We start from the raw sequence: 54922 nt of genomic DNA, 5'->3' as shown, positions 1-54922 counted from the left end.
CACCGCACAGATCTCAGCAGCCTCGGCGTCGAACACCCCACCCGGACCGAGCACCGCCGGCCGGCGCGACGACTCCTGCACGTACGCACACGACGCCGACACGGTCCGGGCGAACGACGCTTGAGCGTCGACCTTCGCCGACACCAACACATCCACCGAAACCACTGTGTCGTACACGAATTCACCCCCCCGGTGATGCCCCGATCAGACCGCCCCCCGACGACCTGAACAGACAGTAACCCACCCCACCGACACACTTTCGGGTCACGCCGTCGGATGCGCGCTCCAGCTCCTCGATCCGTTGCGGCCGTCGATACATGCGCGGACATTGAGCGCAGATCGCCTTTTCACCAACACATTCCGTGCCCGAGAACACGGCCGGTCGTACTGACCGGACACGTCGATCGAGCTCGAGGCGTCCCGATCGGCGGTCAACTGGATGGGGGTGAGTGTGTTTCGGCCAGGACTTTCGCGAGTTGGCTGATGCGTGTGCGGGCTGCGTCTGGGGCGAGGACCTCGATGTGGTCGCCGAATTGCAGCAGTTGACGCACCGACTCGATGTCGGGGTAGCCGACGACGACGATGCATGTTCCGTTCTCCGGATCGGATACATCGTGGATGCGTGTCCCGAGGATGCGCCGCGCCAAGTCGAGGCCGTGTTCCGGCAGGCGAAAGGTCACGCTCACATGACCTCGACCCTCGGTGCGGTCCTTCAACGCGGCCCATGTGGTGCGGAGGGTTTCTCCGGGTCGGAGAGAGACTGGCGCGTCGAGTTGTTCGAAAGCCGCGAGTCGGTCCAGAGAGAACAGTCGTCCATCTCCTCGGTGGTCGGCGACGAGGTACCAGCGGCCGGACTTCGCCACGATCCCGTACGGGTCGACCACACGTGTCGAGGCCTCACTCTCGGCGCTCCGCCGGTATCGGATTCGCAATCGGCGTCGGTCCTGCAGGGCCGATGCCAGATCGGCGACGTCGACCGCTGCTTCTGAATCGGCAAACCACGGGGTGCTGTCCACCAGCACGAGGTCCGCCAGTCGCAATGGGCTCGTGCCCGTGGATGTCGCGGCCTGGCGGGCGGCGATCTTGCGTGCTGCCGACTCCCACATCGCCGACAAGCCCATGCGCTCACGTTGCGTGCTGTCCAGACCCGCCAGAGAAAGGGCTTCCAACTCCGGTGGTTCCAGGTGGGACGCGTTGAGCCGCGCACCGGGGAGCAGGACGATTCCACCGCTGCGGCCACGTTCGGCGTACACAGGCACTCCTGCTGCCGAGAGCGCCTCGACGTCCCGCAGCACGGTCCGCCGCGATACTTCCAGACGCGCGGCCAGCTCCGTGGTGGTGATGCGTTGGCGGGTCTGCAGCAACAGCAAGAGGTGCAGCAATCGGGAGGCCTTCATGCGTCCGATCTTCGCAGAAAAGGTGACAGGTTCTATCGTGATAGGCCGGTCCACTGTGGCGGTACCGAGAATTCACCGAGTCGAGGAGCTCCTGTGCCCGCACCGAACCTGTTCCTGATCGGCGTCCGCGACGCCGAGACCGCTACCAGCTTCTACAGCGACCTGTTCGAGATCGAACCGACCTTCATCAGTCCCCACTATGTCGCTTTCCAGGTAGCCCCCGGCGTCTTGTTCGCGCTGTGGACCGGCTACAGCGAGCACCTGGCCCCGGACACTCCACGCACGACCGAGGTCGGACTGATGGTCCCCGGGTCGGCGTCTGCCGTCGACGAGGTCTTCGCGAACTGGGTCTCGAAGGGAGTCCGTGTCGTCGACGAGCCGTACGACGCGGTCTTCGGCCGCACATTTGTGGTCAGCGACCCCGACGGCAACCTCATCAGGGTCTCGCCGATCGACTGATCTACCGAACGACGACCACCTTTCCGATGGTGCCGCCACTTTCCACCCGTCGGTGCGCGTCCTGCAGGGTGTCCACGTCGAACGGTGACAGAGTCGTGGTGCGGGTGCTCCGCAGAGTTCCGTTGTCGATGAGTCGCGAGACCTCGTCGAGGATGGTGTGCTGAGAAGTGCTCTTCGGCAACGACAACGGCACCGTGAACATCAGTTCCCAGTGCCAGGTCTGGCTCTTGGCCTTCAGCGGCATCAGGTCCAGGCCGACCGGATCGTCGATCGCCACGACCTGACCGTGCACTGCCATCACCGCGGCGTAGGCGTCGACATTGCCCTCGGAGAACGGGGAGAACACGTACTCGACGCCGTCCGGCGCCAGGGCACCGACCTCGTCCACGAGGCAGTGCCGATCCACCACGTGATGGGCGCCCATCTCCGTTGCCCAGTCGCGGGATTCGCCGCGCGATGCCGCGGCAACGACGGTGAGCGAGGTCAGTGCCCGGGCGAGCTGGATGATCATCGACCCGGTACCGCCGGCGGCCCCCATCACGAGAAGTGTTCCGGTGCTGTCTTTCCCGAGTCCGAGCCGGACGAACAGCGATTCCCAGGCGGTGATGGCGGTCAGCGGCACGGCCGCGGCGTCCGCGGCGGACAGTGACGACGGCGCATGGCCGACGATCCGCTCGTCGACGAGTTGGTACTGGGCGTTGCTGCCGTCCCGAGCTATGGATCCCGCATAGAAGACTCGATCGCCGGGCTCGAAGATTCGGGCGTCGGAACCCACCGCGACGACCTCACCGACGGCGTCGAAACCGAGGACCTTCGGGCCGTCGGACGGATCGAAGGACGAGCGAACCTTCGTGTCCACCGGATTGACGGACACCGCGTCGACACGTACGAGAACGTCGAATCCGGTGGGCGACGGAGTCTCTCGCTCGATCTGCACGAACGGCGAGTCGGGTTCGACGGAGACGATGGCGGAGTGAGTCGCGGGAATGCTCATACCTCGACGGTAGTCCCCCGGAACGACACGAGGGAGGCAAGCTTCCCGAGCGGGAAACCGGCCTCCCTCGTGTGAGAGAAGAAAGAGTGACTACTTCTTCTCGAGGATCTCGCGCGCGAGGGCAGCGGTCTCGGACGGCGTCTTGCCGACCTTCACGCCGGCCGCCTCGAGAGCGTCCTTCTTGGCCTGAGCCGTTCCCAGCGAGCCGGAGACGATGGCGCCGGCGTGGCCCATGGTCTTGCCCTCGGGAGCGGTGAAGCCGGCGACGTAACCGACGACGGGCTTGGTGACGTGCGCCTTGATGTAGTCGGCTGCACGCTCCTCGGCGTCGCCACCGATCTCGCCGATCATGACGATGATCTCGGTGTCGGGATCGTTCTCGAACGCCTCGATGGCGTCGATGTGCGTGGTGCCGATGACCGGGTCGCCGCCGATGCCGATGGCGGTGGAGAAGCCGAAGTCACGGAGCTCGAACATCATCTGGTAGGTCAGGGTGCCCGACTTCGAGACGAGGCCGATGGGGCCCTTGCCGGCGATGTTGGCGGGCGTGATGCCGACCAGTGCCTCGCCGGGGGTGATGATGCCGGGGCAGTTCGGCCCGATGATGCGGGTCTTCTTGCCCTTCTCGACGTTGTAGGCCCACGCGTACGCACTGTCCTGCACCGGGATTCCCTCGGTGATGACGACGAGCAGCGGGATCTCCGCGTCGATGGCCTCGACGATGGCGTCCTTGGAGAATGCCGGCGGCACGAACGCGATGGACACGTCGGCTCCGGTCTTCTCCATGGCCTCGGCAACGCTGGCGAACACGGGCAGCTCGACGTCGGAACCGTCGGCTGCGGTGTGCTTGACCGTGGTCCCGGCCTTGCGAGCGTTGACGCCGCCGACGACCTGCGTGCCGGCCTTGAGCATCAGGGCGGTGTGCTTCGTGCCCTCGCCGCCGGTGATGCCCTGGACGATGACCTTGTTGTTCTTGTTCAGGAAAATAGACATAGTTTCGGTGCCCTCTACTTCGCAGCCAGCTCGGCGGCCTTGTCGGCGCCTTCGTCCATGGTCTCGGCCAGTGTCACCAACGGGTGCGCAGCATCGGCGAGAATCTTCCGGCCTTCTTCGACCTTGTTGCCGTCCAGGCGGACGACCAGCGGCTTGGAGGCGGTGTCGCCCAGCGTCTTCAGAGCGCCGACGATGCCGTTGGCAACCGCGTCGCACGAGGTGATTCCGCCGAAGACGTTGACGAACACGCTCTTGACCTGCGAGTCGCCGAGGATGACGTCGAGGCCTGCGGCCATGACCTCTGCCGAGGCGCCGCCGCCGATGTCGAGGAAGTTGGCGGGCTTGACGCCACCGTGCGCCTCACCGGCGTACGCGACGACGTCGAGGGTCGACATGACCAGTCCAGCACCGTTTCCGATGATGCCGACCTGTCCGTCGAGCTTGACGTAGTTGAGGTCGTTCTCCTTGGCCTTCGCCTCGAGTGGGTCCGCCGCGTCGGCGTCCTCGAACTCGGCGTGGCCCTTCTGGCGGAAGTCCGCGTTGGCGTCCAGGGTGACCTTGCCGTCGAGGGCGAGGATCTGGTCGTCCGGCGTGCGCACGAGGGGGTTGACCTCGACGAGCAGCGCGTCTTCCTTGATGAAGACGTCCCACAGCTTCTGGATCGTGTTGGCCGCGGCGTCGAGCACCTCGGCGGGAAGCTTGCCGGCCTCGGCGATCTCACGCGCGAAGGCGAGGTCGACACCCTTGACGGCGTCGACGGGGATGCGGGCGAGCGCGTCCGGGTTCTCCTCGGCGGTGACCTCGATCTCGACACCACCCTCGACGGAACACATCGCGAGGTACGTGCGGTTCGTGCGGTCGAGCAGGAAGGAGATGTAGTACTCCTCCGCGATGTCGCTGGCCTCGGCGACGAGGAGCTTCTTGACGACGTGGCCCTTGATGTCGAGTCCGAGGATCGCTTCCGCGTTCGCCTCGGCCTCGGCGACGTCCTTGGAGTACTTCACGCCGCCGGCCTTGCCGCGGCCGCCGACCTTCACCTGGGCCTTGACCATGACAGGCTTGCCGATTTCTTCGGCGATCTGTCGTGCACCGGCGACCGTGTCGGTGACACGACCTGCCGACGTCGGAACCTCGTGCTTGGCGAAGAGTTCCTTCGCCTGGTATTCGAAGAGATCCATCAGCTCACCATCTCGTCTGCGTTGACGCCCGCTCGAGGGGTAGGAGCGGGTCCGACTTGCGACTGTAACTTTCCACCGAGAGGCCTGATCGACAGCCCGTCGAACTTGTGGTTCAGATCACCGACCTGTGCCGACATCTACTCACCAGTACGAAAAAATCCTGCCGCCACCAGCGCCGATGCCGCAGCGCCGACAGCGGTCGCGAAGGCCCCCGACGACGCCGTCACGCCGGGGCCCGCGCCGCCGAGGATCGGGCTCAGCGCGACACCCGCCAGAGCCACCGCGGAACCGATCTGGAGCGCCGCGGCGCGCGACGCCCGAGCGCGGGCCGCGACGGCGGCGCCGATCAGGACGGCGGCCACGAGTACCAGCCGCCCCCACACGTCCCACCCCCACGGCAGCGCCCCGATCCAGCCGCCGGTCTCCCCAACCACGTCGTACTGCGGCAGGAGCAGCCCCAGTGCGGCGACCCCGGCCGCGACGGCCAGCGCGGCTGCGAGGGGGCGCGAGGCCCCGTCCAGATCGCTGGTGTCGACGCCGTCCCGCTCCGAGGCGCCCGCCGCGGCGACGAGCGCGAGCGTGAGCAGACCGAGCAGCGTGCCGACGACCAGCAGCCAGCCGCCCGCACCGACGGACACGCCGTCGATACCGACGCCCAGCACGAGCGCCTGCAGCACCGCGGCCGCGAGCGCCAGATGGCCCGTGACGATCAGCGGCACGGCAGGCCGCACCGCGGCGGCGAACTCCGAGAAGAGCAACAGCACGCCGCCGACGACGGTCACGACGGCGTACGCGGCCACCGCCCGATCCCCCACCACCGTCGGGACGGAGCCGGTCGAGACATCGAGAAGCGGCAGGACGGCGCCGACACCGAGAGCGATGCCCGTCAGGACCGTCACCGCGCCCGCGACGACGTGCCGCCGCGTCGAGTTCGAGGGAGCGGCGGACCGTGCGAGACGGGGCACGGAGGTCGTGGGTCCGGAGGTCGCGCGCGCCGTCGCCACCGTGGCCACGCCGAGGACGAGGAGCCCGCCGACTCCGACGACCGTGCCCGCGCCGAGGTCGATGCGGTCGCCCGCCCCCAGCGCGGCAGCCAGGCGGACGCCGACGACGGTCGCCGACGCCGCGACCACACCGGTCAGTGCGCCGACCGCCGCGGACCTGCTGGTCGACGAGAACGCGTAGGCCACACCCACCAGCACCGCGACCGCGGACAGTCCACCGCCGAGAGCCGACGCGACGGGTCCGGCGACCGGAGCGGGAGCGAGGACGACGGCATCGGTGCTCGCGTACGCGGGCAGGAGGAACGAGGCGGCGAGTGCGAGAGCGCCCGCGACCCCCGCGGCGACCACGACCGATGCCGATCGACGAGCGACGGGATCCTCGTCGACGTCGTCCCACTCGACCGTCCGCGCCAGCGCGAGTGCCGCCAGCGCCCCGGCGACGACGACGAGCGCGTGCCCGAGCGTCACCACCACGGCTCCCGGGCCCGCCTTCAGCGCGCCGGCCGAGATCGGACGGAACAGCTCCAGCCGGTCGGCGTCGATCGCTCCGACGAACAACTGGAGATCTGCCACGATCGATCCCAGTGCGACGGCGCCCAGCGTCGCGAGCACGGGGAAGACGATCGGCCGGATCGCGCGCACCAGGAGCAGCAGAGCGATCGCTGCCCAGAGCGCCGACGAGACGGCGGCCGCGCCCCGCACCGGGAGGCCCACGTCGGCGCCGCCGACGACGGGAACGTACGGAGCGGCCGCCACCGCCAGCGCTCCGACGACTCCGAGTGCGCGGGCACCGAGCCGGACGGGGTCGGACGCGGAACCAGAGGTACGACGGCCCGCGGATGTCGGCTGTGTCACGATGACGAACGGTATCCGGTCCTCGTGTCCCTCGATCGTGATGCCGCTCGCCTCGATCACAGGAAGATCACCGATGTGCCTGATCGGCGTCGGGACTCGTCCTCGAGTAAACCCAGGACACCTTGTGAGCCACCTCACATATGTGACCCGAGAAGCCGTTTGGCTTGCGCCCGCCGCGACCATTTCGTTACCGTCCACGAGGTTCCACATCACGGGTAGGTCACGAATCAGGAGGACGGCAGGTCTTGCAGCACCACCGAACTCCGTTCACACGCTCACGCTTCGTCTCGGACGCCACCGACGGCAGTCGGTTCGATTCCCAGCAGTACGAGGCCCAGCAGTTCGAGCACGACTCCACCGTGTTCACGCCGGCGGACGGTCATCTGACCGACACCGGCCCCCTCGAAGCCCTCTCGACCGATGCAGCATCGTCCCCCTGGGACCGTGCGCACGAGTCCAGCGACTACGTGGCGTCCGCGCCCGCGTACACCCCGGCCCCCCTCGGCGATGCGCCCACGCGCCGCCGCCGCTCGGTACCGGCGACGTCCTTCCTCGTCACCGCTCCGGCCGGGGCAGCACCGTCGGTGACCTCGGCTGCCATCGCGGACGAGATCGCCGTCAAGCGCAGCGGCGCCCACCGCATCCCCGCTCCGCCGTCCGCCCTCAAGGGACGCGTCGCTGTCGTCGCCGTGGCCGCAGGTGCGGTCGTCGCTGCCGGCCAGGCCGCGATCGACAACGCGCAGCCCGCCGAGCGCACCGAGACCTCCGAGTACGCGCTGGCCGCCGGCCAGGCCCCGGCAGCTGCCGCGTCCGCAGGAATCGTCGACAGCTCCACCGCCGCCGGCATCGTCGCGGACCAGCCGGCCGCGCACGTCGACTCGGTGCCCACCGCCACGTCGACCGGAGCGCCCGTCACGGCCCCCTCCACCTCCGCGGCACCGCAGATCCTCAACATCGCCGCACCGGTCGACCTGGGCCAGTTCTCGGAGCTCCTGGCGAAGGGCCAGCGCTTCAGCGAGGAGCGCGAGGCTCGCGAGGCCGCTGCACGGCGTCCCCTCTTCGCACTGCCCGCGCTCGGCACCTACACCTCCGGCTTCGGCTCGCGGTGGGGCACGCTCCACGCCGGCGTGGACATCGCCAACGCCATCGGCACGCCGGTGTACGCCGTGGCCGACGGCACCGTCATCGACTCGGGCCCCGCGGCCGGCTTCGGACTGTGGGTCCGGTTGCAGCACGCCGACGGCACCATCACCGTGTACGGCCACATCGATTCGTCCGAGGTCCAGGTGGGCCAGACGGTCATGGCCGGCGACGAGATCGCCAAGATGGGCAACCGCGGCCAGTCCACCGGCCCGCACCTCCACTTCGAGGTCCACCTCACGGGGGACAACAAGATCGACCCGCTCCCCTGGTTGGCGTCCCGCGGTATCGCTCTCGGCCCCGAGCGCGACTGAGTTCCCACCTCCACTCACGTCGAAGGTCCGGCGCCACCGTCATGGACGGTGGCGCCGGACCTTTCTTCCGTGCCCTCTCACAGCTTGGTCATCGGCACTCCGCCGATGAGCATCATCTTCACGCGACCGGACGTGCCGAAGTCGATCAGCACCATCGCACGCTGACCTGATCCCTCGGACTCGACGACGGTCCCGAGACCGTACTTGTCGTGGCTCACGCGATCACCCACGGCGAGCGTCAGGGTGTTGTTGGACCGGGCCTTGCCGAAGCTGGGTGTCGGGGTGGCCGACGGCGACGACCCACCGGACCATCCACCACGGGGATTCGACGTCCAGTCGCGCTGGCGCCCCGAGCCACCACTGGAACCGAACCCGCTGCCGACGCCGGGATCCTCCCGTTTCCAGTCGATGAGATGCTGCGGAACCTCTTGCAGGAAGCGCGATTCGGGGTTGTTGATGGGCTGCCCCCACGCCGAGCGCATGATCGCGCGAGTGAGGTAGAGCCGGTGCCGCGCACGCGTGATGCCCACGTAGGCGAGTCGACGCTCCTCGGACAACTCCGCAGGATCACCGAGCGCTCGCATGTGCGGGAACTGGCCGTCCTCCCACCCGGTGACGAACACGACCGGGAACTCGAGCCCCTTGGCCGTGTGCAGCGTCATGAGCGTGACGACACCGTCGCCGTTGTCCGGGATCTGGTCGGTGTCGGCCACCAGCGAGACCCGCTCGAGGAAGGCGGCGAGCGAACCCGGCTCGGCCACACCGTCGGTGTCCTCTGGTTCTGCGGACGCGACGTCGAGGTCCGCGTTGATGTCGACCCCCACCTCGAGATCCTCGATGCCCTGAAGGTTGCGTGCGTCGGCACTGAACTCGCGGGCCACGCTGACCAGTTCGTTGAGGTTGTCGAGGCGAGCGCCGTCCTGGGGATCCGAGCTGGCCTCGAGTTCGGCGCGATACCGCGTGCGGTCGAGCACCGCCTCGACGATGTCGCCGATGTCCGCGACGTCGTTTCCGTCGGCATCGGTGGCGTTCATGGTGGCCCGCAGCTCGCCGATCATCTCCATGAACGACGCGATGGCGTTCTGCGCGCGCGTGTTGAGCAGCGCCACGGAGCCGGCCGCGGCATCGAGGAGCGCGGCGTTGAAGCTGATGTTCTTCCGCTCGGCGTGCACGGCGACACAGGCCTCGGCACGATCGCCGATGCCGCGGCGCGGGGTGTTGAGGATGCGCCGCATGCTCACCGTGTCGTCCGGATTGGCCAGCACGCGGAGGTACGCGACCACGTCGCGTACCTCCTTGCGCTCGTAGAAGCGCACACCGCCCACCACCTTGTAGGGCAGACCGAGGCGGATGAAGATCTCCTCGAGCGCGCGCGAGGAGTTGTTGGTCCGGTAGAACACCGCGACGTCGGAGTACTTGTAGTCGGTGCCGTCGACCAGCCGATCGATCTCCGACGCCACGAACTTGGCCTCGTCGTGCTCGTTGTCCGCCACGTAGCCGATGATCGGATCGCCGTCGCCGGTGTCCGTCCACAGCCGCTTGTCACGGCGGTTGGTGTTGCGCGCGATGACGGCGTTGGCGGCCGCCAGGATGGTCTGGGTGGACCGGTAGTTCTGCTCGAGCAGGATGGTCCGCGCGTCCGGATAGTCGCGCTCGAACTCCTCGATGTTGCGGATGGTCGCGCCGCGGAACGCGTAGATCGACTGGTCCGCGTCACCCACCACGCACAGTTCGCTCGGGGGAACCGCCGCGACGTCGCCCTCCGCCGTCGTTCCGGTACCCACCAACTCGCGCACCAGCATGTACTGCGCGTGGTTGGTGTCCTGGTACTCGTCGACGAGGACGTGGCGGAAGCGGCGCCGGTAGTACTCGGCGACGTCCGGATGGCTCTGCAGCAGTGCCACCGTCTCGCCGATGAGATCGTCGAAGTCGAACGCGTTGGCCGCCCGCAGACGCTGCTGGTAGTGGCCGTAGACCTTCGCGATGACGGCCGGCAGCTCGGCCGGCTCCTTCTCCGCGTCGGCGACGGCCTGGTCCGGATCGATCAGCTCGTTCTTCAGATTGGAGATCTGCGTCGCCAGCAGACGCGACGAGAACTTCTTCGGATCGAGCTGCAGATCCTTGCCGATCATCGTGAGGAGCCGACGCGAGTCGTCCGCGTCGTATATGGAGAAGTTCGAGTTGAGGCCGGGGAGCAGCGCCGCCTGGCTCCGGAGGATCCGCACGCAGCTCGAGTGGAACGTGCTCACCCACATGAAGTTGGCCCGCGGCCCGACCAACTGGACGACACGCTCCCGCATCTCGGCCGCGGCCTTGTTGGTGAACGTGATCGCGAGGACCTGACCGGGTGTGACATCTCTCTCCGCCAGGAGATACGCGATGCGACGGGTCAGCACCGCGGTCTTGCCCGAACCGGCGCCCGCCACGATGAGCAACGGTCCCCCCGAGTGCATCACTGCCTCGCGCTGCTGGGGATTGAGGCCCTCGAGGAGCTGGTCCGAGGACCTGGTGGCACGTGCGGGTGACTGTGTGTTCATCGTCCGTCCAGATTACCGGCGGTCACCGACACCGACACCATCACTCGGGCCGTGGGCGCCGAATCCCTGTCGTGTCGGAGTTCTGCCGCTCGCCGTATCACGCCGATCTGCAATTGCTCCTTCTTTACGTGGGGAGTGACACGGGCATACTCTTGCCCGGGCTCGACCGGCGAACGGCATCACACCGACTGCACCCGACCGTAGTGACCAGGCGTTTCGTGACTTCCGCGGAAATTCGTGGAAATCGCGTAACAGAACGTGAGAGCAGAGCGACACACGTTCTGACACGAGGAGTTGATATGAGCACAGCGATTCACACCACCGCAGCATCGGCGTCGTCCGAGTCGAACGATCACGCCGACGACGCGAACCTGCCGACGTCCGAAGCCGAGATCGACGAGCTCCGTAAGGAGATCGACCGCCTCGATGCCGAGATCCTCGCCGCCGTGAAGCGCCGCTCCGAGGTCTCCCGCACCATCGGTCAGACGCGGATGGCACAGGGCGGACCCCGCCTCGTCCACAGCCGCGAGATGAAGGTCCTTCAGCGCTTCAGCGACCTCGGCCAGGAGGGTCACACGCTGGCCATGCTCCTGCTCCGCCTGGGCCGCGGCCGCCTCGGACACTGAGTCCACCGCTCGTAGAGCTCGACCGGGAACCGCCCAGACGACGGGCGGTTCCCGTGCCTCACCGCATCACTGCAGGGCGATGTACTTGGTCTCGAGGTACTCCTCGATCCCCTCGCTTCCGCCCTCGCGACCGAATCCCGACGCCTTGATCCCACCGAACGGTGCGGCCGCGTCGGAGATCACCCCGCGATTGACACCCACCATGCCGGTCTCCACGGCCTCCGCCACGCGCAGCGCCCGGTCCAGATCCCGCGTGAAGATGTACGCGGCCAGGCCGAACTCGGTGTCGTTCGCCGCAGCGATGCCGTCCTCCTCGGTCTCGAAGCCGCGCACCGCGAGCACCGGTCCGAAGACCTCCTCGCTCAGAATTCGGGCGTCGCCGGGCACGTCGGTCAGCACGGTGGCGGGGTAGAACCAGCCCGGCCCGTCCTCCGCAGTGCCGCCGAGTGCGACGGTCGCGCCCTTGGACGCCGCGTCGTCGACGAGTTCGGCCACCGTGTCACGCTGCTCCTCGTTGATCAGCGGTCCGAGCTTCGTGTCCGGATCACTGCCCCGCCCGACAGTCATGGCGCGCATCTTCTCGGTCACCTTGGCGACGAACTCGTCCTTGACCGAGTTCTGCACGTGGAACCGATTGGCGGCCGTGCAGGCCTCGCCGCCGTTGCGCATCTTGGCGAGCATCGCGCCCTCGACGGCGGCGTCGATGTCCGCGTCGTCGAACACGACGAAGGGCGCATTGCCGCCCAGCTCCATCGACGTCCGCAGCAGATTCTTCGACGACTTCTCCACGAGCATCCGCCCCACCTCGGTGGAGCCGGTGAAGGTCAACTTGCGCAGTCGAGGATCGTCGATCAACGGCCCGGTGACAGCGCTGGACTTCGACGTCGGCAGTACCGACAGCACGCCCTCGGGCAGCCCGGCCTCGGAGATGAGCTTCGCCAGGTAGAGCATCGTCAGCGGAGTCTCCGAGGCGGGCTTCACCAGGATCGTGCATCCCGCCGCCAGTGCGGGCCCGATCTTGCGGGTGCCCATCGCCAGCGGGAAGTTCCACGGCGTGATCGCCAGCACCGGGCCGACGGGCTGCTTGGTCACCAGAATCCGGCCGTTGCCCGCGGGCGCCGGCGTGTACCGCCCCGCGATGCGGACCGCCTCCTCGGAGAACCAGCGGAAGAACTCTCCGCCGTACTTCACCTCGGCCTGACTCTCGGCGAAGGCCTTGCCCATCTCCAGCGTCATGAGCAGTGCGATGTCGTCGGCGTGCTCGGTGATCGACTCGAAGACCGCCCGCAGGATCTCGCCGCGCTGTCGCGCCGGGGTGGCGGCCCAGGACTTCTGCACCGCGACGGCCTCGTCGAGCGCGCGTGCGGCGTCGGCGGGACTCGCGTCCGAGACCTCGGTGAGCACCGCCCCGGTCGAGGGATCCCGAACCGGGAACGTGGCACCGTTCTCCGCGTCGACCTGCTTGCCTCCGATCCACAACTTCGTGGGGACGGACGCGATCAGGTCCTTCTCCCGGGTCGTCGCTGCGCTGCTCGTTCCTTCGCTCACGTCTCTCGCACTCCTCGTCGCTGCTCGCCGGGTCGCCCGGTGGTACCGACTGTCTACCCCGTGGGGCGGGACTCGTCACGCACTCCCGCACGGCGATCGCATGTCAGCGGGCAGGCCGGAGGCCGGTCGGCATGTCCCAGCGGCTCGGGTGCCCAGCGATTAGGGTCAGGGCTCATGAGCGCCGACATCACGAGCACCGAAGCCTGGACCGAGCTCGTCTCGCATCACGAGGCCGTGGCCGATCGCCACCTCCGTGACTTCTTCGCCGACGATCCGTCGCGTGGGAGCGAGCTGACCGTCACCGCGGGCGACCTGTACATCGACTACAGCAAGCACCGGGTCGAGCGGCAGACGCTCGAACTGCTGCTCGACCTCGCACGCGCAGCGGACGTCACCGGGCGTCGGGACGCCATGTTCGCGGGCGAGCACATCAACACCTCCGAGAACCGGGCCGTGCTGCACACCGCGCTGCGTCTGCCGTCGGACGCGTCACTCGAGGTCGACGGCCAGGACGTGGTGGCCGACGTGCACGAGGTCCTCACGCGGATGGGCGATTTCAGCGATCGAGTGCGATCCGGCGCGTGGACCGGCGCCACCGGTGAGCGGATCCGCACCGTCGTCAACATCGGGATCGGCGGCTCCGACCTGGGTCCGGTGATGGTCTACCAGGCTCTGCGGCACTACGCCGACGCGGGCATCTCGGCGCGCTTCGTCTCGAACGTCGACCCGGCCGATCTCGTCGGCACCCTCGCCGACCTGGACCCGGCGTCGACGCTGTTCATCGTCGCCTCCAAGACCTTCGGCACACTCGAGACGCTGACCAACGCCACGGCCGCCCGGCGATGGCTCACGGCCGCACTCGGTGACGACGCCGTCGCCCAGCACTTCGTCGCGGTGTCCACCAATGCGGAGAAGGTGTCGAACTTCGGCATCGACACCGCGAACATGTTCGGCTTCTGGGACTGGGTCGGCGGCCGCTACTCGGTCGATTCCGCCATCGGTCTGTCGGTGATGCTCGCCGTCGGCCGCGAGGCGTTCGCGGACTTCCTCGAGGGCTTCCACCTGATCGACCAGCACTTCCGCGAGGCGCCGCTCGAGTCCAACGCGCCGATCCTGCTGGGCACGCTGGGCGTCTGGTACTCCAGCTTCTTCGGCGCGCAGTCCCGGGCGGTGCTGCCGTACTCGAACGATCTGAACCGGTTCGCCGCCTACCTGCAGCAGCTCACCATGGAGTCGAACGGCAAGTCGGTGAGGGCCGACGGAACGCCCGTCACGACGGACACCGGCGAGATCTTCTGGGGCGAGCCCGGAACCAACGGCCAGCACGCCTTCTACCAATTGCTGCACCAGGGAACACGACTCGTGCCGGCGGACTTCATCGGCTTCGCCGAGCCGACGGACGATCTTCCCACCGCGGACGGCACGGGCAGCATGCACGACCTGCTCATGAGCAACTACTTCGCCCAGACCAAGGTGTTGGCCTTCGGCAAGACGGCGGAGGAGATCGCTGCCGAGGGCACGGACGCGGACATCGTGCCGCACAAGGTGATGCCGGGCAACCGCCCGTCGACGTCGATCCTCGCGCCGAAACTCACGCCATCGGTGGTGGGTCAGCTCATCGCCCTCTACGAACATCAGGTCTTCGTCGAGGGCGTCATCTTCGGCATCGACTCGTTCGACCAGTGGGGAGTCGAGCTGGGCAAGACCCAGGCGCAGGAGCTGACGCCGGTGCTGACCGATGCGGACGGCCCGGGCGCGGACCTCGATTCGTCGACGAGTGCGCTGATCGACTGGTACCGCAGCGAACGCGGACGCTGACGTACAGCGAGACCGCGCCGGTCCGTCGGGTCGGGGGTCTGACGGACCGGCACGGTCTCACACACCATGTCGCCGCCACCCGTCCGGGCGTTACACATCGGGCGAACTTTCTTCGGCGGCCTCGTGAACAACCACAACCTGGCGTGGCAGCGGTACGGTCGAACCATGAACGTGCGGATCGAACGCCGAGGTCCGGTGGTCACGGTGATCCTCCACCGACCCGAGGCACGCAATGCCGTGGACGGCCCGACGGCGGCCGCTCTGGTGGAGGCCTTCGAGGAGTTCGACGCGGATCCGACGGCGTCGGTCGCGGTGCTGTGGGGAGACGGCGGAACCTTCTGCGCCGGTGCCGACCTCAAGGCACTGGGCACCGAGCGCTCGAACGTGGCGACCGAGCACGGTGACGGGCCGATGGGGCCCACGCGCATGGAACTGTCCAAGCCCGTCATCGCCGCGGTGTCCGGCCATGCGGTCGCCGGCGGTCTCGAACTCGCGCTGTGGTGCGACCTGCGCGTCGCCGACGAGGACGCCGTGTTCGGTGTGTTCTGTCGGCGCTGGGGTGTGCCGCTGATCGACGGCGGAACGGTGCGATTGCCGCGGGCGATCGGTACGTCGCGGGCGATGGACATGATCCTCACCGGGCGTGCCGTCGACGCGCAGGAAGCGCTGACGTTCGGACTCGCCAACCGGGTCGTCCCCACGGGCACCTGCCGCGCTGCAGCGGAGGAACTCGCCGCGTCCCTGGCCGAGTTCCCGCAGGCGTGCCTGCGCGGCGACCGACTGTCGTCGCTCGAGCAGGAGGGCCTGGACCACCGCGCGGCGATGGCGAACGAGTTCCGGCACGGTGCCACCTCGCTCGTCGACGCGTTCGACGGCGCACAGAAGTTTGCGTCCGGCGCCGGGCGACACGGAGCACCGCTCGAGTGACTCGCCTCTCCGTCGTCGACGAGATCTTCCTCCGCACACATCGAGGCTTCGGCATACCCGTTGCGATGCAGGGCCTCTGGGTCACCGAGGAGCCCATCACCCCCGGCGCTCTCGACCTGATCGACGCCCGGCTCGCCGAGGGTCGTCTGGGTGTGCGGATCGTCAGCTCGCGTCTGCCCGGCGCGCGTCGGCGCTGGGTCCGGGCATCGGGGCGCCCCGGCGTCCGGTGGACGGAGCCGACCGACGACCCGGTCCGCTGGGCCGAGTCGGGCGCCGACGTCTCGCTCGACCCCGAGTACGGACCGGGCTGGCGTCTGACCGCGGCGCCCTGCGGGAACGGAACCGCCGTCTCGTTGGTGTGCTCCCACGTCATCGCCGACGCACGCGGACTCATCGACGCAGCAGCGGCGGCGCTGTCCGGCGTCCCGGACCCGATCGCCCCGGACGACGGCACCACCGACACCGCCGATGCACTGGCCACACTGTCGACCGTCGTCGGCCGCACCGCCGTGGCCGTCTCCGCGCTCGCCGTCAGTCCCGCCCGGCGCGCCGAACTGATGCAGTACTTGCAGGCGTCGAGGACCGGAACTCCTGCGCCGGCCCGTCCCGACGCGTGGGAAGCGCTGTCCGTGAGCACCGATGTCGAAGCGACGCAGTGGGATCGGGTCGCCGCCGACGGAGCGGGCACTCCGAACGTGGTGTTCCTGTCCGTCGTCGCGGCCGTCGTCGCGACGTTGAGATGTTCGGGCACGTCCGGCGACACCGACGGGTCCGTCCTGCTCGGCGTCCCGATGAAGGTCGAGGCCGGCGGCGCCAACGCGATCTCGGTGACGGCGGTCCGCATCACGGAATCCGACTCACTGGCCGACATCCGTCGACGCGCGAAGACGGCGTACCGAAGCCCGCTGACCGGTCCCGCGGGCTTCCCCGACGAGTTGCTGCACGTGGTCCCCGAACGCGCCGCCGCGCTCCTCGCGCCGTCGACGGGCCGGCGAGATGCTCTGTGCTCCAACATCGGCCCGCTTCCCGAGGCGGTGCGCACCATCGGCGGCCGCCCCGCGGTGCGCGTCGCCGCGCGGGCGATCCACCCGGGACTCCGACACGAGCAGTCCGCCGCGTCGCCGACCATCCTGTCGGCCTATCTCTGCCGCCACGATCACGCCTACACGCTGTCGGTGGTGGTCACCGATCCTGCGGCGGCGCACTCGGTGGAGCAGGTTCGCGACGCGATCGCGACGGCACTCGGGCATCACCACCTCACACCCGACTTCTGGTGAGTACGGTGAACATCACCGACTTCAGAGAGGTGAGTGCGTTCATGAGTGAGACCGACATCTACGCGAAGATCAAGGACCTGGTCGACACCGAGCACGAGTTGCGTTCGCGCACCGAAGCAGGCGAGCTCGATCCGAGCGAGGAGCGGGCGCAGCTCGACCAGCTCGAGAAGGCACTCGACCAGTGCTGGGACCTGCTGCGTCAGCGGCGCGCCAAGAAGGACGCCGGACTCTCCCCCGACGACGCCGAGGCGCAGTCCGTCTCACAGGTCGAGAACTACCTGCAGTAGCTAGACGAGCCCGTCCGTGAGTCGACGAGGGAGCACGCGCAACACGACGTCGATCGCCTTCCAGGTGAGGCCCGGCAGTGCGGAGCGCGCGACCTCCTTCTCGATGGCCGCGACCATCGAGGAGACGCCGTCGTCGAGTGAGGACATCAGTCGACCGGCGTCTCCGGCGCGGGAGGACATGTCGGTGGCGACATATCCGGGCAGCACCGTGGTGACCGCGATGGGTGTGCGGCGGAGTTCGGCGACCAGCGCCTCGCCGAGTGCCGAGACTCCCGCCTTCGACGCGGAGTACACGGCCTTGGATCCGGGTAGTCCGCGATCGGCACTCACCGACGACACGAGGACGAGGTGACCGGCATTCTGCTCACGGAACACCGCCAGCGCTGCCTCGACCTGGGACACCACTCCGACGAAGTTGGTACGTGCGGTCTCGAGGTTGGCGTCCGCGCGGCCGGTGCCGAGCCTCGCGCCCTTCCCGAGACCGGCGTTCACGATCACGCGGTCGAGCCCGCCGAGTGTCTCCCGCAACGCGTCGATCCCCGACACCACCGACTCGTGATCCGTCACGTCCATCGCGGCGACCGCCACGGTGATGTCCGGATGCCGGGCGGTGAGCTCGGCGCGCAGAGCCTCGAGCCGGTCCACCCGCCGGGCACACAGCCCCACGTCGCGGCCCATCGCCGCGAACCGCCGCGCCATCTCCTCGCCCAGACCCGAACTGGCCCCGGTGATCACGATCTTCTGTCTCCCCATCGGGCACACACTAGCCACCACGACCCACTCAGAACTCTGGAGGATCAGTGAGCGACAGCAGCACCGACGAGTACGACGTCATCGTGATCGGCGGAGGGCCCGTCGGCGAGAACGCGGCGCAGTACGCGATCGCGGGCAGTGATCGCACCGCCGCCGTCGTCGAGCACGAACTGGTGGGCGGTGAGTGCTCGTACTGGGCCTGCATGCCCAGCAAGGCGCTGCTCCTGCCCGCTTCCGTGCTGAACCAGGCCCGGGCGATGCCCGGGGTCCGCGAGATCGTCGGCGACGCGCGACTCGACGTCGACGCGGTGTTCGCCCGCCGCGAGAGCTTCACCCACGGACTCGACGACTCCTCCCAGGTGTCGTGGGCCGAGGGCGCGAACATCCACGTCGTGCGCGGTCACGGCCGGGTGTCCGGCCAGCGCGAGGTGACAGTGGGCGATCGGATCCTGCGCGCTCGGCACGCGGTGGTCCTCGCGACCGGCACCACTGCCACCGTGCCGCCGATTCCCGGACTGCGCGAAGCACTTCCGTGGACGTCCCGCGATTCGACCAACCTGCACGAGGTGCCGGAGCGGATCATCGTGATCGGCGGGGGCGTGGTCGCCTGCGAGTCGGCGACATGGTTGCTGGCCCTCGGCGCCGAGGTCACGATGATCGTGCGCGGAACCTCGCTGCTGGCCGGATCGGAGCCGTTCGCCGGGGCGGCGGTGGCCGACGCTCTGACCGCCGCGGGTGCGCGCATCCTGTTCGAGTCGCAGGTCGCCACGGTGTCGCGGCCCGACGCGCAGGACACCGGGTACGGCCACCTCCACGGTGGGCCCGCCTCGGTGACGATCGGCGACGACACACTCGAGGTCGACGAGATCCTGGTCGCCGCCGGCCGACGGCCGGCCACCAAGGACCTGGGGCTCGACGCGGTGGGCCTCCCCACCGGGGACCCGATCGCCGTCGACGACCATCTGACGGCGAAGGACGAGTGGCTCTACGCGGTGGGCGACGTCAACGGTCGCGCCCTGCTCACCCACATGGGCAAGTACCAGGGACGCGTGTGCGGCGACGTCATCGCCGCGCGCGCCGAGGGTCGATCGATCGACGGCAGCAGGTTCCGGGCGAGTGCCGATCACGGCCAGGTGCCCCAGGTCGTCTTCACCACCCCCGAGGTGGCGTCGGTGGGCCTCACCGAGAAGAAGGCGCGGGCCGCCGGTCTGCCGGTGCGGGTGGTCGAGATGGACATCGCCGTCGCGGGAAGCTCCCTGCGCCAGGACGACTTCGCCGGACACGCGTCGATGGTGATCGAGACGTCGAGCGACGTGATCGTCGGATTCACGCTGGTTGGCCAGGGCGTCGCGGAACTCCTGCACGCGGCCACCATCGCGGTGGTCGGCCGCGTCCCGCTGGAGACCCTGTGGCACGCGGTCCCGTCCTACCCGACGATGAGCGAGGTGTGGTTGCGCCTGCTCGAGGCCGCTCGCAGCGGAAGCTAGCCGCGCGGCAGCGGCTGGGCGCGCCGTACGGACAGTGCTGCTCGCGCGGGGTCGAGTGGGACCGGGGAGATCACGACACCGGGTCCGACTCGCAGCGTGCCCGAGCTGATCGGCGCGGTGCGCAGACCACCGCGTCCGATCAACGCCTTGCGGGTGCCGTCCATCACCATGCTGTCCATCCACGCGCACGGGTGCGCGGGGCGCCCCCCACGCAGGAGCACCGGGCCGTCACCGGTGTCGATGACGAAGTCCTCGCCCCGGAGCGGGTCGAGTTCGAGTCCACGCACGACGATGTTGCGGCGGGCCACGCTCACGTCCCCGTCCCACGGCTCCTCGTCCGGGTGCAGGGCGTTCGCCTCCGCGACCGCCGTCTCCCACGCCTCGACGGCCAGGAACGTGATCGCCGCCTCGGTGTGCGCCTGGACGCCGAAGAACCGGTCGCCCCGGATGCCCTTCCCGGTCACCACCTCGACGGACGACGGCAGCTGCGTGCGTACGTCGGCGGCGGGCCCGTCCTTGCTGCGACCGAAGTAGGCATGTGACGGAGACACGAGAAGCTGCACGATCTCGATGGGACAGGTGAACGTCATACCCCGAGTGTGCTCACTCGGCTCTCCGTATAGTCGGCCGGATGGGGCAGGGAGACTTTTCGACAGAGATCACCACGAGCGAGGGGCGGGTCCGCGGATTCGTCGCGCGCGGTATCGCGCAGTGGCGGGGCATCCCGTACGCGCAGCCGCCGGTCGGACCGCTGCGGTTGCGCGCACCGCAGCCGCCGACGGCATGGGAGGGCGTCCGGGACGCCACCCGCTGGGGTGACGCGGCGGTCCAGGACTCGGGCCGCTCCCCCATCGGTCCCATCAAGGGACAGGGCACCAGCGAGGACTGCCTGACGCTGAACGTCAGCGCGCCGGCCACCACTCTTGCCGGCCCCCGCCCCGTCATGGTGTTCATCCACGGCGGCGCCTACACGCTGGGAACGTCGGCCACCTCCATGTACTCGGGCACGTCGCTGGTCCGCCGCGGCGACATCGTCTACGTCTCGCTCAACTACCGGCTCGGCGCCCTCGGGTACCTCGACTTCCGACAGTTCTCGACGCCCGACCGGACCTTCGACAGCAATCTCGGGCTGCGGGACCAGGTCGCCGCGCTGCAGTGGGTCCAGCGCAACATCGCCGCATTCGGCGGCGATCCGGACAACGTCACCATCTTCGGCGAATCGGCCGGCGGCAACGCCGTCACCACGTTGACGACCGTGCCCGCCACGAAGGGCCTCTTCCACAAAGCCATCTCGCAGAGCTCGGCGCCGGGCATGGTCGCCACGTCCGACCGTAGCGAGAAGTGGGGACGCGACTTCGTCGAGTTGCTCGGTGCCACTCCGGACACCGCCGCCGACACGCTCGCGGGAGCCGACGTGGCCGACCTGCTGAAGGCGGCTCACCGGCTGGGTTCGAAGAGCCTGAAGGAGACTCCGGGGCTCATTCCGTTCGGCCCCAGCGTCGACGGGGACTACGTGCCGGAGGCGCCGCTCGAGGCGTACCGATCGGGCCGCGCGCATCCCGTCCCGATGATCATCGGCAGCAACGAGCACGAGGGCACCCTGTTCCCCAAGTGGCTCGACGCCCTTCCCACGAATGCCGAGCGCATCGACCGCCTGTTCGCGAACACCGACCCGTCGGCCAGGGATCGCATTCTCGCCGAGTACCCCGGATACCCGAAGGGCCTGTCCGCCATCGACTTCGGCGGCGACATCACCTTCTGGCGACCGTCGCTGGAGATCGCGGACGCGCACACCGAGCACGCGCCCACCTATGTGTACCGCTACGACTACTCACCGCGGTTGTTCGACCTGCTGAAGCTGTACTCGACGCACGGTTCCGAACTGTTCGCCGTGTTCGGCGTCTACCGCGCCCGCGTCGGCAAGTTCTTCGCGATCCTGGGCGACTGGGGCAGCTCGGTGGCTGTCACCGACGAAGTGCAGAAGCAGTGGCTCGCCTTCGCGAGAACCGGTGCGCCCGAAGCGGACTGGACCCAGTACGAGGTGCCCGGGCGCGCCACTCGGATCTTCGACAGCGCGACGCGGATGGAGAACGATCCGCTCGGATCCCGTCGCGCCGCGTGGGAGGGCTTCAGCGGCTACGACACACCGACCGGATCCTCGGCCGGTACGGAGAGCGAGTCGTCGCAGGACTTCCGCTGATCGGCTACTTCACGAGACGGGACAGACGGCGGTCGGCGAGAATCCGGCCGCCGGTCTGGCACGTGGGGCAGTACTGGAACGACCGGTCGACGTAGGAGACCTCGCGCACGGTGTCACCGCAGACCGGGCAGGGCATGCCCGTCCGCGCGTGCACCCGCATACCGGACCGCTTCTCGCCCTTGAGCCGTGCCGCGTCCTGACCCTCGGACCGCGCGACGGCGTCGAGCAGGACCGAGCGCATCGTGGTCCACAGCAGCGTCACCGACTCGGGGGTGAGCGAGGCGGTGGTGGCGAACGGCGAGAGCTTCGCGGTGTGCAGGATCTCGTCGCTGTAGGCATTGCCGATCCCGGCGAGCAGTTGCTGATCCACCAATGCGGTCTTGAGCCGAGAACTCTTGCGGGCGAGTAGTTCCGCGAACTCCGGCTCCGTCACCGCGAGGGCGTCCGGGCCCAGGCGGGCGATGCCGGGCACCTCCTGCGGATCGCGCACGACCCACACGGCGAGCCGCTTGCGCGTCCCCGCCTCGGTGAGGTCGAACGCGGGGGTGAGCCCCTCGGGCGTGAAGAGATGGACGCGGAGTGCGAGCGGCCCCTTGCCCGGCTTGGGCGGCGCCGACGACGGATTGTCCGTCCACCGCAGCCAGCCACCGCGCGACAGATGCGTGACGAGCCAGAGCCCGCCGGCCTCGATGCCGAGGTGCTTGCCCCACCGGGCCGCGCCCGTGATGTCCTTGCCCTGCAGATCGGTGACCGGCGGATCGAAGGTCTTGAGAACGCTCAACGCGGCCACGTCGATGCGCCCGATCACCGCTCCCAGCGCATGCTCACGGAGGAAGCCCGCGAGAGCCTCGACCTCGGGTAATTCCGGCACACCTCGACCCTAATCGGAAGTCACGGTCGATGGACGAGATAGGTGTCCATCACCCAGCCGGCCTCGGCCCGCAGAGCCGCCCGGCGCGCGACGATCTCGTCCCCGATGTCGTCGACGGGGCCCGCCAGGGTCACCTCGCCGGGCGTGCCCAGGTTCGCACCCCACCACACGTTCCACCCGGGCAGTGACCGGAAGCTGCAGTCCGAGTCGAGCATCACCACGGCCGCCGTGACGCCGTCGGGCAGGCCCTCGTCACGAAGCCGGCGACCGGTGGTGGTGAGGACCGGCTCCCCCACTCGGTTCATCACGATGCGGTGCGCGGCCGCGAGCGCCGACGGACTGGTGACACCCGGGATCACCGAGACCTCGAACGGGCTGTCGAGCACCGCGCGCACCCGCTCCACCACGCGCAACGTGCTGTCGTAGAGCGACGGATCGCCCCACACCAGCATCGCGCCGACCGACTCGGACGGCTCCGCCTCCACGAGGTCGGCGAGCATCCGGGCGCGGAGGTCGTGCCAGGTGTCGACGGCGTCGTCGTAGTCCGACGGCGCGCGGTCGCGCGGCGGATCGGTGAACTCGACCACGCGATGGTCGGTCGGCACGTGCTCGCGCAGGATGCGGGTGCGGACGTCGACCAACTCCTGCTTCTGCGCGCCCTTGTCGATGACGAAGAAGACGTCGACGGTGTTCATCGCCTTGATCGCCGCGACGGTCACCTGGTCGGGATCCCCCGCTCCGATACCGATCACGTGCATGGTCCTCATCTGCCTGAGCCTAAGGTGTAGCCATGGTCGCGACGCCCTACGAGGATCTGCTCCGCCGCGTGCTCGCGGAGGGCACGCCCAAGTCCGACCGCACCGGGACCGGCACCACCAGCCTGTTCGGCCACCAGATGCGGTTCGATCTGTCCGAGGGATTCCCGCTGGTGACCACCAAGCGCGTGCATCTCAAGTCGATCGTGCACGAGCTGCTGTGGTTCCTGCGAGGCGAGTCCAACGTCGCCTACCTGCGCGAGAACGGCGTCACCATCTGGGACGAGTGGGCCGACGAGAAGGGCGACCTGGGGCCGGTCTACGGAGTGCAGTGGCGCTCGTGGCCCACACCGTCGGGCGACCACATCGATCAGATCTCGCAGGTGATCGACACCATCCGCCGCGACCCCGATTCCCGACGCATGATCGTCTCGGCCTGGAACGTGGCGGAGATCCCCGACATGGCACTGGCTCCGTGCCACGCCTTCTTCCAGTTCTACGTCGCCGACGGAAAGCTGTCGTGCCAGCTGTACCAGCGCAGCGCCGACATGTTTCTCGGCGTGCCGTTCAACATCGCGAGCTACGCCCTGCTCACGCACATGGTCGCCGCGCAGACCGGCCTCGAGGTGGGCGACTTCGTGTGGACCGGCGGCGACTGCCACATCTACGACAATCACGTAGACCAGGTGCGCGAGCAGTTGACGCGAGACGCGTTCCCCGCCCCCACGCTCCGACTCGCTCCACGTGACTCGATCTTCGACTACACCTTCGACGACATCGAGATCGTCGACTACCAGCACCATCCCGCGATCAAGGCACCCGTAGCGGTATGACGATCGGGTTGGTGTGGGCGCAGGCGCACGGCGGCGTCATCGGCAAGGACGGCACGATTCCGTGGCGGGTGCCCGAGGACATGGCGCACTTCCGTGAGGTCACGGGATCCAGCCGCGTCGTCATGGGACGGCGTACCTGGGACTCGTTGCCCGCACGGTTCCGCCCTCTGCCGGGCCGGACGAACATCGTGCTCAGCCGTGACGCGTCCTGGTCCGCGGAGGGTGCCGCACGTGCCGCCACGATGGACGAGGCGCTGCTCGGCGGCCACGACACGTGGATCATCGGCGGCGCGGACATCTACCGGCTCGCCCTGCCGCACGCCGATGTCGTCGAGATGACCGAGATCGATCTGGACGTCCCCGGCGGCGACACGGTCGCTCCCGAGGTACCGGCATCGTTCACCCGGACCGAGGGCGCCTGGCAGACGAGCAGCGCATCCGATGTTCGCTATCGATTCGTGCGCTACACGCGCTGATTCGCCGCGCCGGGGCCCGCTGAGCGGGACAATACGACGCATGGACAAGAAATCGCTGACCGCGCTCGCTCGGCAACAGCTGAAGCTGGCGAAGACCGCGTCCAGCGGGCGGAGTTCGCACACCGTCTACGGCGGACATCAGCGCAGCCTGCGGCAGACCGTCGTCGGCCTGGCCGCGGGCAACTCGCTGGCCGAGCACGATCTGAACGGGGAGTCCACGGTCCTGGTCCTCAGCGGCCAGTTGCAACTGGTGAGCGGTGAGCGATCCTGGAAAGGTTCCGCGGGCGATCTCCTCGTCGTCCCCGACGCCCGCCACAGTGTGGAGGCCGTCGAGGACGTCGCGTTCCTGCTGACCGTCGCGATGTAGGACGGGCAGGCCGGAGGACGGGCAGGCCGGGGGCCGGGCAGGCCGGAGGCCGGTCGATCGAAGACGGTCGTCAGATCTGTCAGACGGCGATGGCTTCGCCGCGTTCGCGGTCGCGGGCGAGTGCTCGGTCGCGTGACTCCTCGAAGCGCACCGCCTGCTTCTCGAGGTCGGCCAGGTAGTCGGCCACCATCTCGCGCAGCTTCTCGCCCTCGGGTCCGAAGTCGGTGCGCTCGAAGATGTCCCATTTGCGCAGCACCGGCATGATGACCTCGTCGAGGTGCTGGCGCAGGTCGTAGATGCCGTACTTCGCGATGAGGACGGCGTTGCGACGGAAGTCCGGCTGGTTGAGCCCCGGCATCTGGAAGTTCATGACGACGTCGGCGATCGCCTTCATCGTCTGGTCCGGCGCGAGCTCGATGGCCGCCGAGCACATGTTGCGGTAGAAGATCATGTGCAGGTTCTCATCGGCCGCGATGCGGGCGAGCAGTGCGTCGGCGATCGGATCGTTGCAGGCCTTGCCGGTGTTGCGGTGCGACACCCGGGTGGCCAGCTCCTGGAACGTCACGTAGGCGACGCCGTGCAGCAGGTTGGCGCCCTCCATCGGCGAGTCGATACCGACCGTCATGTGCTCCATCCGCGCCTGCTCGAGCGCGACGGGATCGACGCTCCGGGTGACGACGAGATAGTCGCGCATCGCGATGCCGTGGCGGTTCTCCTCCGCGGTCCAGCGACCGACCCAGGTTCCCCAGGCCCCGTCCATCGAGAAGTTCTCGGCGAGCCCGCGGTGGTAGGAGGGCAGATTGTCCTCGGTCAGCAGGTTGGTGACCATGGCCGCCTTGGCGACCTTCGACAGCGACGACTGCTCCGGCGACCAGTCCTGGCCGCCCAGCATCGCGAAGTTCTTGCCGTCGCTCCACGGGATGTAGTCGTGGGGGTTCCACGGCTTGGCCAGCGTCAGATGGCGTTCGAGATTGGTTTCCGCTACCGGCTGCAGTTCGCGCAGCAGCTCGATCTGTGACAGCACCTGTGGCATGAGGTTCCCCCGTGACGCGTCGTGTTCCGTCGACCTGGCCGGCCGACGAGAGGTGACGCTAGGACGGGTCCGATCGGGCCACCGCCGCCTTGCGTCGATGTTGGGACGAGTCGCAGGACGGTCCGATTCCGCCTGGCTCGGGTCACAGCGCCGCGAGGAAACGCGGGACGAAACTACACATATGAACTTTTATTGCCCTACAATCTGAACTTGCGCCCCGTTTTTGTGCGAGTGACGAGCCAGTCGACCGTCGACGTGGAGGGAAACCGCCACGTGACACGGAGTGGACGTACGGCTCGCCGACCGGAAGGAACTAGTTACGTGAGTGTCGAGAACACGCAGTCGTCCCAGGCGGCTGCGGTGGAGAAGAGCACCACCGGACTCATGGTGGCAGGCCGCACCGGCGTGCCGCCACGCGACCTCGAGAACGTCGCTCGTCGGACGGTGGGTCAGCCGGCTGCGGCCACCCGCACGTCGACACTCGGCGCGACCCTCCGGGCTGACGTCACGGAACTGACGGTGTCCTGCCTGTCCATGGCCGTCGGCGTCGGCGACGCACCCACCACCTCGGACGAGGACATCGCCGAGCTCGGTGGCCGCGCGGCGCAGTGGGCCCGCGAGGGTGTTCCGCTCCGCGCCGTCCTCGGCGTCTACCACGAGGGCATCCAGATGGGCTGGGACCTGGTGTCCGAGCGCGCGACGGGCAATCTCAAGGCTGTCGCCAAGGCGTTCGTCGCCCTGTCGGAGCGCATCTCGACGGCCGCGTCGGCCAGCTACGTCGACGAACTGCAGGCCGTCGCGAGCGAGCACCACACCGCCGCGCACACCGTCGTCACCGCACTGCTCAGTGGCCACAACGCGCGTTCGGTGGCCCGCCAGTCGGGCATCGAGCTCGCCGACTCGTTCACCGTGCTGGCCGTCTCCATCGCCGCGCATCCCGACGAGTCCAACCCCGCCCTGCCGCGCGCGGTCACCGCCCGTCGCAAGCTGCGCCGCGTGCAGGCCGAGCTGGCCCTCGTGTGCGACCGCTCCCCCCTGTCGATGCTGTCCGCCGAGGGCGGCACCATTCTCGTTCCCGGCGAGCGCGACGACGAATGGGTCGCCACTCTCGTGGAGCGCATGTCCGTCGCCGCCGAGACCGCGGTCACCGCCACCGTCGCCACCAGTTCCGTCAACGACGTGCCGGCCGCCTCGGATCAGGTGCACGAGCTTCTCGACCTCGCCCAGCAGCTTCGTCGACCCGCCGGTGTCTACCGCATGACCGACCTGGTTCTCGAGTACCAGCTCACCCGCCCCGGCCCCGGCCGGGCGTACCTGTCACGCGTTCTCGTCCCGTTGGACAACTCGCCCGAGCTGCTCGAGACCCTCGAGATCCACATCAACCACGACCTCAACCGTCAGCGCTCGGCGCGTCAGCTGCACCTGCACACCAACACGGTCGACTATCGCCTCAAGCGGATCGCGCACCTCACGGGGTTCGATCCCACGCGCCCGTCCGGAATGCGGCACCTGCAGGCCGCACTGGTGGCACGCAAGCTGGAGGCCATCTCGCCCAGCGCCTGACAGACATGTCGACCCGGTAGAGTGCTGAGCGTCAGCCCGGCTCTCGCCGGGTCGGCCCTCGTAGCTCAGGGGATAGAGCAACCCTCTCCTAAAGGGTAGGTCGCAGGTTCGAATCCTGCCGAGGGCACCGAAAGCCCCGCTACAGTCCAGCCATGACGCGCGCGCTCCTCCTGGTGGCAGCCCTGCTCGGCTCACTCTTCCTGTCGGTGCCGGCCGCGTCGGCAGCACCGTCGACAACCTGGCTCTGCCGGCCCGGCACCGCGGATCCGTGTGGTGGTGGCACCGACGCCCCTGTCGACTGCTTCTACGTCTACCCCACCGCCTCTCTGCAACCGGCGCAGTCGGCGAACCTCGACGCGTCCCCCGAACTCGCCTTCGCCGCGGCGGCGCAGGCCCGCCCGTTCGACTCCGTGTGCAACGTCTGGGCTCCGGTCTACCGTCAGGCCACGCTGCTGAGCCTCGCCACGGCCGACGGTCCCGCACGCGATGCGGCACTCGCCGCGGCCTACGTGGACATCGATGCGGCGTGGACCGATTTCCTCGCGCAGCGGAACTCGGAACGCGGTGTCGTGCTTGTCGGCCATTCGCAGGGTTCACGCATGCTGCGCACGCTCCTGCAGCAACGCATCGAACCGGATCCCGCGACGCGAGCGCTGTTGGTGTCCGCCATCATTCCCGGCATCTCGGTGCGGACGTCGGACTTCACCACCGTCGCCCCGTGCACGGATGTGAGCGAGACCGGTTGCGTGGTCGCGTATTCCACGTTCTCGCGCACTCCCCCACCCGACTCCCGCTACGGCGGCGACGGCATCCTCTGCACCAACCCGGCGTCGCTCGAAGCGAATGCCAGGACGCCGGTACTGGGGCCGTTGCCGAACCTCACGGCGCAGTGCGACGGTGACAACGTGCTCAAGATCGACGGCCCCGGAGCCTCGGCCCTGCCCACGCTGCCGAACGCGACCTGGGGGCTGCACCTGCTGGACCTGACGATTCCGCAACAGACACTGGTCGATCTGGTGCGGTCGCAGAGCGCGGCGTTCACTGCCTGACCGCATTTGTCGGAGCGCACACCGGTTTCATCAGGCGCACACCCCTTGCAGCCTGCGGGAAAGTGTGTGCGCCCACGACAAGGGGTGTACGCACGCGAACCAGCGCAGCACCCACCCCACACGGTGACCCATTTGCCGGAGTGGACACCGGTTCCGTGAGGCGCACACCCGCTGCGGCCTGCTGGGAGGGATGTGCGCCCACCGGAAAGGGTGTGCACACACTGCCGATCCCGTTCCGCCACAACAACTCCACCCGGCAGAGCGTGCACGGCGCCGGCCCCACGCGCTGCGAGACGGCGGTCACAGCGACCGACCGGCTACACTGGGTCACGCTGCTGCGCCACTGTGCGCGGCGTACGTCGTGGAATCAGCACGAATTTTTCTTACGGCGATCGGAACTGCCCACCGGCAGTCTCGCCATTCTGCGCTCCGCCACAGGAGTGCTCAGATGCCCGAAAGGCACTCGAACTCTTCATGACTTCTCCCTCCTTCGCCGACCTCGGCGTCAGTGACCGTCTCGTCCGCGCTCTCACAGCTGCCGGCATCGCGTCACCGTTCCCCATCCAGGCGGACACCCTGCCCGACACGCTGAAGGGTCGCGACGTCCTCGGACGCGGAAAGACCGGCAGCGGAAAGACTCTCGCGTTCTCCATCCCCATGGTGTCGCGTCTCGGCGACACGTTCTCGGGTGTCCGCAAGCCCAACCGTCCGCGTGGACTCGTCCTCGCTCCGACGCGTGAGCTCGCGACTCAGATCGCCGCAGCACTCGAACCGCTCACCATGGCGTCGAACCTGCGCGTCACCACGATCTTCGGTGGCGTCTCGCAGGCACGCCAGGTCACCGCGCTCAGCCGCGGCGTCGACATCGTCGTCGCCTGCCCCGGTCGCCTCGAGGATCTGATGAAGCAGCGTCTGGTGACGCTGGACGACATCGAGATCACCGTGCTCGACGAGGCCGACCACATGGCGGACCTGGGCTTCCTGCCCGGCGTCACGCGCATCATGAAGGCCACACCCTCGCACGGACAGCGCATGCTGTTCTCGGCGACGCTGGACAACGGCGTCGACAAGCTGGTCAAGCAGTTCCTCACCGACCCGGTGCAGCACTCGGTCGACGAGGAGAACTCCCCCGTCGCCGCGATGACCCACCACATCTTCGAGGTGGGCGGCGTCGACGGCAAGAAGGCGCTGGTCCAGCGTCTCGCCTCCGGTGAGGGTCGCCGCATCCTCTTCATGCGCACCAAGCACCAGGCTCGCAAGCTGGCGCGTCAACTCACCGAGGCCGGCATCCCGTCCGTCGACCTGCACGGCAACCTGTCGCAGGCTGCACGTGACCGCAACCTCGCTGCGTTCTCCAACGGCGATGCGCGCGTGCTCGTGGCCACGGACGTCGCGGCGCGCGGTGTGCACGTCGACAACGTCGAGCTGGTCGTCCACGTCGATCCGCCCGCCGAGCACAAGGCCTACCTGCACCGCAGTGGCCGTACGGCCCGTGCGGGCAGCGCCGGCGACGTCGTCACCGTCGTCCTGCCGGAGCAGCGTCGAGACCTGTCGGTCCTGATGCGCAAGGCCAAGATCGACGCGGCGCCGCAGCGCGTGACCGTCGACTCACCGGCCGTCCAGGAGCTGGTCGGCGACGTCGCGGCCTACGTCAAGCCCGCTCCCAAGGAGGCCGCACCGGCTCCGAAGCAGCAGCAGCCCGGACGCGGACGCTCCACCCGCGGCGGTCATGCCGGCAACTCCAACGGGGGTTCGGGTCGACGTCGTCGCCCCACCACCGCGCGCAGCGAATCAGCCGGTTACCGGGGCTGATCGCCGAGCGATCCCGACGCTGAGCACCGCCGCCACGACGCAGAGACCAGCTGCGCCGAACCAGGCGGCGGTGTACTCACCGGTGGCATCGCGCACGACCCCCGCCACCACGGACGCGATGCCCGCGCCCACCTGGTGCGAGGCGAACACCCAGCCGAAGACCAGCGGCCCCTGCGTGCCGAACACCTCGCGGCACAGAGCGATGGTGGGCGGCACCGTGGCGACCCAGTCGAGGCCGTACACGACGATGAACACCACGATCGACGGGTGCAGGGCGTCGGACAGCAGCGCCGGCAGGAACAGCAGGGCGACGCCTCGGAAGGCGTAGTACGCGCCCAGCAGCATTCTCGGATCCACCCGGTCGGTGAGCCAGCCCGACGCGATGGTGCCCACGATGTCGAAGATCCCTACCACGGCCAGCAGTCCGGCGGCCGTGGTCTGCGGCATGCCGTGGTCGTGCGCGGACGGGATGAAGTGCACCCCGACCAGCCCGTTCGTGGTGGCGCCGCAGATCGCGAAGCCCACCATCAACGCCCAGAACGTCCGCACGGACGACGCGTCCCGCAGTGCTCGGATCGCCCGCATCGCGGGATTCCCCGTGACGAGCACCGGGGCGGGCTGCTCGGTCGCCCCGTACGGCAGCTCCCCCACCTCCTCCGGGGAGTTCCGTAGGAACAGCAGAACGAACGGCACCACGGCCAGGGCACCGCCCGCCACGACGAGTGACGCCGTCCGCCATCCCGAGCTGTCGGCGAGCGCGGCGACCACGGGCAGGAAGATGAGCTGACCGGTCGCGGACCCGGCCGTGAGGATGCCGGACACGAGCCCGCGCCGCCGCACGAACCAGCGGTCGGTGACCATGGCGGCGAAGACGAGTGCCATCGATCCGGTACCCAGGCCGATGAGCAGTCCCCACGTCAGCAGGATCTGCCACGGCGCGGTGACGAACACGGTGAGGGCGCTGCCCAGGGCCACGACGGTGAGGGCGACGGACGTCACCGTCCGGATGCCGAAGCGGTCCATCAGTGCCGCCGCGAACGGTGCGGTCAGCCCGAAGAGCAGCAGGTTGACACCCACCGCCGCGGACAACACGCCGCGCGACCAGCCGAACTCGTCGGTGATCGGCACCATCAGCACCGACGGAGCGGCGCGGAACCCCGCGGCCCCGAGGAGTGCGAGGAACGCCACGGCGGCGACGTTCCAGGCCCGGTGCACGCGTCTCGGGCGCGTGATCTGCACGGCGGCGTCGGAGTCGGACGTCATGGCTCACTTTCTCGTTCCGCGGGTCTCCGTCGGAACGGGAACCGGACACGCCGGTGGCACACTCGAGGGGTGAGATCCAGGACGGCCACAGGTCGCGGTACGAAGACGCTACACCCGGACGAACTCGCGACCGGATCGGTGATGACCGCCCTCGCCGTCGCGTTCTCGGTGATCGGCGCCCTCATTCCCGTGGCGGGTGCGCTGCAGATCGTCGCCATCGTCCCGTTGGCCGTCATCGCCCACCGCCACCGCCTGCGGGCACTGGCCGTCGCCGGTACCGCCGGCATGCTCGTGTCGTTCGTCGCGGGCGGGTTCGGCACCGCGCTGACCATGACGATCTCCGGAGTGCTGGCCGGGATCGTCGGAGTGAGCGTCCGACGCGGACGTGGGTTCACGTCGGTGCTCACCCTCTCGCTGCTCACCGGCGCCGTGGTGGGCGCCCTCTCCGTGCTGATGCTGCTGATCCTCAGCGGACTACGCGAGCTGTTCCTCACCGTCCTCGACAACTCGATCCGCGGCAGTGCGGACATCGTCGGCAGGATCGCACCCGCCGAGGACGTCGCCACCGCCGTGGCCGACTACGCCTCCTTCGCCCTGGGGTACTGGTGGGTGCTCGTCTTCGTCTCGGCGCTTGTGTCGACGGCCGTCAGCGGCGTCGTCGCTTGGTGGGTGCTGCGCGCCACCCTGTCCCGCCTCGGCGAGCTGGAGTCGCGGGGCGAGTTGCCCGACGTCGTGGTCACCCCCGACGACGCGGCCGCACCGCACCCCGTGCCCGTGCGGTTGACGGGCGTGACCTACCGCTACCGGGGCGGTCACGACGACGCGCTGGGCCCACTCGATCTCGAGATCGTGCCCGGCCGTTTCGTGGCCGTCGTCGGCGCCAACGGATCCGGCAAGTCGACCCTCGCTCGCATCCTGGTGGGCACCGAGCCGACGGGCGGCCGGATCGACCGGACGGGTTCCACCGGGCTCGGCCTGATCGGCGGAACCGCGATGATTCTGCAGCATCCCGAGTCCCAGATCCTCGGTACCCGCGTGGCCGACGACGTCGTGTGGGGCCTGCCGGCGGCGGCGCGGCCGACACCGGACCGTGTCGAGGCCCTGCTCGCCGAAGTGGGCTTGGCCGGGTACGGGCTGCGCGACACCGGCAGCCTGTCCGGTGGCGAACTGCAGCGCCTCGCCGTCGCCGCGGCGCTGGCTCGCGAACCACGGCTGCTGGTCGCCGACGAGGCCACCGCGATGATCGACCCGGAGGGTCAGCGCGATCTCGTCGAACTGCTCGCCCGGCTCCCCCGTCGCCACGGCATGGCCGTCGTCCTCATCACCCATCGCGCGACCGAGGCAGCGCTGGCCGACGACGTCGTACGGCTCCACCGCGGCCGCCGGGTGATGCACGATCCGAACTGGATGTCGTCGACTCCGCTGCGGACGGATCCGCTGCCGCCGCCCGGACCACCGTTACTGGTGCTGCGCGGCGTCGGTCACGTGTACGACCGACGCGGTCCGTGGGCCACCCGCGCGCTCGAGGGAATCGACCTCACGGTGCATCGCGGCGAGGGGTTGCTCGTCATCGGCGGCAACGGCTCCGGCAAATCCACGCTGGCCTGGATCATGGCCGGCCTGACGAAGCCCTCCGAGGGCACGTGCGAGCTCTCGGGCAAGGCCACGTCGTCGTCCGTCGGCACCGTCGCGCTCTCGTTCCAGCACGCTCGATTGCAACTGCAGCGCCGCACCGTGTCCGAGGACATCGAGGCCGCGGGAGGAACCGACGTGGGCACCATCGACGTCAGCCGTGTTCTCGATCAGGTGGGACTCGATCGCCGCATCGCGGGCGCGCGTGTCGACGAACTGAGTGGCGGGCAGATGCGGCGCGTCGCGCTGGCCGGACTTCTGGTGGGCAAGCCGGACGTCCTGGTGCTCGACGAACCGCTCGCCGGACTCGATCCGCCGGGTCGACGGGAGATCACCGCCCTGCTCACCCATCTGCGCCGCACGGGGCTCACCCTCGTCATCATCTCGCACGACGTCGACACCCTGGCGTCCGTCCGCTCGCGCACCGTCGTGCTCGACCACGGCACCGTGGCGCCCGAGTCCACGAACGACACCATCGAACGAGGAGCGACCCGGTGAGAGGCACACTGCTCCGCGAACTTCCGCGGGAGACGTCGGTCCACCGACTCTGGGCGGGAACGAAACTCGTGGCGGTCACGCTGCTGGGCGGGTCGCTGGTGGTCTACCCGACCTGGCCGATGCTCGCCGCGGTGTCCGTCGTCCTGCTGCTCGCGGCGATCGCCGCGCGGGTCCCGGTGTTCGCGATCCCCGTTCCGCCGTGGTGGCTCTGGGGACTGGTCGCGTTCGGTGCCGCGGTGAACGTGGTGGTCGGCGTCGACGCCGTGTGGATCTACTTCCGCGGCATCCTGTTCGGCGTCGTGCTGCTGTGGGCGACGCTCACCGTGGCCTGGACGACGTCGATGGCGGACATCGCACCGGCCATCGCGACTCTGTTGTCGCCCCTGCGCAGAGTCGGTGCGCCCGTGGACGAGTGGGCCGTCTCGATGGCTCTGCTGCTGCGGTCGCTGCCGATGTTGGTCGACGACGTCTACACGCTGGTGGCCGCACGCAAGCTCCGACCCCGCAAGAGCACGCGCAGCGGCAAGACGCAGGACACATTCCTCATCGACATCATGGCCGCCATCATGTCGGTGGCCATCCGGCGGTCGGCCGACATGGGCGAGGCGATCGCGGTGCGCGGCGGCAGCGGCAGCATCACGTCGGGCGGACGTCGCCCGCACGGATCCGACGCGGTCGCCCTGGTGCTGGTGATCGCCGCGTGCGCGACGGGGGTCGTACTGTCCTGACGCTCAGGAGAAGACGGTGACGAACGTGTCGACGGACTTCTCGATGTCGCCCTTGAGCGCCCGCGCCACACCGGATCCCACGGGACCGAACAGGGGCGCGCCGCCGAGATCGATCGTCATCTTCAGCTCGGAGCCGTCCTTCTTCTCCGCGACGGTGAGCTTCAGCGAGACCTTGACCCCGCCCTTGCCCGCGCCCTTCAGTTCGAGCTCGCGCGGCGGGGAGTACTTCTTCACGGTCCACTGCACCCGGTTCCGCATGCCCTTGACCGACACCACGGACGCCATCTGCGTGCCTTCGGACAGTTCGGCGGGCAGGTCACTGCGCCACCCGTCGTGAATGCTGAGCCATTCCTCGTACCGCGTCAGATCGGATGCGCCGTTCCAGGCATCCTCCGCGGACAGAGGAACGATGCGGACCACCTCGAGTTTCGCCACGCCGTGAACACTAGCGCGTGACGACACCCGCGGTGGCCCGCATCGTGTCCGAACTTCCAGGGCGAATCCTAGTGAGCGACCGGCTTCTCGGCGCCGACGCCGGTGAGGGATCGCACCTCCATCTCCGCTGCCTTGTCGGTGCTCTCGTTGTCCTTGCTCGTCAGCGTTCCCACGATGCCGAGGATGAAGGCGAGCGGGATCGAGACGATGCCCGGGTTCGACAGGGGGAACCAGGCGAAGTCCGAGCCCTTGATCATCGCCGTCGCCGAGCCGGACACGGCCGGGGAGAAGATGATGAGCACGATGGTGGAGATCAGACCGCCGTACATGCTCCACAGCGCGCCGCGCGTGGTGAAGCGTCGCCAGAAGAGCGAGTACAGGATGGTCGGCAGGTTGGCCGCCGCGGCGACCGCGAAGGCCAGCGCCACGAGGAAGGCGATGTTCTGTCCGTTGGCCAGGATGCCGCCACCGATGGCGAGGATGCCGATGACGACGGCGGTGATGCGAGAGACCTGGACCTGCTTCTTGTCGTCGACCTTGCCCTTCTTGATGACACCGGCGTAGATGTCGTGAGCGAAGGACGCGGACGCGGTGATGGTGAGGCCGGCGACGACCGCGAGTATCGTCGCGAAGGCGACCGCCGAGATGACGCCCAGCAGTATCACGCCGCCGAGTTCGAACGCGAGAAGCGGTGCGGCAGCGTTCTGTCCGCCGGCCGCGGCGAGGATGCGGTCCGGTCCGACGATGGCGGCGGCGCCGTAGCCGAGCACCAGCGTGAAGAGGTAGAACGCACCGATCAGCGCGATGGCCCACACGACGCTGCGACGAGCTTCCTTGGCGGTGGGCACCGTGTAGAAGCGCATGAGCACGTGCGGCAGGCCGGCCGTGCCGAGCACCAGGGCGATACCGAGCGAGACGAAGTTCAGCTGCGACGTGGCCGAGCCGCCGTACTGGGCGCCGGGGGCGAGAACGTCACGCGCGGCGACGGTCTCGGAGACCGAGTCGCCGACCATGGTCTGCGCGCTGCCGAGGATCTCGGACAGGTTGAAGCCGAACTTGGCCAGCACCATCACCGTCATGAGACCGGCACCGGCGATGAGCAGCGCGGCCTTGATGATCTGCACCCAGGTGGTGCCCTTCATACCGCCGACGAGGACGTAGACGATCATGAGGACGCCGACGACCGCGATGACGATGGACTGTCCCGTGCGGTCCGAGATGTCGAGGAGCAGTGCGACGAGGCCGCCGGCTCCGGCCATCTGCGCGAGCAGGTAGAAGAACGACACCGTGAGTGTCGACAGCGCGGCCGCGGTACGCACCGGGCCCTGCTTGAGGCGGAAGCTCAGCACGTCGGCCATCGTGAACTTGCCGGTGTTGCGCAACATCTCGGCGACGAGAAGCAGGGCGACGAGCCACGCGACGAGGAAGCCGATGGAGTACAGGAAGCCGTCGTAACCGTAGACGGCGATGGCGCCCGCAATGCCGAGGAAGCTCGCCGCGGAGAGGTAGTCACCGGCGATGGCGACACCGTTCTGCGGTCCGGAGAAGCCGCCGCCCGCGGTGAAGAACTCCGCGGAGGTGGCGTTCTTCTTGCTGGCCTTGATCACCACGGCCATGGTCACGATGACGAAGACCGCGAAGATCGAGATGTTGACGAGCGGGCTGCCGACGGTTTCGGCCTCGATCGTCTGCTGGGCCAGGAACTGCTGCGTGGCAGAGTAGGTGGTCACTGGAGGGGTCCTTCGAGTTCGTCGCGGATCTTCGCGGCACGGGGGTCGAGCTCACGGTTCGCGAACTTCACGTAGATGCCGGTGATGGCGAACGTCGTCACGAACTGTCCGAGTCCGAGCAACAGTCCGACGTTGATGTTGCCGAAGACGCGGGTGGCCATGAAGTCGTGTGCGTACGCCCCGAGGAGCACGTACGTCGTGTACCAGATGAGGAAGAAGGCGGCCATCGGGAAGACGAAGCCGCGCAGGCGCTTCTTGAGTTCCTGGAACTCGGGCGTGGCCTGCATGTCGACGAAGTCCTGGGGGGACGGGGTCCGGGGTTCGGGGTGTGCGCCCGAATGGGGTTGTGCGGTGGTCACGGGTGCTCCTACGTGTCGGGAGATACTCGGATGACGGTAGTGAGACCACCATCACACCGATACGGCGTGGCGCCGATCACACGCCGAGCAGCGCGCCGGTGCGCCGAACGGTCTGCCGGGCGGGACGAACGGTCGTGCCGCTCACTGCTTGCGCAGTCGCTCCACGCCCAGACCGAGGCGTTCGGGTGCGTGCATGGCCGACATGATGCGGCCGATGTCCAACGGTATCGAGGACCGAGTCGCCAGCGACACCGTCACCATGACGGCGAAGGCGAGGGGCACGCTGACCGCCGCCGGGTAGCCGACGATCGCCGCGGCCCACCCACCCAGGAGCTGATCGGACACCCCGCCGAGCACGGCGAGGGATGCGGCGGCCGTGGAGACCCCGCCGCCGACGATCAGCCCCGCGGCGGCCCCTGCGGCGGTGAGACCGCGCCACCAGATGCCGAGCACCAGCAGCGGACACAGCGTCGACGCCGCGACGGCGAACACGAGCCCCACGGTGCGGGAGAGGTCGAGCGTGACCAACCCGACCGACAGCAGCAGCGGACCGGTACCGGCCACGATCGCGGCGATCCGGAAGTCGCGCACCCGGCCGCGCAGGACGTCGGTACTGAGCACTCCGGCGATGGTCACCAGCAGTCCCGACGACGTGGACAGGAACGCCGCCATCGCGCCCGCGGCGACGAGTGCGGCGAGCAGCAGACCCGGCACCCCGTCGATGGCCGCCGACGGCAGCAGGAGCACGGCCGCGTCGGATGCACCGGTGATCAGCAACTGAGGAACGTACAGGCGTGCGAACACACCCAGCACCGTCGGGAACAGGTAGAACACCGACAGCAGACCCACCACTGTCAGCGCCGTCCAGCGGGCCGCCGGCCCGTCCGGGTTGGTGTAGAAGCGCACGAGGACGTGGGGCAACCCCATCGTGCCGAGGAACGTGGCGAGGATCAGCGAGTACACCTGGTACAGCGGGAAGGGACCACCGAAACCGTTGCCGGGCGAGAGCCAGTCGGAGCCCTCGACCGGTGCGCCCGCCACCACGGGGACCGGCGATCCTGCCTCGAGTTCGAGCACCGTGCCCGACTGCAGCGTGTGGTCGCCCGCGTCGAGTGTCGTCGGTCCGTCCACCGCGGCGCCGTCGACGGTGCCGCGGACCACGACGTCGAGGTTCTCCTGCACCTGCACGACGACGTCGGTACTGATGTCGACCGTCGTGGCGGTGTCCACGGACGGCGGTGCGGGGGTGCCCATCTCGCGCGGATCGGCCGCGAAATGCACCGCGAGCACCAGCGCCGGTACCGCGACGGCCGTCAACTTGAGCCAGTACTGGAACGCCTGGACGAACGTGATGGAGCGCATGCCGCCGCCGACCACGTTGAGGATCACGATCACTCCGATGACAGCCGCGCCGACCCAACTGGGAACGCCGAGAAGGATGTTGAGGGTGAGCCCGGCGCCCTGCAGCTGCGGGACGAGGTACAGCGCGCACACCCCGGCGACCACCAGCATGGCCAACGTGCGGAGCCGCGCCGAACCGAGGCGGAACTCGGCGAAGTCCGGCACCGTGTACGCACCGGACCGTCGCAGCGGCGCCGAGACGAACAGCAACAGCCCGAGATACCCGGCCGTGAAGCCCACCGGGTACCACAGTGCGTCGGCACCGTACTTGGCGATCAGGCCCGCGACCCCGAGAAACGATGCGGCCGAGAGGTACTCACCGGACACGGCCGCGGCGTTCCACCGCGGACCCACGCTACGGGAGGCGACGAGGAAGTCGGAGGTGGTGCGCGCCAACCGGACTCCGTAGGCGCCCACCGCGACCGTGGCCACCGCCGAGAAGATGACGGCGAGCACCGTGGGGACGGACACCATCAGCGCGTGCCGGACGTGAGAGCGCCGGCCATCAGTCCTCCACCAGTTCGGTGAACTCCTGCTCGTTGCGCTCGGCCGAACGGACGAAGAGGTACCCGGCGACCAGCAGGACCGGGTACGCGGCGACGGCGAGTGCCCACCACGGAACCCCGATGCCGGCGATGCGTGCGGTACCCGCGGCCGGCGCGAACACCCACACCAGCGGGACGATGCCGAGGATCAGGACCACGACTGCCGCGGTGCGCAACGCGAGCGCCAACTGTGCGCGGACCAGGCCGTTGATCATGGCCTCGCCCACCTCGGTCTGCTCCTGGACCTCCACCCGGGTGCGCACGATGCGTGCGCCGCGGCGCTGGGCCAACACCACCTTCTCTCGCTGCGCCGCCATCTCAGGAACGGTGCTGTCCGGCGAGTGCCGCTCGTGGGCCGCGGACGAGCCGATCGCGGAGTTCGCGGGTGTGGCGACGGCTCACCGGGAGCTCGACGGGTGGGCAGGCACCCGTGCCGCGCAGGCAGACCACCAGTCCGGACCCGACGGTGCGGGTCCCCCCGACCTGGCCGACGGACACGAGGTACGACCGATGGACGCGCAGGAATCCGTGGTCGGCCCAGCGGGACTCCAGCGTCGAGAGGGCGATCCGCACCAGGTGGGTGCCGGTCGTCGTGTGCAGCCGGGCGTAGTCGCCCTCGGCCTCCACCCAGACGACGGTGGACCGCGGCACCATCGTCGTCACACCGCCGAGCTCCACCGGGATCACGTCGTCCTGGTCGCTGCGCCCCGCGGGACCCGGTACCGCGCCGGACCTCTTGTCGACGACGCGGCGGACAGCGTCGGACAGGCGCTGGTCGCGGATCGGCTTGAGGAGGTAGTCGACGGCCCCGATCTCGAAGGCGGCGACGGCGCGATCGTCGTGGGCGGTCACGAAGACGACCGCCGGCGGTGAGGCGAAGTTGCTCAGCACTCCGGCCAGTTCCATGCCGTCGAGTCCGGGCATGTCGATGTCGAGAAAGACACCGTCGACCGGCGCGTCGCGCAGGATGCGCAGCGCCGTGGTGGCGTCGCTCGCTCCCTCGACCGATCCGACCGCCGGGTGGCGGCGCAGCAGGTAGACGAGTTCGTCCAGGGCCGGCCGCTCGTCGTCCACGGCGAGCAGCCGCAGGGGCCGGTCGGCAGCGGCGGGCGTGGTCGCCTCGGTGGCATGGGTGGGGCTCATGGCGTCTTCATCGTGCCATGTCGCGCGCGCACGTCAGGGCCGGATGCCTGCCCGAAATTTCGGGATCCGCATACTCACCTTGGTGCCGGCGTCCGGCGCGGTCTCCACCACCAGGCCGTAGTCGTTGCCGAAGGCGGCGCGCAACCGGTCGTCGACGTTGGCGAGTCCGACGTGCACCCCCTCCTCCGATCCCAGGTCGCCGGAGCGCAGCAGTTCCGGATCCATGCCGACACCGTCGTCCTCGATGCTGATGGCCGCGTCCGTACCCGCGTCCGCCGCGATGACGGTGATGCGGCCGCGTCCCCGGCCGGCGACGCCGTGGCGCACCGCGTTCTCGACGAGGGGCTGCAGCGCCAGGAACGGCAACACCACTCCCAGCACCTCGGGAGCGATCTGCACCGTCACGTCGAGGGAGTCACCGAAACGCGCGCGCTCGAGCGTGAGGTACCGGTCGATGTTGCGGAGCTCGTCGGAGAGCACCGTGAACTCCCCCGCCGTGCGGAACGAGTAGCGCGTGAAGTCGGCGAACTCGAGGACCAGCTCGCGCGCACGATCGGGATCGGTCCGCACGAACGACGCGATGGTCGTCAAGGCGTTGTAGATGAAGTGCGGGCTGATCTGGGCGCGCAGCGCCCGGACCTCGGCCCGGTCGAGGCGTGCTCTGCTCGCGTCGAGTTCGGCCAGCTCGACCTGCTCGCCGACGTACCGCGCGACCTCGGTGCAGGCCCCGAGAAGACCGGGACCGGGTTCCTCCAGCGTGACCACGCCCAGCACGCAGACCACGCCGGCGCCCTCGGTGAGGACCGGCTGCACCACCACCGAACGTGCCGCGGCGTCCGCGGTCGCGGCGGTGCGCAGCAGCACCCGACGCTCGGTGTCGACGGCGCGGCGGGCGACCACGGGGAACTCGTCCAGGGTCCCGTCGACGGGACCGTCGTGGCCCAACACCGTCCCGTCCGGTCCCGCCAGGACGACGGCGGCGGCACCGGTCAGTGTGCGCAGGTGCGGCGCCGCCTCCGACGCGGACGCGGCATCGAGGCCCCGCCGCAACGGGCGTGCCGCGAGCGATGCGGTGTGCAGCGCGGCGTGCACCGCGCGTTCGGTGGGCGTGGTCAGCGGGCGCGTCCCCCGGCGCGTGATGACGATTACCGCACCGGCGACGACCGCGGCCATCACCAACAGGACGACCGCCGTGGTGGCTGTCACGGCACCTGATCACACGTGTTCGTCGGTTGTCCGGTTCCCGCGAACCGCTGGGTGATCCAGTCGATGCCCTCGATGTTGGCGGCCGAGTCGGCGTGGCCCTGGTCCGCCCGGACCCGGTAGTCGATGACGTCGCCCTGCGCGCACGCTCGGCGGGACGCGTCCTCGGTCCACTGCGGCAGGATGAGATCGTCTCGCGAGCCGACCAGCACCATCATCGGCGCCGCGGCCCGCCCCTGCGGTAGGGCGTTGTCCGACAACCACTCTCGAATGGCGGCGTACGCCTCCGGCGAGCTGGGGCGCACGTCGTCCGGTCCGATGGATCCCGCGGCCGTCAACTTCCCGGCGGCCAGGGGTCCCGTGCAGGCCAAGAGGACGTCCTTGTTCTCCAGCAGTCCGCCGCTGAGGAAGTCCGCGTCGGTGTACTCCGGATGGTCCACCAGGAAGCCCTCGACGACGAACGGCATGATCGCCTTCTGCGGCAACGTGAGCTGCCCCAGTCCGGACTCCGGGGCGATCGGGCTGATGTCCGCGGCCGGGGACAGGTTGGCCGATCCCAGGAACTCGAGCCCGTCGCCGTACTCCGCGGCCATCTCGGCGGCGGCCCAGGTGGCCTGCCCACCCTGCGACACGCCCAGCGCCGCCCAGCGAGTCCCGCTGCCCGGCGCCACGTTCCGCGCTGCGCGGACAGCGTCGATGATGTCGTGGCCGGCCGACGGGGCGTTCAGGTACGGATGCGGATCGTCGGTTCCCAGGCCCTCGTAGTCCGTCACCGCGACGACGGCGCCGCGTTCGAGCATCGGCGTGACCAGGCCGATGGAGCCGAGCAGATTGGGATAGAGGGACGGTGCGCACTCGTCGGTCACACCCGTCGTGCCGTGCCCGACGGACACGACCGGCCATCCCCCCTCGGGCGGTGCGCCGGCCGGGACGAACACCGTGCCCGTGACGTCGACACCGCCGCCGTCCACCCCGGACGTCGAGCGGTACGTGATGCGGTGCGCCGTGGCGCCGAGGTTGGTGACCGCCTGGTCGACCTGACCGAGGAGCACGTCGGCGACCAGCGAGCCGCGCTCGTCGCCCGTGGGGGCGGGAGAGCGGGGTGCCGCGTCAGTGGTCGCGTCGTTCCCCGGGCTGGGCGCGGGATCCGACGACGCACATCCCGACAGCATCAGCATCGACGCGGCCAGTGCCGATCCCAGCAGGACCGGGACCCTGCCGCGCAGTCCTGGTCTCGAACCGATCCTGCACACGTTCACTCTCGACCTCTTTCCGCCATGAATCGCTGCAACCGTGTCTCGGTGGCGGCCTGCTCGATGTCGAGCCCGTCCAGAACCGCGGCGAGAACCTCGTCGTCGAGGTCCCCCGCGTCGCGTGCGGCGAGCAACGCCTCGCGCTGTCGCCGCAGTGCGGTGCGCCGCCATCGATCGAACACCGCGCCGGAGGACCGCGCCCGCGCGGCCCTCTCCTGATCGTCCTCGTCCTGCTCCGTCCGGAGACGGCCCAGCATCACGCGGCGCACCCGATCGACGACCTCGGCGGCCTCGGTTCCCTCGACCTTCGTCATCGCCTCGTCGAGCGACTCCTCGACCGCACGGCGCGCGATCTGCCGAGCGAGTGCGCGCTGCTCGTCGAGATGCCGGGCCTCGTCCGGGTCGGAGATGTCCAGCCGTCGGATCACCAGCGGCAATGTCACCCCCTGGATCAGCAGGGTTCCGACGGCCACGGTGAAGGCGATGGCCTGGATGACTCCGCGCCCGGGGAAGTCGTCCCCCGCGAGGGTGGTGAAAGGGACACCGGCGGCCGCCGCGAGGGTCACCACTCCGCGCATCCCGGCCCAGGACAGGACGACGTTCTGGCGCCAGGTCAATTCCGCGTCCTCGGTCGATCGAGCCCGGTGGTAGACGCGTCGCAGCGCCGAGCCGGCGAACAGCATCACCGGACGCACTGCCATGACGAGCGCGAGGACCAGCAGTCCGTACAGGAAGATGTGGTGGACGGGCAGCCCCTCGCGGCTGATGTCGTCGATGACGAACTTGAGCTGCAGGCCCATGTAGGCGAAGACGAAGGTCTCGAGGAGCAGATCGAGCGTCGGCCAGACGTGCCGCTCCTGGATGCGCGTCGGGATCGCGTCGCCGCTGCGCGCCGAACCGAGCACGAATCCGGCGGTGACGACGGCGAGCACACCCGAGGCGTGGATCTGCTCCGCGGCGAGGTAGGCGGTGAAGGGAACGAGGATGCCCAGCACGGTCTCCAGCGCGCTGTCCGCCATACGGCTGCGGACGAAGCGCACGAGTCGGCTGAGCACGTATCCCACGGCGACGCCGCCCACGACCTCGTAGACGAAGAACAGGAGCGGCGAGTCGATGCCGACCCGGCTCCCCGTCACGGAGGCGACGGTGATGGTGAACAGGGTCAGCGCCGCCGCGTCGTTGACGAGTGATTCGCCGGTGAGGATCGCCATCATGCGCGCGGGCAGACCCAGCTTGCGCCCCACGGCGACCGCCGCGACGGCGTCCGGCGGCGCGACCACTGCGCCGAGGACCAGGGCGGCGCCCAGTGTCAGCTCCGGGACGAGCCAGTACGAGAAGTACCCCACCGAGACGGTCGTGATGACGACGAGACCGACGCCGAGCCGGACGATGGAGCGGAAGTTGTGCGCGAAGGAGCGGAACGAGAAGTTCAACGCCGTCGAGTACAGCAGGGGCGGAAGGATCACGCCCAGAAGGAGTTCGGGTTCGAGAGCGGGACGCGGCAGCCCGGGGACGAACGAGGCGAGCGACCCGACGGCGACGAGAACGAGGGGCACCTGCAGATCGAGGCGCTTGGCGAAGCCGGCGATGACGACGGCCCCGACGATCACCAGAAGCAGGAGCCACCCGTCCATCGACTCGACTACCGCGCGGGTCTGCTACTTCTCGGGGATCGCCTTCTTGGCGGCGTCCTGGACCTTGTCGATCTTGTCGGCGTACTTGCCCTGCGTCTTCTTGTCGGCGAAGTCCGCTGCCTTGTCCACGGCCTTCTCGATCTTGTCACTGTTCTGAGCGGCGGCCTTCTTGCCCTGGCCGATCAGCTTCTTGAGGTTGTCCACGAGTGCCATGGTCGTCACGATACCGCGCCGGACCACCAACGCCGGTGCGGGAGAGGACGCGCGAGATCGACACGCTGGCCCGGCATCGGCACCACCACCGAGATCCGCTCCGCCTCGGCGGCCGTCAGCAGCCGCTCCACGGGTTCGGACCACGGGTGGAACGCGAGGTTGAAGGTCGCCCAGTGGACGGGCACGACGATGCCGGAGGACGGGGTGCCCTGTTGCAGGTCACCGTGCGACCGCGCCGCCTCCTCGGGGTTCATGTGGATGTCCGGCCACCGGTCGTCGTAGGCACCGACGGGAAGCAGGGTCACGTCGAACGGACCGAGCCGCGCGCCGATGTCCGCGAACGCCTCGGTGTAGCCGGTGTCGCCGCCGAAGAAGGCCCGGTGCTCCGGACCCACCACCGACCACGACGCCCACTGCGTGGTGTCGCGCACCAGGGACCGGCCCGAGAAGTGTCGTGCCTCCAGGCACGTGACGGTGAGCGATCCGATGCGGACGTCGTCGTTCCAGTCGAGCTCGACGATCCGGTCCTCGGGAACCTTCCAGCGGCGCAGATGGGCGCCCACCCCCAGCGGCACCAGGAACGGCGCCGACTGCGACGTGAGCAGCGTGGCCACCGTGTCACGGTCGAGGTGGTCGTAGTGATCGTGCGAGATGACGATGGCGTCGACCTGCGGAAGCGCCTCGGCCGCAACGGGTACCGGGTGCAACCTGGCCGGTCCGAGAACCCGCGACGGTGAGACCCGCCGGCTCCAGACCGGATCGGTGAGCACGCGGTGACCGTCGATCTCGACGACCACCGAGGAGTGCCCGAACCAGGTGACGGCCAGGTCCCCGGCCTCCGCCGGCGCGAGCGGGGTGGCCAACGGCACGGCGCGCTCGGGTCGTCCCGAGCGGCCGCGCGTGAGCATCGCGGCTCCGATGCTCGCCTGCTCCCCCGCCGCGACCGGCGAGCTGCTGCGTGTGTTGTGGAACTTGCGGTCCCGGTAGTGCGAGGACGCGGCGGCGTACGGACGGATGGCACCGCGTCCGGCGCCGACGGCGGACGGCACACCCCACGCCGCGCGCGCGAGCCAGGACAACCCTGCGGCGGCGAGCCCGATGGACACTGCTGCGGTGGCTGGTTTCACGCCTCCGACACTAGTCCACGGTTGATGTGTACCGACTTCACAAGTATCGGCTCACGTCTGTTCCGGCAGGATGTGCTCCCCCGTCTTGTCGGTGCTCAGCGACAGCGACGAGATGTAGAGCGTCTCCCCGTTCGGCCCCTTCTTGGCCGACGCGATCATGTCCGGCCGCTCGAACTCCATTCCCGACACCGAGCACAGCAGCGTCGCGTCGGACGGGTTGCCGTACTCGTCGAACATCGGCAGATCGATGCCGTCGTCGGTGCGCCGCAGGTAGTACTTGCCCTTGGTCACGATCGCCAGCACGGGCGGCAGCACGATCGCCAGTACCAGCGCCACGATGGGCGAGTACGGCTTGATCGCCGGCCCGAACGCCCCGAAGAACACGAGGATGGACAGGATCGCGGACACCGCCATGGAGCCGAAACCGACGGGGTTCACCGCGTAGAGCATCCCCCTGCGGAACTCCGGCACCTTCGGGGACAGCTTCAGCAGGTACTTGTTGAACACGATGTCGGAGGCGACCACCGCGATCCAGGCGATACCGCAGTTCGCGTAGAACCCGAGGATGTTGTTGAGGAAGTCGAACATGTTGGCTTCCATCAGGATCAACGCGATCGCGAGGTTGAACAGCACGAAGACCAGTCGTCCGGGGTAGGACTTGGTGACGCGGGTGTACGAGTTGGTCCACGCCAGGGAGCCCGAGTACGCGTTGGTCACGTTGATCTTGATCTGCGAGATGACCACGAGCACCACGGCGAGGGTCATGGCTAGCCAGCCCGGCATGAAGTTCTCGTAGATCTCGAGGAACTGGTGCACCGGCTCGTTGGCGATCGACGATCCGTCGACCACGTTCGCGATGAGGTACACGGCGAGGAACAGTCCGACGATCTGCTTGAGCGCACCGAAGATGACCCAGCCCGGCCCCGCGAGCAGGACGGCCGTCCACCAGCGACGCGAGTTCTCCGGCGTCTTGGGCGGCATGAAGCGCAGGTAGTCGATCTGCTCCGCGATCTGAGCGATCAACGAGAGGCAGACACCCGCGGCCAGCATGACGGATCCGAGGTTCACACCGGTGCCGGCGGCACCGTCGGCGCCCCCGTAGGCCATGAACTGACCGATGGAGTCGGGGTTGCTCACCACGAGATAGACGAACGGCAGCACCATGAGGATCAGCCACAGCGGGGTCGTCCACACCTGCAGTGTGGCGAGCGCCTTCATGCCGTAGATGACCAACGGGATGACCATCAGGGTGGACACCGCGTACCCGATGGGCAGCGGGATGTTCAGCCCCAGTTCGAGGCCCTGGGCCATGATCGACCCTTCGAGCGCGAAGAAGATGAACGTGAACGTCGCGAAGATGACGTTGGTGACCACCGACCCGTAGTAGCCGAATCCGCTTCCGCGCGTGATCAGATCGAGGTCGATGTTGTAGCGCGCCGCGTAGTAGGCGAGCGGCAGACCCGTCAGGAAGATGACGACGGCGAACACCAGGATTCCCCACAGCGCGTTGCCGGTGCCGTAGGAGATGCCGATGTTGGCGCCGATGGCGAAGTCCGCGAGGTACGCGATTCCGCCGAGAGCCGACGTCGCCACGACGCCGGTCCCCCACTTGCGGTAGCTGCGCGGGGCGAAGCGCAGCGTGTAGTCCTCGAGCGTCTCCTTCAGTGCCGCCGACTGCTTCTGACTGTCGGACGTGAGCGTGGAGTCGGGTGGAACGTCTCCGAGAGCGGTCATGGTCGGGTGCCTCCGGTCGTGTCGCACGCCGTGGCGGCGCGATGCGAGATGACCGTAGGAACGCTGTGTTGCCGGACTGTACGCACTCTGTGTCGAGTGCGTTACGTGGTGCCGGGGTGTCGCCTTTGTCCGAATCGGCAGGTCAGCGACCCCGATGTCGTCACTGGCCCTGGAAGACCGGGCGTCGCTTCTCCTTGCGCGCGATCCGCGCCTCCACGGCGTCGTTGCTCGCCCAGGCGGCCGCGAACGCGTCGAGCTGCGTGGCGTTCGCCTCGTCACGTGTGCCGTCGTCGTTGAAGACGAGTTTGAGGTGACGCAGCGACAGTGGCGCCAGCTGCGCGATCTCCTCGGCCCACGCGTGCGCGACGTCGAGATCGCCGAGTTTGTTGGCCAGTCCGCACGCCAGCGCCTGCTCGGCGGACAACTGCTCGGCACCCAGAAGCACCGTGCGGGCAGGACCGCCGCCGGCCAGCGACACCAGCCGCTTGACGGTCCAGTTGTCCACGGCGATGGCCAACCGGGTGGAGGGAATGGCGAAGAAGGCGCCCAGGTCGACCACCCGCAGGTCTGCGGCGATGGCCAACTGCGTACCCGCACCCACAGCAGGCCCGTTCACGGCGGCGATGACCGGGACCGACACGGTCTGGAGCGCGCGGTTCATCGACAGCAGCGCCTCGGGGAACTCGTCGGCGATGGCTTCGCCCGACAGATCGGCGCCCGCGCAGAAGCTCGTGCCCTCGCCGGTGATCACGACGACGCGGGTGCCGTCCGCCTCGGCACCCTCCACCGCCTCACGCACTTCGGTGCACAGAGCCGTGTTCAGAGCGTTGCGGCGCTCCGGTCGCTGCAGTTCCACGGTGAGAACCGCGCCGTTCCTGGTGATACCAATGGTCACGTTGTGTCTTCTCTCTGCGTGGAACGAAGTGTTCTGTGAGACCCCCTTACGCGAATTTACCGGGTGCGGAGCCCTGACTGGTGTACTGGACGGGTGCAACACGTCGACGTCGCAGTGATCGGTGCCGGGCAGGCCGGTCTGTCCGCGGCCTATTTCCTGCAGCGAGCGGGGCTGCGGGCATGGGACGACTACGTCGTGCTCGACGGTGCGCCGGCTCCCGGTGGGGCGTGGCAGTTCCGCTGGCCCTCCCTGACCCTCGAGACCGTCAACGGGGTGCACGACCTTCCGGGCATGGCGTTCGCGGACACGCTGGCCCCCGACGTCGACCCCGCGCACGTGCCCGCGTCGTCGGCGGTGCCCGAGTACTACGCGGCGTACGAGAAGCGCTTCGCGCTGCCCGTGCGGCGGCCGGGACGGGTGTCGGTCGTCTGCGACCGGGACGAGACGACGATGCGGTACCGGGTGGAGGCCGAGCGGGGCGACGTCCACGCACGGGGCTTGATCAACTGCACCGGCACCTGGGAGCACCCGTTCGTCCCGCGCTACCCCGGCATGGAGACGTTCACGGGGCGCCAACTGCACACGCGCGACTACACCTCGGCGGAGGAGTTCCGCGGCGAGCACGTCGTCGTCGTCGGAGGCGGGATCTCCGCGGTGCAGTTGCTCGACGAGATCTCGCGCGTGACCACCACGACGTGGGTGACCCGCCGCGAGCCCGTCTTCCTCGAGCGGGACTTCACACCCGAGGTGGGCCGCGCTGCCGTCGCGCAGGTCGAGGATCGGGTGCGCCGCGGACTGCCGCCGGGATCGGTGGTGTCGGTGACCGGTCTGATCCTCACCCCCAGCTTGCGCGAAGCCCGCGATCGCGGCGTCCTGGTACGGCGGCCCATGTTCGCGGAGGTCACACCCGACGGAGTGCGGTGGGACGACGGCACCGCCACCCGGGCGGACGTCATCCTGTGGGCCACCGGGTTTCGCAGCGCGCTCGATCACCTCGCGCCACTCCGACTGCGCGGGCCGGGCGGCGGCATCACGATGACCGGCGCGTCGGCCACTCGAGTGGCCGCGCGGCCCAGCGTCCATCTGATCGGATACGGTCCGTCGGCCAGCACCATCGGCGCCAACCGTGCGGGACGCACGGCCGTGCGGGAACTACTTCAGGAGCTGGGCGAGACGTGAGTGCCGTGGTCCGTGTCGACGACCTGTCCGCCTATCGCGGGGAGCGCACGCTGTTCGACGGTCTCGACCTCACCGTCGGACCCGGCGACGTCGTCGGGCTGGTCGGCGCGAACGGCGCCGGCAAGTCGACGCTGCTCGGCCTGCTGGCGGGCACGGCGACCGGGGTCGACCACGACGGCACGGTCACGCTCACCCCGTCGGACGCCACCGTCGGCCACCTGGCGCAGGAGGTCTCCCGCGTTCCCGGTGAGACCGTCGAGATGTTCCTGCAGCGCCGCACCGGAGTGCGCGCGGCCGAGGACGCGATGAACGCGGCGGCGGAGACGCTCGGCGACGCGAGCGCGTCGGACGATCTCTACACACCGGCACTGGAGCGGTGGTTGGCGCTCGGCGGCGCCGATCTGCCCGAGCGAGCCGAGTCGGTGCTCGCCGGCCTGGGCCTGGACGCGGCGCTCGACACCGAGATGTCCGCCCTGTCCGGTGGGCAGGCGGCCCGCGCATCACTCGCGGGAATCCTGTTGGCGCGCTACGACGTCCTGCTTCTCGACGAGCCCACCAACGATCTGGATCTCGCGGGACTGGACCAGCTCGAGAACTTCGTGACGAGTACCCAGTGCGCCGTGATGATCGTCAGTCACGATCGTGAGTTCCTGGCGCGCACCGTCACCGGCATCGTCGAGCTGGACCTGGCGCAGCAGCAGATAGCGGTCTACGACGGCGGGTACGAGGCCTACCTCGTCGAGCGCGACGTGGCGCGTCGTCACGCACGGGAAGAGTTCGAGCAGTACGCCGACACCAGGTCCGGGCTCGAGGATCGCGCTCGCATGCAGCGGAACTGGCTCGAGCACGGCGTGCGGAACGCTCGACGCAAGAGCAAGGACAACGACAAGGCGAGCCGGAAGGTCCGCGCCGAATCGACGGAGAAGCAAGCCGCGAAGGCGCGCCAGACCCAGCGACGCATCGAACGGCTCGACGTCGTCGAGGAGCCGCGCAAGGAGTGGGAACTGCGCATGGAGATCGCGGCGGCGCCCCGCAGCGGCAGCGTCGTGGTCTCCGTGAACTCCGCCGTCGTGGAGCGGGGGGCGTTCCGGCTCGGGCCGGTGACGGCACAGATCGACGCCGGGGACCGCATCGTCGTCACCGGCGCCAACGGCTCGGGCAAGACAACCCTGCTGCACCTGCTGCTGGGCCGCATCACGCCGACCAGTGGATCCGTGAGCATCGGTTCCGGAGTCGAGATCGGCGAGATGGACCAGGCCCGTTCGGCTTTCGACGGACCCGACTCGGTCGCCGACGCGCTGGCAGCCTCCGTTCCGGACTGGCCGGACGCCGACGTCCGCACACTCCTGGCGAAGTTCGGTCTCCGCGGACAGGCCGCCCTGCGGCCGTCGGCATCCCTGTCCCCCGGCGAGCGCACCCGAGCGGGACTCGCGCTGCTGCAGGCACGAGGGGTGAACCTGCTCGTGCTCGACGAGCCCACCAACCACCTCGACGTCCCCGCCATCGAGCAGCTCGAATCGGCACTGGAGACCTACGAGGGAACGATGCTCCTGGTCACCCACGACCGGCGGATGCTCGACTCGGTGCGCAGCACGCGCCGGTGGACCGTCGCGCAGGGCGTTCTGCACCAGGACTGAGGATTTCCCCACCCGATCGTCGCAGTTCCTGCCGATCGGCAGAATCACGCACGATCGTGTGGTTCAGCGCGCGCTCGCCCGAACAGTGCTGCCTCCGGTATTGACACATCGTTAGGTTTATACAACGCTTCGATACATGAGTCCGGTCAAACGCGGGACCACGCTCCCCATCCACAACCGCATCGGTGTGCTGCGCGCCGAGCGTCGGATGACCCGCGCCCAGCTCGCGGAACTCGTCGAGGTCAACCCGCAGACGGTCGGCGCACTCGAACGCGGCGACCACTACCCGAGCCTCGATCTCGCGATGCGCATCTGCGACGTGTTCGGGCTGCCGGTCGAGGCGGTGTTCTCGCGTACCGAGTTCGCGCCGCTGTCCACGGAGGTCTACCGACGCACCCAGCCCGAGGAAGGGACACCACGATGAGTGACACCGTTCTGGACCGCTATCAGGCGTTCCGCACCCGTCGATACCTGCAGAACGAGGCGCGGTACGCGCACTACCTCCCCGGCTGGCGCACCAGGTCACGGCGCCGGCTGCTGGTGTGGATTCTCGTCGCCTCGCTCGTCGCGCTCGCGGCATCGTCGATCTTCATTCTCGTCGGGCCCGAGTGGGCGCCGCTCACCTGGCTTCCCGGCGCGATCCTCATGAGCGTGTCGTGGACGACGCTGCAGATCGTCACCGGCCGCCGCAGCGATGCTCCCGCCGATGCGCTCGACGAGTGGGACCTGGAACGTCGCAACGCGGCTCGCTCGATCGGGTTCGCGATCACCCAGGGCGCGGTGACGGTTCCGGCGCTCGCACTGGTGTGGGCGACCACCTTCACCGACGATCCCCGACTGGCACTCGGTGGCGGATTCATCATACTGAGTGGTCTACTTGTCGGGATCTGCTCTCCCGGCATCATCCTCGCCTGGACGGCGCCGGTCGACGAACCGGACGAATTCCCCACTCCCACACCACACTCCCCCGAGAAAGGATCAGCATGAGCGGCTCGACTCTCGAGATCGACGACCTGCACAAGAGATACGGCGAGACCGTCGCACTCGACGGCGTCGGGTTCACCGTGAATCCCGGCGAGGTGTTCGGGTTCGTCGGCAGCAACGGTGCCGGCAAGACCACGACGATGCGCATCACCCTCGGCGTGCTGGGAGCCGATTCGGGAGAGGCACGCCTGAACGGGCAGCCCATCGACCTGAACGTGCGCCGCACCATCGGGTACATGCCGGAGGAGCGTGGGCTGTACCCGAAGATGAAGGTGGGGGCGCAGCTGAAGTACCTGGCCGAGCTGCACGGGCTGTCCACGTCCGACGCCTCCGCCGCGGTCGCGACCTGGACCGAGCGCCTCGGCATCGACGGCCGGGTGAACGACACGGTCGATTCACTGTCACTGGGAAACCAGCAGCGAGTCCAGTTGGCCGCAGCCCTGATTCACGATCCCGCCGTCCTGGTGCTGGACGAACCCTTCTCGGGTCTCGACCCCGTGGCCGTCGACACCATGAGCGAGGTGCTTCTCGAGAAGGCCCGCACCGGTGTCCCCGTGCTGTTCTCGAGCCACCAGCTCGATCTGGTGCAGCGCCTGTGCGATCGGGTCGGCATCATCGGTTCCGGCCGGATGAAGGCCGTGGGCAACGTCGACGAACTGCGAGGCAAGTCCGGCACCACCCTCGAGGTGCACGCCCCGGCCGCTCCCGCCGGCTGGGCCGACGCGCTGACCGGGGTCACCACCGTGTCGCACTCCGACGGGCGCACCAGCCTGTCGTTGGCGCCCGAGGCGGACGACCAGGCGGTGCTCGCCGCAGCGCTCGCCACCGGACCCGTGCACGAGTTCGCCCGCAGCACACCGTCCCTGACCGACCTGTACCGAGAGGTAGTGGCATGAGCGAGAAGTCGACCACCCGATCACCGCTCTCGGCGGGACGAGCCATCGCGCTCGTCGCCGGGCGCGAGTTCGACGTCCAGGTGCGGAAGAAGAGCTTCCTGATCTCCAACGCCATCGTGCTGCTGGTCATCGTCGGCGGCATCGTCGCGTTCTCGATCTTCTCCGGCGGCAGCGACTCCGAGGACCGGACGCCCCTCGGGCTGGTCGGTGACCAAAGCCTGTCCCCGACCCTCACCGCGGTGGGCGATCAACTCGGCGCTCCCGTCGAGGTCCGCGAGATCGGCTCGGCGGACGAGGCTCGCACGCAGGTCACCGACGGCGACGTGGACGTGGCGCTCGTCCCCGGGACCGGCGGCGCGTACACGGCCGTCACCGAGGACACCGTCGACGGCACCCTGAAAGCCGTCATCGACAGCGCGGTCGCCGCGCAGGCGCAGAACGACGCCCTCACCGGGCTGGGAGTCGATCCCGCCACCGTCACCTCGGCGACGAGCGCCGCCACGGTCACGGTCGAGGCCGTCGATCCGCCCGATCCCGCACAGGGTCAACGACTCGCGCTGAGTTTCATCGCCGTCATCCTGCTGTACGCCCAGATCATCACTTTCGGCATGTACGTCGCGATGGGTGTCGTGGAGGAGAAGTCGTCCCGGGTCGTCGAACTGCTGCTCTCCACCGTGCGCCCGCTGCAGCTGCTGTGGGGCAAGGTGATCGGCATCGGCGTGGTCGGACTGGTGCAGCTCACCGCGTACGGCGCCGCCGGCCTCATCGCGGGCACGGCCACCGGCACGCTCACGGTCACCGGTACCGCCGTCAGCGTCTTCGTCTCCACCATCGGCTGGTTCGTGCTGGGCTTCGCGTTCTTCGCGGTGCTCTACGCCGCCGGCGGCTCCATGGTGTCGCGCCAGGAGGACGTCAACTCGACGACCATGCCGCTGCTGATCGTGATCCTGGCGATGTTCTTCGCGGCGTTCTCGTCCATCGACGACCCGGGAGCGACACTGCCGACCGTCCTGTCGTGGATTCCCCCGTTCTCCGCCATCCTCATGCCGCTGCGCATCGCGGCGGGCGTCGCGGACCCGATCCAGATCGTCGGTACCATCGTGCTGATGATCGTCGCCACCCTGGTTCTCGCCGTCGTCGCGGCCAAGATCTACCAGCGCTCCATCCTGCGCATCGGCCGCACGGTGTCCTGGAAGGAGGCGCTCGGGCGCGCCTGATCGCACGCCATACTGAGCGCATGACGACCACGGCGCAGCAGTTCCTCGACGCGGTGCTCGATCCCGGGACTTTCCTCTCGTGGGATCGGGCACCGCTCGTCGTCGCGGCGGACGAGCAGTACCTCGCCGACCTCGAGCGCGCACGAATCCGGAGCGGAGTGGACGAGGCGGTCCTGACGGGTGCGGGCACCGTCGGCGGGCGGCGCGTCGCCGTGGTGGTGTGCGAGTTCGCGTTCCTCGCCGGATCCATCGGTGTGGCCGCGGCGGAGCGCATCACCCTGGCCGTGGAACGCGCCACGGCGGAGCGGCTTCCGCTGATCGCGTCCCCCACTTCCGGCGGCACGCGCATGCAGGAGGGCACCGCGGCGTTCGTGCAGATGGTGAAGATCGCCGCGGCGGTGACCCTGCACAAGGACGTCGGCCTGCCCTACCTCGTCCATCTCCGGCACCCCACGACGGGCGGCGTGTTCGCGTCGTGGGGATCGCTCGGCCACGTCACGTTCGCCGAACCCGGTGCCCTCATCGGGTTCCTCGGACCGCGGGTCTACCAGGCCCTCTACGGCCAGGACTTCCCCGAGGGCGTGCAGACGGCCGAGAACCTGTTCCGCTGCGGCGTGATCGACGCGGTCGTCCCTCCCGCCGATGTCCGCGGCGTCCTCGAAC

General features: G+C 69.0%; 50 protein-coding genes and 1 tRNA gene (1 of these 51 running past the window's edge). 25 read left to right on the top strand and 26 right to left on the bottom strand.

All coding sequences use genetic code 11. The features are described 5' to 3' along the window. Window positions 1-431: 431 nt before the first annotated feature. Window positions 432-1397 carry a helix-turn-helix transcriptional regulator gene (locus tag ASG69_RS01725; protein WP_056446982.1) on the bottom strand — a complete coding sequence of 322 codons (966 nt, stop codon included), beginning with the start codon at window positions 1395-1397 and terminating at the stop codon, window positions 432-434. Between the two features lie 93 nt (window positions 1398-1490). Here ASG69_RS01725 and ASG69_RS01720 point away from each other — a divergent pair, with 93 nt between their 5' ends. Beyond that, on the top strand, window positions 1491-1856 hold the full coding sequence (locus tag ASG69_RS01720; protein ID WP_056446979.1) for a VOC family protein: 366 nt from the start codon (window positions 1491-1493) through the stop codon (window positions 1854-1856). A 1-nt stretch (window position 1857) separates the two neighbouring features. Here the strand turns inward: ASG69_RS01720 and ASG69_RS01715 are convergent, their stop codons facing one another. The 4 genes from ASG69_RS01715 to ASG69_RS01700 form a co-directional block, all read right to left on the bottom strand. Beyond that, the gene (locus tag ASG69_RS01715; RefSeq protein WP_056446975.1) at window positions 1858-2850 is read right to left on the bottom strand and encodes a zinc-binding alcohol dehydrogenase family protein; all 993 of its coding nucleotides are present in this window, start codon (window positions 2848-2850) and stop codon (window positions 1858-1860) included. Window positions 2851-2940: 90 nt separating this feature from the next. Beyond that, window positions 2941-3843, bottom strand: coding sequence for a succinate--CoA ligase subunit alpha (sucD, locus tag ASG69_RS01710; RefSeq protein WP_027504157.1), 903 nt, complete (start codon window positions 3841-3843; stop codon window positions 2941-2943). Window positions 3844-3857: 14 nt separating this feature from the next. Then, the gene (sucC, locus tag ASG69_RS01705; protein ID WP_056446972.1) at window positions 3858-5021 is read right to left on the bottom strand and encodes an ADP-forming succinate--CoA ligase subunit beta; all 1164 of its coding nucleotides are present in this window, start codon (window positions 5019-5021) and stop codon (window positions 3858-3860) included. Between the two features lie 137 nt (window positions 5022-5158). Then, a complete protein-coding gene (locus ASG69_RS01700) occupies window positions 5159-6880 on the bottom strand; it encodes a hypothetical protein (RefSeq protein ID WP_156380405.1) in 1722 nt (573 codons plus the stop codon). Window positions 6881-7125: 245 nt separating this feature from the next. On the opposite strand from ASG69_RS01700, the gene ASG69_RS01695 reads away from it, so the two are divergent. After that, complete coding sequence (locus tag ASG69_RS01695; protein WP_235578805.1) at window positions 7126-8334, top strand: M23 family metallopeptidase; 1209 nt, start codon at window positions 7126-7128, stop codon at window positions 8332-8334. A 77-nt stretch (window positions 8335-8411) separates the two neighbouring features. On the opposite strand, the gene ASG69_RS01690 is transcribed toward ASG69_RS01695, so the two are convergent. After that, window positions 8412-10871 carry a UvrD-helicase domain-containing protein gene (locus ASG69_RS01690; protein ID WP_056446962.1) on the bottom strand — a complete coding sequence of 820 codons (2460 nt, stop codon included), beginning with the start codon at window positions 10869-10871 and terminating at the stop codon, window positions 8412-8414. 299 nt (window positions 10872-11170) lie between these two features. Between ASG69_RS01690 and ASG69_RS01685 the strand changes: the two genes are divergently transcribed. Next, window positions 11171-11497, top strand: a complete 327-nt coding sequence (locus ASG69_RS01685; RefSeq protein WP_027504161.1) for a chorismate mutase — start codon at window positions 11171-11173, stop codon at window positions 11495-11497. A gap of 66 nt (window positions 11498-11563) precedes the next feature. On the opposite strand, the gene ASG69_RS01680 is transcribed toward ASG69_RS01685, so the two are convergent. After that, window positions 11564-13045: an NAD-dependent succinate-semialdehyde dehydrogenase gene (locus tag ASG69_RS01680; protein ID WP_056446959.1), complete on the bottom strand. Its 1482-nt coding sequence runs from the start codon at window positions 13043-13045 to the stop codon at window positions 11564-11566. Window positions 13046-13219: 174 nt separating this feature from the next. Here ASG69_RS01680 and pgi point away from each other — a divergent pair, with 174 nt between their 5' ends. The 4 genes from pgi to ASG69_RS01660 all read left to right on the top strand — a co-directional run bounded on the left by pgi (window position 13220) and on the right by ASG69_RS01660 (window position 17354). Further along, a complete protein-coding gene (pgi, locus tag ASG69_RS01675) occupies window positions 13220-14863 on the top strand; it encodes a glucose-6-phosphate isomerase (RefSeq protein WP_056446956.1) in 1644 nt (547 codons plus the stop codon). Between the two features lie 165 nt (window positions 14864-15028). Next, complete coding sequence (locus ASG69_RS01670; protein WP_056447520.1) at window positions 15029-15790, top strand: crotonase/enoyl-CoA hydratase family protein; 762 nt, start codon at window positions 15029-15031, stop codon at window positions 15788-15790. After that, entirely contained in the window at window positions 15787-17067 is a 1281-nt protein-coding gene (locus ASG69_RS01665) for a hypothetical protein (protein ID WP_056446954.1), read from the top strand. Before ASG69_RS01670 ends, ASG69_RS01665 begins: the two co-directional genes overlap by 4 nt. Window positions 17068-17108: 41 nt before the next feature. Further along, window positions 17109-17354 carry a DUF2630 family protein gene (locus tag ASG69_RS01660; RefSeq protein ID WP_027504165.1) on the top strand — a complete coding sequence of 82 codons (246 nt, stop codon included), beginning with the start codon at window positions 17109-17111 and terminating at the stop codon, window positions 17352-17354. Here ASG69_RS01660 and ASG69_RS01655 read toward each other — a convergent pair whose 3' ends face one another. Next, on the bottom strand, window positions 17355-18107 hold the full coding sequence (locus ASG69_RS01655) for an SDR family oxidoreductase (RefSeq protein ID WP_056446951.1): 753 nt from the start codon (window positions 18105-18107) through the stop codon (window positions 17355-17357). 47 nt (window positions 18108-18154) lie between these two features. Between ASG69_RS01655 and ASG69_RS01650 the strand changes: the two genes are divergently transcribed. Beyond that, entirely contained in the window at window positions 18155-19594 is a 1440-nt protein-coding gene (locus ASG69_RS01650) for a dihydrolipoyl dehydrogenase family protein (protein WP_056446948.1), read from the top strand. Here ASG69_RS01650 and ASG69_RS01645 read toward each other — a convergent pair. Beyond that, window positions 19591-20184, bottom strand: a complete 594-nt coding sequence (locus ASG69_RS01645) for a hypothetical protein (RefSeq protein WP_056446947.1) — start codon at window positions 20182-20184, stop codon at window positions 19591-19593. The genes ASG69_RS01650 and ASG69_RS01645 overlap by 4 nt on opposite strands. 41 nt (window positions 20185-20225) lie before the next feature. On the opposite strand from ASG69_RS01645, the gene ASG69_RS01640 reads away from it, so the two are divergent. Further along, window positions 20226-21794, top strand: coding sequence for a carboxylesterase/lipase family protein (locus tag ASG69_RS01640; protein ID WP_056446944.1), 1569 nt, complete (start codon window positions 20226-20228; stop codon window positions 21792-21794). Between the two features lie 4 nt (window positions 21795-21798). On the opposite strand, the gene ASG69_RS01635 is transcribed toward ASG69_RS01640, so the two are convergent. Next, window positions 21799-22665 (bottom strand): Fpg/Nei family DNA glycosylase, encoded by an 867-nt coding sequence (locus ASG69_RS01635; protein ID WP_056446941.1) that lies wholly within the window; start codon window positions 22663-22665, stop codon window positions 21799-21801. Window positions 22666-22685: 20 nt separating this feature from the next. Next, on the bottom strand, window positions 22686-23432 hold the full coding sequence (gene cobF, locus ASG69_RS01630) for a precorrin-6A synthase (deacetylating) (protein WP_056446939.1): 747 nt from the start codon (window positions 23430-23432) through the stop codon (window positions 22686-22688). A gap of 23 nt (window positions 23433-23455) precedes the next feature. On the opposite strand from cobF, the gene ASG69_RS01625 reads away from it, so the two are divergent. Genes ASG69_RS01625 through ASG69_RS01615 form a run of 3 tightly spaced genes read left to right on the top strand, consistent with a single transcriptional unit; the run spans window position 23456 to window position 25096 of the window. After that, a complete protein-coding gene (locus ASG69_RS01625; RefSeq protein WP_056446937.1) occupies window positions 23456-24253 on the top strand; it encodes a thymidylate synthase in 798 nt (265 codons plus the stop codon). Continuing rightward, window positions 24250-24729: a dihydrofolate reductase gene (locus tag ASG69_RS01620; protein ID WP_027504172.1), complete on the top strand. Its 480-nt coding sequence runs from the start codon at window positions 24250-24252 to the stop codon at window positions 24727-24729. Before ASG69_RS01625 ends, ASG69_RS01620 begins: the two co-directional genes overlap by 4 nt. A 40-nt stretch (window positions 24730-24769) precedes the next feature. Then, window positions 24770-25096: a cupin domain-containing protein gene (locus ASG69_RS01615; RefSeq protein WP_027504173.1), complete on the top strand. Its 327-nt coding sequence runs from the start codon at window positions 24770-24772 to the stop codon at window positions 25094-25096. A 79-nt stretch (window positions 25097-25175) separates the two neighbouring features. Here ASG69_RS01615 and ASG69_RS01610 read toward each other — a convergent pair whose 3' ends face one another. Continuing rightward, window positions 25176-26129, bottom strand: coding sequence for an acyl-ACP desaturase (locus ASG69_RS01610; RefSeq protein WP_027504174.1), 954 nt, complete (start codon window positions 26127-26129; stop codon window positions 25176-25178). A 321-nt stretch (window positions 26130-26450) separates the two neighbouring features. On the opposite strand from ASG69_RS01610, the gene ASG69_RS01605 reads away from it, so the two are divergent. The 4 genes from ASG69_RS01605 (at window position 26451) to ASG69_RS01590 (ending at window position 30553) form a co-directional block, all read left to right on the top strand. After that, window positions 26451-27692 carry a PucR family transcriptional regulator gene (locus tag ASG69_RS01605; protein ID WP_307095423.1) on the top strand — a complete coding sequence of 414 codons (1242 nt, stop codon included), beginning with the start codon at window positions 26451-26453 and terminating at the stop codon, window positions 27690-27692. Between the two features lie 54 nt (window positions 27693-27746). Continuing rightward, window positions 27747-27819 (top strand) — tRNA-Arg (locus ASG69_RS01600). A 25-nt stretch (window positions 27820-27844) separates the two neighbouring features. After that, on the top strand, window positions 27845-28741 hold the full coding sequence (locus tag ASG69_RS01595; RefSeq protein WP_056446933.1) for a DUF3089 domain-containing protein: 897 nt from the start codon (window positions 27845-27847) through the stop codon (window positions 28739-28741). A 474-nt stretch (window positions 28742-29215) separates the two neighbouring features. Beyond that, window positions 29216-30553, top strand: coding sequence for a DEAD/DEAH box helicase (locus ASG69_RS01590; RefSeq protein ID WP_056446930.1), 1338 nt, complete (start codon window positions 29216-29218; stop codon window positions 30551-30553). Here the strand turns inward: ASG69_RS01590 and ASG69_RS01585 are convergent. Beyond that, window positions 30533-31816, bottom strand: a complete 1284-nt coding sequence (locus ASG69_RS01585) for an MFS transporter (protein WP_056446927.1) — start codon at window positions 31814-31816, stop codon at window positions 30533-30535. The two genes, ASG69_RS01590 and ASG69_RS01585, sit on opposite strands and share 21 nt — an antisense overlap. Before the next feature lie 69 nt (window positions 31817-31885). On the opposite strand from ASG69_RS01585, the gene ASG69_RS01580 reads away from it, so the two are divergent. Both ASG69_RS01580 and ASG69_RS01575 read left to right on the top strand, forming a co-directional pair. Continuing rightward, window positions 31886-33946: an ATP-binding cassette domain-containing protein gene (locus tag ASG69_RS01580; RefSeq protein WP_235578804.1), complete on the top strand. Its 2061-nt coding sequence runs from the start codon at window positions 31886-31888 to the stop codon at window positions 33944-33946. After that, window positions 33943-34674, top strand: coding sequence for an energy-coupling factor transporter transmembrane component T family protein (locus ASG69_RS01575; protein ID WP_056446920.1), 732 nt, complete (start codon window positions 33943-33945; stop codon window positions 34672-34674). Before ASG69_RS01580 ends, ASG69_RS01575 begins: the two co-directional genes overlap by 4 nt. A gap of 3 nt (window positions 34675-34677) precedes the next feature. Here ASG69_RS01575 and ASG69_RS01570 read toward each other — a convergent pair whose 3' ends face one another. From ASG69_RS01570 to ASG69_RS01510, 13 genes are all read right to left on the bottom strand, one after another. After that, on the bottom strand, window positions 34678-35109 hold the full coding sequence (locus ASG69_RS01570) for a type II toxin-antitoxin system Rv0910 family toxin (protein ID WP_056446917.1): 432 nt from the start codon (window positions 35107-35109) through the stop codon (window positions 34678-34680). Between the two features lie 68 nt (window positions 35110-35177). Beyond that, complete coding sequence (locus ASG69_RS01565) at window positions 35178-36839, bottom strand: solute symporter family protein (protein WP_235578803.1); 1662 nt, start codon at window positions 36837-36839, stop codon at window positions 35178-35180. Continuing rightward, window positions 36836-37198 (bottom strand): DUF485 domain-containing protein, encoded by a 363-nt coding sequence (locus tag ASG69_RS01560; RefSeq protein ID WP_027504182.1) that lies wholly within the window; start codon window positions 37196-37198, stop codon window positions 36836-36838. The genes ASG69_RS01565 and ASG69_RS01560 overlap by 4 nt, the downstream gene beginning before the upstream one ends. A 141-nt stretch (window positions 37199-37339) precedes the next feature. After that, window positions 37340-39073, bottom strand: coding sequence for a sodium/solute symporter (locus ASG69_RS01555; protein WP_056446914.1), 1734 nt, complete (start codon window positions 39071-39073; stop codon window positions 37340-37342). A 31-nt stretch (window positions 39074-39104) separates the two neighbouring features. Then, window positions 39105-39461, bottom strand: coding sequence for a hypothetical protein (locus ASG69_RS01550; protein ID WP_027504184.1), 357 nt, complete (start codon window positions 39459-39461; stop codon window positions 39105-39107). 1 nt (window position 39462) lies between these two features. Further along, window positions 39463-40287, bottom strand: coding sequence for a LytR/AlgR family response regulator transcription factor (locus ASG69_RS01545; protein ID WP_051612976.1), 825 nt, complete (start codon window positions 40285-40287; stop codon window positions 39463-39465). A 33-nt stretch (window positions 40288-40320) separates the two neighbouring features. After that, the gene (locus ASG69_RS01540; protein ID WP_056447519.1) at window positions 40321-41460 is read right to left on the bottom strand and encodes a sensor histidine kinase; all 1140 of its coding nucleotides are present in this window, start codon (window positions 41458-41460) and stop codon (window positions 40321-40323) included. Between the two features lie 29 nt (window positions 41461-41489). Beyond that, window positions 41490-42668 (bottom strand): lipase family protein, encoded by a 1179-nt coding sequence (locus tag ASG69_RS01535; RefSeq protein ID WP_056447517.1) that lies wholly within the window; start codon window positions 42666-42668, stop codon window positions 41490-41492. A 77-nt stretch (window positions 42669-42745) separates the two neighbouring features. Then, on the bottom strand, window positions 42746-44377 hold the full coding sequence (locus ASG69_RS01530) for a Na+/H+ antiporter (protein ID WP_056446911.1): 1632 nt from the start codon (window positions 44375-44377) through the stop codon (window positions 42746-42748). A 24-nt stretch (window positions 44378-44401) separates the two neighbouring features. Further along, window positions 44402-44590, bottom strand: a complete 189-nt coding sequence (locus ASG69_RS01525; RefSeq protein WP_042575922.1) for an antitoxin — start codon at window positions 44588-44590, stop codon at window positions 44402-44404. Window positions 44591-44595: 5 nt separating this feature from the next. Then, entirely contained in the window at window positions 44596-45717 is a 1122-nt protein-coding gene (locus tag ASG69_RS01520; RefSeq protein ID WP_235578801.1) for an MBL fold metallo-hydrolase, read from the bottom strand. Window positions 45718-45768: 51 nt separating this feature from the next. Further along, window positions 45769-47451, bottom strand: coding sequence for a purine-cytosine permease family protein (locus ASG69_RS01515; protein ID WP_056446909.1), 1683 nt, complete (start codon window positions 47449-47451; stop codon window positions 45769-45771). Between the two features lie 160 nt (window positions 47452-47611). Continuing rightward, window positions 47612-48346, bottom strand: a complete 735-nt coding sequence (locus ASG69_RS01510) for an enoyl-CoA hydratase (protein WP_056446906.1) — start codon at window positions 48344-48346, stop codon at window positions 47612-47614. Between the two features lie 93 nt (window positions 48347-48439). Here ASG69_RS01510 and ASG69_RS01505 point away from each other — a divergent pair, with 93 nt between their 5' ends. The 7 genes from ASG69_RS01505 to ASG69_RS01475 all read left to right on the top strand — a co-directional run. Then, entirely contained in the window at window positions 48440-49525 is a 1086-nt protein-coding gene (locus ASG69_RS01505; protein WP_056446902.1) for an NAD(P)-binding domain-containing protein, read from the top strand. After that, window positions 49522-51162, top strand: coding sequence for an ABC-F family ATP-binding cassette domain-containing protein (locus tag ASG69_RS01500; RefSeq protein WP_056446899.1), 1641 nt, complete (start codon window positions 49522-49524; stop codon window positions 51160-51162). Before ASG69_RS01505 ends, ASG69_RS01500 begins: the two co-directional genes overlap by 4 nt. A 136-nt stretch (window positions 51163-51298) precedes the next feature. Then, window positions 51299-51586, top strand: a complete 288-nt coding sequence (locus ASG69_RS01495) for a helix-turn-helix transcriptional regulator (protein WP_027504195.1) — start codon at window positions 51299-51301, stop codon at window positions 51584-51586. Then, window positions 51583-52149 carry a hypothetical protein gene (locus ASG69_RS01490; RefSeq protein WP_037183974.1) on the top strand — a complete coding sequence of 189 codons (567 nt, stop codon included), beginning with the start codon at window positions 51583-51585 and terminating at the stop codon, window positions 52147-52149. Before ASG69_RS01495 ends, ASG69_RS01490 begins: the two co-directional genes overlap by 4 nt. Next, on the top strand, window positions 52146-53042 hold the full coding sequence (locus ASG69_RS01485) for an ABC transporter ATP-binding protein (RefSeq protein WP_027504196.1): 897 nt from the start codon (window positions 52146-52148) through the stop codon (window positions 53040-53042). The genes ASG69_RS01490 and ASG69_RS01485 overlap by 4 nt, the downstream gene beginning before the upstream one ends. Then, the gene (locus ASG69_RS01480) at window positions 53039-54259 is read left to right on the top strand and encodes an ABC transporter permease (protein WP_056446896.1); all 1221 of its coding nucleotides are present in this window, start codon (window positions 53039-53041) and stop codon (window positions 54257-54259) included. The genes ASG69_RS01485 and ASG69_RS01480 overlap by 4 nt, the downstream gene beginning before the upstream one ends. Before the next feature lie 20 nt (window positions 54260-54279). Then, a protein-coding gene (locus tag ASG69_RS01475; RefSeq protein WP_056446893.1) for a carboxyl transferase domain-containing protein crosses the window boundary here: on the top strand, window positions 54280-54922 show its 5' end (the start). 845 nt of this gene lie beyond the right edge of the window; 643 of the gene's 1488 nt are visible here — the first part of the coding sequence; it begins with the start codon at window positions 54280-54282; its stop codon lies beyond the right edge, outside the window.

This window comes from Rhodococcus sp. Leaf225 (assembly GCF_001426145.1).
Lineage (GTDB): Bacteria > Actinomycetota > Actinomycetes > Mycobacteriales > Mycobacteriaceae > Rhodococcoides.
This window is presented reverse-complemented; position numbering and strand designations above follow the sequence as displayed.

What these genes read in the sequence shown, in the direction of transcription:
- ASG69_RS01640 (WP_056446944.1), top strand. Translation starts at nt 20,226, where the DNA reads ATGGGGCAGGGAGACTTTTCGACAGAGATCACCACGAGCGAGGGGCGG.
- cobF (WP_056446939.1), bottom strand. Translation starts at nt 23,432, where the DNA reads ATGAGGACCATGCACGTGATCGGTATCGGAGCGGGGGATCCCGACCAG.
- ASG69_RS01540 (WP_056447519.1), bottom strand. Translation starts at nt 41,460, where the DNA reads ATGGCCGCGGTCGTCGCCGGTGCGGTAATCGTCATCACGCGCCGGGGG.
- ASG69_RS01690 (WP_056446962.1), bottom strand. Translation starts at nt 10,871, where the DNA reads ATGAACACACAGTCACCCGCACGTGCCACCAGGTCCTCGGACCAGCTC.
- ASG69_RS01585 (WP_056446927.1), bottom strand. Translation starts at nt 31,816, where the DNA reads ATGACGTCCGACTCCGACGCCGCCGTGCAGATCACGCGCCCGAGACGC.
- sucD (WP_027504157.1), bottom strand. Translation starts at nt 3,843, where the DNA reads ATGTCTATTTTCCTGAACAAGAACAACAAGGTCATCGTCCAGGGCATC.
- ASG69_RS01550 (WP_027504184.1), bottom strand. Translation starts at nt 39,461, where the DNA reads ATGGCGGCGCAGCGAGAGAAGGTGGTGTTGGCCCAGCGCCGCGGCGCA.
- ASG69_RS01525 (WP_042575922.1), bottom strand. Translation starts at nt 44,590, where the DNA reads ATGGCACTCGTGGACAACCTCAAGAAGCTGATCGGCCAGGGCAAGAAG.
- ASG69_RS01610 (WP_027504174.1), bottom strand. Translation starts at nt 26,129, where the DNA reads ATGCCACAGGTGCTGTCACAGATCGAGCTGCTGCGCGAACTGCAGCCG.
- ASG69_RS01655 (WP_056446951.1), bottom strand. Translation starts at nt 18,107, where the DNA reads ATGGGGAGACAGAAGATCGTGATCACCGGGGCCAGTTCGGGTCTGGGC.
- ASG69_RS01545 (WP_051612976.1), bottom strand. Translation starts at nt 40,287, where the DNA reads ATGAGCCCCACCCATGCCACCGAGGCGACCACGCCCGCCGCTGCCGAC.
- ASG69_RS01515 (WP_056446909.1), bottom strand. Translation starts at nt 47,451, where the DNA reads ATGACCGCTCTCGGAGACGTTCCACCCGACTCCACGCTCACGTCCGAC.
- ASG69_RS01620 (WP_027504172.1), top strand. Translation starts at nt 24,250, where the DNA reads ATGACGATCGGGTTGGTGTGGGCGCAGGCGCACGGCGGCGTCATCGGC.
- ASG69_RS01625 (WP_056446937.1), top strand. Translation starts at nt 23,456, where the DNA reads ATGGTCGCGACGCCCTACGAGGATCTGCTCCGCCGCGTGCTCGCGGAG.
- sucC (WP_056446972.1), bottom strand. Translation starts at nt 5,021, where the DNA reads ATGGATCTCTTCGAATACCAGGCGAAGGAACTCTTCGCCAAGCACGAG.
- ASG69_RS01495 (WP_027504195.1), top strand. Translation starts at nt 51,299, where the DNA reads ATGAGTCCGGTCAAACGCGGGACCACGCTCCCCATCCACAACCGCATC.
- ASG69_RS01535 (WP_056447517.1), bottom strand. Translation starts at nt 42,668, where the DNA reads ATGCTGATGCTGTCGGGATGTGCGTCGTCGGATCCCGCGCCCAGCCCG.
- ASG69_RS01595 (WP_056446933.1), top strand. Translation starts at nt 27,845, where the DNA reads ATGACGCGCGCGCTCCTCCTGGTGGCAGCCCTGCTCGGCTCACTCTTC.
- ASG69_RS01615 (WP_027504173.1), top strand. Translation starts at nt 24,770, where the DNA reads ATGGACAAGAAATCGCTGACCGCGCTCGCTCGGCAACAGCTGAAGCTG.
- pgi (WP_056446956.1), top strand. Translation starts at nt 13,220, where the DNA reads ATGAGCGCCGACATCACGAGCACCGAAGCCTGGACCGAGCTCGTCTCG.
- ASG69_RS01490 (WP_037183974.1), top strand. Translation starts at nt 51,583, where the DNA reads ATGAGTGACACCGTTCTGGACCGCTATCAGGCGTTCCGCACCCGTCGA.
- ASG69_RS01645 (WP_056446947.1), bottom strand. Translation starts at nt 20,184, where the DNA reads ATGACGTTCACCTGTCCCATCGAGATCGTGCAGCTTCTCGTGTCTCCG.
- ASG69_RS01670 (WP_056447520.1), top strand. Translation starts at nt 15,029, where the DNA reads ATGAACGTGCGGATCGAACGCCGAGGTCCGGTGGTCACGGTGATCCTC.
- ASG69_RS01725 (WP_056446982.1), bottom strand. Translation starts at nt 1,397, where the DNA reads ATGAAGGCCTCCCGATTGCTGCACCTCTTGCTGTTGCTGCAGACCCGC.
- ASG69_RS01555 (WP_056446914.1), bottom strand. Translation starts at nt 39,073, where the DNA reads ATGGTGTCCGTCCCCACGGTGCTCGCCGTCATCTTCTCGGCGGTGGCC.
- ASG69_RS01660 (WP_027504165.1), top strand. Translation starts at nt 17,109, where the DNA reads ATGAGTGAGACCGACATCTACGCGAAGATCAAGGACCTGGTCGACACC.
- ASG69_RS01530 (WP_056446911.1), bottom strand. Translation starts at nt 44,377, where the DNA reads ATGGACGGGTGGCTCCTGCTTCTGGTGATCGTCGGGGCCGTCGTCATC.
- ASG69_RS01715 (WP_056446975.1), bottom strand. Translation starts at nt 2,850, where the DNA reads ATGAGCATTCCCGCGACTCACTCCGCCATCGTCTCCGTCGAACCCGAC.
- ASG69_RS01485 (WP_027504196.1), top strand. Translation starts at nt 52,146, where the DNA reads ATGAGCGGCTCGACTCTCGAGATCGACGACCTGCACAAGAGATACGGC.
- ASG69_RS01685 (WP_027504161.1), top strand. Translation starts at nt 11,171, where the DNA reads ATGAGCACAGCGATTCACACCACCGCAGCATCGGCGTCGTCCGAGTCG.
- ASG69_RS01590 (WP_056446930.1), top strand. Translation starts at nt 29,216, where the DNA reads ATGACTTCTCCCTCCTTCGCCGACCTCGGCGTCAGTGACCGTCTCGTC.
- ASG69_RS01480 (WP_056446896.1), top strand. Translation starts at nt 53,039, where the DNA reads ATGAGCGAGAAGTCGACCACCCGATCACCGCTCTCGGCGGGACGAGCC.